This window comes from Streptomyces sp. NPDC088762 (assembly GCF_044750905.1).
Lineage (GTDB): Bacteria > Actinomycetota > Actinomycetes > Streptomycetales > Streptomycetaceae > Streptomyces.
In genome coordinates, this window is sequence record NZ_JBIVKT010000003.1 from 213720 (window position 1) to 270114 (window position 56395).

General features: G+C 70.4%; 50 protein-coding genes and 3 pseudogenes (1 of these 53 running past the window's edge). 23 read left to right on the plus strand and 30 right to left on the minus strand.

The annotated features are described in order from the left end of the window. Positions 1-1746 carry the 5' portion of a serine/threonine-protein kinase gene (locus ACIP5M_RS09345; RefSeq protein ID WP_401194038.1) on the minus strand. The gene continues 9 nt to the left of window position 1, outside the view, so only the first 1746 of its 1755 coding nucleotides appear in the window; its start codon is at positions 1744-1746; the stop codon falls past the left edge of the window. A 493-nt stretch (positions 1747-2239) separates the two neighbouring features. Between ACIP5M_RS09345 and ACIP5M_RS09350 the strand changes: the two genes are divergently transcribed. From ACIP5M_RS09350 to ACIP5M_RS09365, 4 genes are all read left to right on the plus strand, one after another. After that, complete coding sequence (locus ACIP5M_RS09350) at positions 2240-2686, plus strand: hypothetical protein (RefSeq protein ID WP_401194041.1); 447 nt, start codon at positions 2240-2242, stop codon at positions 2684-2686. A gap of 36 nt (positions 2687-2722) precedes the next feature. Next, positions 2723-3688, plus strand: coding sequence for a TolB family protein (locus ACIP5M_RS09355; protein ID WP_401194043.1), 966 nt, complete (start codon positions 2723-2725; stop codon positions 3686-3688). A 275-nt stretch (positions 3689-3963) separates the two neighbouring features. Beyond that, a complete protein-coding gene (locus ACIP5M_RS09360) occupies positions 3964-4722 on the plus strand; it encodes a hypothetical protein (RefSeq protein ID WP_401194045.1) in 759 nt (252 codons plus the stop codon). Positions 4723-4833: 111 nt separating this feature from the next. Continuing rightward, positions 4834-5256, plus strand: a complete 423-nt coding sequence (locus ACIP5M_RS09365) for a secondary thiamine-phosphate synthase enzyme YjbQ (RefSeq protein WP_401194047.1) — start codon at positions 4834-4836, stop codon at positions 5254-5256. 35 nt (positions 5257-5291) lie between these two features. Here the strand turns inward: ACIP5M_RS09365 and ACIP5M_RS09370 are convergent, their stop codons facing one another. The 4 genes from ACIP5M_RS09370 to ACIP5M_RS09385 all read right to left on the minus strand — a co-directional run bounded on the left by ACIP5M_RS09370 (position 5292) and on the right by ACIP5M_RS09385 (position 10517). After that, entirely contained in the window at positions 5292-7382 is a 2091-nt protein-coding gene (locus ACIP5M_RS09370; protein ID WP_401194049.1) for a SpoIIE family protein phosphatase, read from the minus strand. A 220-nt stretch (positions 7383-7602) separates the two neighbouring features. Then, positions 7603-8085 (minus strand): hypothetical protein, encoded by a 483-nt coding sequence (locus tag ACIP5M_RS09375; RefSeq protein ID WP_401194052.1) that lies wholly within the window; start codon positions 8083-8085, stop codon positions 7603-7605. Further along, positions 8082-9947: a glycoside hydrolase family 15 protein gene (locus ACIP5M_RS09380; protein WP_401194055.1), complete on the minus strand. Its 1866-nt coding sequence runs from the start codon at positions 9945-9947 to the stop codon at positions 8082-8084. Before ACIP5M_RS09380 ends, ACIP5M_RS09375 begins: the two co-directional genes overlap by 4 nt. A gap of 141 nt (positions 9948-10088) precedes the next feature. Next, on the minus strand, positions 10089-10517 hold the full coding sequence (locus ACIP5M_RS09385; RefSeq protein WP_401194058.1) for a hypothetical protein: 429 nt from the start codon (positions 10515-10517) through the stop codon (positions 10089-10091). 62 nt (positions 10518-10579) lie between these two features. Between ACIP5M_RS09385 and ACIP5M_RS09390 the strand changes: the two genes are divergently transcribed. Both ACIP5M_RS09390 and ACIP5M_RS09395 read left to right on the plus strand, forming a co-directional pair. After that, the gene (locus ACIP5M_RS09390; protein WP_401194060.1) at positions 10580-11302 is read left to right on the plus strand and encodes a helix-turn-helix transcriptional regulator; all 723 of its coding nucleotides are present in this window, start codon (positions 10580-10582) and stop codon (positions 11300-11302) included. Between the two features lie 137 nt (positions 11303-11439). Continuing rightward, positions 11440-12921: an MFS transporter gene (locus ACIP5M_RS09395; protein WP_401194062.1), complete on the plus strand. Its 1482-nt coding sequence runs from the start codon at positions 11440-11442 to the stop codon at positions 12919-12921. A gap of 74 nt (positions 12922-12995) precedes the next feature. Here the strand turns inward: ACIP5M_RS09395 and ACIP5M_RS09400 are convergent, their stop codons facing one another. Beyond that, positions 12996-13805: a class I SAM-dependent methyltransferase gene (locus ACIP5M_RS09400; RefSeq protein ID WP_401194065.1), complete on the minus strand. Its 810-nt coding sequence runs from the start codon at positions 13803-13805 to the stop codon at positions 12996-12998. Between the two features lie 455 nt (positions 13806-14260). On the opposite strand from ACIP5M_RS09400, the gene ACIP5M_RS09405 reads away from it, so the two are divergent. From ACIP5M_RS09405 to ACIP5M_RS09415, 3 genes and pseudogenes are all read left to right on the plus strand, one after another. After that, positions 14261-14902, plus strand: a complete 642-nt coding sequence (locus tag ACIP5M_RS09405) for a winged helix-turn-helix domain-containing protein (protein ID WP_401195063.1) — start codon at positions 14261-14263, stop codon at positions 14900-14902. 562 nt (positions 14903-15464) lie between these two features. Then, positions 15465-17840 (plus strand): glycosyl hydrolase family 28-related protein, encoded by a 2376-nt coding sequence (locus ACIP5M_RS09410; RefSeq protein WP_401194067.1) that lies wholly within the window; start codon positions 15465-15467, stop codon positions 17838-17840. 132 nt (positions 17841-17972) lie between these two features. After that, positions 17973-18324 (plus strand): annotated as a pseudogene (locus ACIP5M_RS09415) (hypothetical protein). A gap of 199 nt (positions 18325-18523) precedes the next feature. Here the strand turns inward: ACIP5M_RS09415 and ACIP5M_RS09420 are convergent. The 6 genes from ACIP5M_RS09420 to ACIP5M_RS09445 all read right to left on the minus strand — a co-directional run bounded on the left by ACIP5M_RS09420 (position 18524) and on the right by ACIP5M_RS09445 (position 22512). Then, the gene (locus ACIP5M_RS09420; protein WP_401194069.1) at positions 18524-19147 is read right to left on the minus strand and encodes a transposase; all 624 of its coding nucleotides are present in this window, start codon (positions 19145-19147) and stop codon (positions 18524-18526) included. Beyond that, a complete protein-coding gene (locus ACIP5M_RS09425) occupies positions 19057-19596 on the minus strand; it encodes a winged helix-turn-helix domain-containing protein (protein ID WP_401194071.1) in 540 nt (179 codons plus the stop codon). The genes ACIP5M_RS09420 and ACIP5M_RS09425 overlap by 91 nt, the downstream gene beginning before the upstream one ends. An 823-nt stretch (positions 19597-20419) precedes the next feature. After that, a complete protein-coding gene (locus ACIP5M_RS09430) occupies positions 20420-20641 on the minus strand; it encodes a helix-turn-helix domain-containing protein (protein ID WP_401194074.1) in 222 nt (73 codons plus the stop codon). Then, positions 20641-21126 (minus strand): DUF2975 domain-containing protein, encoded by a 486-nt coding sequence (locus ACIP5M_RS09435; protein WP_401195066.1) that lies wholly within the window; start codon positions 21124-21126, stop codon positions 20641-20643. Before ACIP5M_RS09435 ends, ACIP5M_RS09430 begins: the two co-directional genes overlap by 1 nt. A 135-nt stretch (positions 21127-21261) precedes the next feature. Further along, the gene (locus ACIP5M_RS09440; RefSeq protein ID WP_401194077.1) at positions 21262-21834 is read right to left on the minus strand and encodes a dihydrofolate reductase family protein; all 573 of its coding nucleotides are present in this window, start codon (positions 21832-21834) and stop codon (positions 21262-21264) included. Between the two features lie 117 nt (positions 21835-21951). After that, positions 21952-22512: a dihydrofolate reductase family protein gene (locus tag ACIP5M_RS09445; protein ID WP_401194080.1), complete on the minus strand. Its 561-nt coding sequence runs from the start codon at positions 22510-22512 to the stop codon at positions 21952-21954. Positions 22513-22655: 143 nt separating this feature from the next. On the opposite strand from ACIP5M_RS09445, the gene ACIP5M_RS09450 reads away from it, so the two are divergent. The 6 genes from ACIP5M_RS09450 to ACIP5M_RS09475 all read left to right on the plus strand — a co-directional run bounded on the left by ACIP5M_RS09450 (position 22656) and on the right by ACIP5M_RS09475 (position 29092). Then, positions 22656-23306, plus strand: coding sequence for a TetR/AcrR family transcriptional regulator (locus ACIP5M_RS09450; protein WP_401194082.1), 651 nt, complete (start codon positions 22656-22658; stop codon positions 23304-23306). Between the two features lie 170 nt (positions 23307-23476). Beyond that, a complete protein-coding gene (locus ACIP5M_RS09455; protein ID WP_401194085.1) occupies positions 23477-25852 on the plus strand; it encodes a macro domain-containing protein in 2376 nt (791 codons plus the stop codon). 136 nt (positions 25853-25988) lie between these two features. Continuing rightward, positions 25989-26750, plus strand: coding sequence for an alpha/beta fold hydrolase (locus ACIP5M_RS09460; protein ID WP_401194087.1), 762 nt, complete (start codon positions 25989-25991; stop codon positions 26748-26750). A 169-nt stretch (positions 26751-26919) separates the two neighbouring features. Continuing rightward, positions 26920-27393: a hypothetical protein gene (locus ACIP5M_RS09465; protein ID WP_401194089.1), complete on the plus strand. Its 474-nt coding sequence runs from the start codon at positions 26920-26922 to the stop codon at positions 27391-27393. A 308-nt stretch (positions 27394-27701) separates the two neighbouring features. Next, on the plus strand, positions 27702-28220 hold the full coding sequence (locus tag ACIP5M_RS09470; protein ID WP_401194092.1) for a hypothetical protein: 519 nt from the start codon (positions 27702-27704) through the stop codon (positions 28218-28220). A gap of 149 nt (positions 28221-28369) precedes the next feature. Further along, on the plus strand, positions 28370-29092 hold the full coding sequence (locus tag ACIP5M_RS09475; protein ID WP_401194094.1) for a VOC family protein: 723 nt from the start codon (positions 28370-28372) through the stop codon (positions 29090-29092). A gap of 94 nt (positions 29093-29186) precedes the next feature. On the opposite strand, the gene ACIP5M_RS09480 is transcribed toward ACIP5M_RS09475, so the two are convergent. Next, the gene (locus ACIP5M_RS09480; protein ID WP_401194096.1) at positions 29187-29831 is read right to left on the minus strand and encodes a dihydrofolate reductase family protein; all 645 of its coding nucleotides are present in this window, start codon (positions 29829-29831) and stop codon (positions 29187-29189) included. 82 nt (positions 29832-29913) lie between these two features. Between ACIP5M_RS09480 and ACIP5M_RS09485 the strand changes: the two are divergent. Further along, positions 29914-30012: pseudogene (locus ACIP5M_RS09485) on the plus strand (alpha/beta hydrolase); the annotation flags it as partial. A gap of 108 nt (positions 30013-30120) precedes the next feature. Here ACIP5M_RS09485 and ACIP5M_RS09490 read toward each other — a convergent pair. The 3 genes from ACIP5M_RS09490 to ACIP5M_RS09500 form a co-directional block, all read right to left on the minus strand. Continuing rightward, a complete protein-coding gene (locus ACIP5M_RS09490) occupies positions 30121-33435 on the minus strand; it encodes a S8 family serine peptidase (protein ID WP_401194099.1) in 3315 nt (1104 codons plus the stop codon). Between the two features lie 216 nt (positions 33436-33651). After that, positions 33652-34644 (minus strand): alpha/beta fold hydrolase, encoded by a 993-nt coding sequence (locus tag ACIP5M_RS09495; RefSeq protein WP_401194102.1) that lies wholly within the window; start codon positions 34642-34644, stop codon positions 33652-33654. Further along, positions 34641-34784, minus strand: a complete 144-nt coding sequence (locus ACIP5M_RS09500) for a hypothetical protein (RefSeq protein WP_401194104.1) — start codon at positions 34782-34784, stop codon at positions 34641-34643. The genes ACIP5M_RS09495 and ACIP5M_RS09500 overlap by 4 nt, the downstream gene beginning before the upstream one ends. Before the next feature lie 111 nt (positions 34785-34895). Between ACIP5M_RS09500 and ACIP5M_RS09505 the strand changes: the two genes are divergently transcribed. Next, positions 34896-35870: a LysR family transcriptional regulator gene (locus tag ACIP5M_RS09505; RefSeq protein ID WP_401194107.1), complete on the plus strand. Its 975-nt coding sequence runs from the start codon at positions 34896-34898 to the stop codon at positions 35868-35870. A 6-nt stretch (positions 35871-35876) separates the two neighbouring features. Here ACIP5M_RS09505 and ACIP5M_RS09510 read toward each other — a convergent pair whose 3' ends face one another. After that, positions 35877-36329 carry a hypothetical protein gene (locus ACIP5M_RS09510; RefSeq protein WP_401194109.1) on the minus strand — a complete coding sequence of 151 codons (453 nt, stop codon included), beginning with the start codon at positions 36327-36329 and terminating at the stop codon, positions 35877-35879. Between the two features lie 120 nt (positions 36330-36449). On the opposite strand from ACIP5M_RS09510, the gene ACIP5M_RS09515 reads away from it, so the two are divergent. Further along, positions 36450-38222, plus strand: coding sequence for an NlpC/P60 family protein (locus ACIP5M_RS09515; protein ID WP_401194112.1), 1773 nt, complete (start codon positions 36450-36452; stop codon positions 38220-38222). Between the two features lie 87 nt (positions 38223-38309). Here the strand turns inward: ACIP5M_RS09515 and ACIP5M_RS09520 are convergent, their stop codons facing one another. The 4 genes from ACIP5M_RS09520 to ACIP5M_RS09535 form a co-directional block, all read right to left on the minus strand. Continuing rightward, on the minus strand, positions 38310-38681 hold the full coding sequence (locus ACIP5M_RS09520; RefSeq protein WP_401194115.1) for a hypothetical protein: 372 nt from the start codon (positions 38679-38681) through the stop codon (positions 38310-38312). An 89-nt stretch (positions 38682-38770) separates the two neighbouring features. Continuing rightward, positions 38771-39451 (minus strand): DUF6585 family protein, encoded by a 681-nt coding sequence (locus ACIP5M_RS09525; RefSeq protein ID WP_401194117.1) that lies wholly within the window; start codon positions 39449-39451, stop codon positions 38771-38773. 43 nt (positions 39452-39494) lie between these two features. Further along, positions 39495-40607 (minus strand): alpha/beta hydrolase, encoded by a 1113-nt coding sequence (locus ACIP5M_RS09530; protein ID WP_401194120.1) that lies wholly within the window; start codon positions 40605-40607, stop codon positions 39495-39497. Between the two features lie 187 nt (positions 40608-40794). Continuing rightward, positions 40795-43326, minus strand: a complete 2532-nt coding sequence (locus ACIP5M_RS09535) for a helix-turn-helix domain-containing protein (protein WP_401194122.1) — start codon at positions 43324-43326, stop codon at positions 40795-40797. A gap of 153 nt (positions 43327-43479) precedes the next feature. On the opposite strand from ACIP5M_RS09535, the gene ACIP5M_RS09540 reads away from it, so the two are divergent. After that, a complete protein-coding gene (locus ACIP5M_RS09540) occupies positions 43480-43707 on the plus strand; it encodes a hypothetical protein (RefSeq protein WP_401194125.1) in 228 nt (75 codons plus the stop codon). 225 nt (positions 43708-43932) lie between these two features. On the opposite strand, the gene ACIP5M_RS09545 is transcribed toward ACIP5M_RS09540, so the two are convergent. After that, positions 43933-44706, minus strand: a complete 774-nt coding sequence (locus ACIP5M_RS09545) for an IclR family transcriptional regulator (protein ID WP_401194127.1) — start codon at positions 44704-44706, stop codon at positions 43933-43935. 75 nt (positions 44707-44781) lie between these two features. Between ACIP5M_RS09545 and ACIP5M_RS09550 the strand changes: the two genes are divergently transcribed. Next, positions 44782-45480, plus strand: a complete 699-nt coding sequence (locus ACIP5M_RS09550) for a substrate-binding domain-containing protein (RefSeq protein WP_401194129.1) — start codon at positions 44782-44784, stop codon at positions 45478-45480. Between the two features lie 43 nt (positions 45481-45523). Here ACIP5M_RS09550 and ACIP5M_RS09555 read toward each other — a convergent pair whose 3' ends face one another. Continuing rightward, positions 45524-46621, minus strand: a complete 1098-nt coding sequence (locus ACIP5M_RS09555; RefSeq protein WP_401194132.1) for a barstar family protein — start codon at positions 46619-46621, stop codon at positions 45524-45526. A 329-nt stretch (positions 46622-46950) separates the two neighbouring features. On the opposite strand from ACIP5M_RS09555, the gene ACIP5M_RS09560 reads away from it, so the two are divergent. Further along, complete coding sequence (locus tag ACIP5M_RS09560; protein WP_401194135.1) at positions 46951-47343, plus strand: hypothetical protein; 393 nt, start codon at positions 46951-46953, stop codon at positions 47341-47343. A gap of 48 nt (positions 47344-47391) precedes the next feature. On the opposite strand, the gene ACIP5M_RS09565 is transcribed toward ACIP5M_RS09560, so the two are convergent. From ACIP5M_RS09565 to ACIP5M_RS09585, 5 genes are all read right to left on the minus strand, one after another. Next, positions 47392-48312, minus strand: a complete 921-nt coding sequence (locus ACIP5M_RS09565; protein WP_401194137.1) for an STM4011 family radical SAM protein — start codon at positions 48310-48312, stop codon at positions 47392-47394. A gap of 6 nt (positions 48313-48318) precedes the next feature. Then, the gene (locus ACIP5M_RS09570; protein WP_401194140.1) at positions 48319-49683 is read right to left on the minus strand and encodes an STM4012 family radical SAM protein; all 1365 of its coding nucleotides are present in this window, start codon (positions 49681-49683) and stop codon (positions 48319-48321) included. Continuing rightward, the gene (locus tag ACIP5M_RS09575; RefSeq protein ID WP_401195068.1) at positions 49680-50486 is read right to left on the minus strand and encodes an STM4013/SEN3800 family hydrolase; all 807 of its coding nucleotides are present in this window, start codon (positions 50484-50486) and stop codon (positions 49680-49682) included. Before ACIP5M_RS09575 ends, ACIP5M_RS09570 begins: the two co-directional genes overlap by 4 nt. A gap of 121 nt (positions 50487-50607) precedes the next feature. Next, on the minus strand, positions 50608-51741 hold the full coding sequence (locus ACIP5M_RS09580) for an STM4014 family protein (protein WP_401194142.1): 1134 nt from the start codon (positions 51739-51741) through the stop codon (positions 50608-50610). 10 nt (positions 51742-51751) lie between these two features. Further along, positions 51752-52711, minus strand: coding sequence for an STM4015 family protein (locus ACIP5M_RS09585; RefSeq protein WP_401194144.1), 960 nt, complete (start codon positions 52709-52711; stop codon positions 51752-51754). Positions 52712-52880: 169 nt separating this feature from the next. On the opposite strand from ACIP5M_RS09585, the gene ACIP5M_RS09590 reads away from it, so the two are divergent. Beyond that, complete coding sequence (locus ACIP5M_RS09590) at positions 52881-53207, plus strand: hypothetical protein (protein WP_401194147.1); 327 nt, start codon at positions 52881-52883, stop codon at positions 53205-53207. A 46-nt stretch (positions 53208-53253) separates the two neighbouring features. Then, positions 53254-54285, plus strand: a complete 1032-nt coding sequence (locus ACIP5M_RS09595) for a DUF6745 domain-containing protein (RefSeq protein ID WP_401194149.1) — start codon at positions 53254-53256, stop codon at positions 54283-54285. Between the two features lie 146 nt (positions 54286-54431). On the opposite strand, the gene ACIP5M_RS09600 is transcribed toward ACIP5M_RS09595, so the two are convergent. Both ACIP5M_RS09600 and ACIP5M_RS09605 read right to left on the minus strand, forming a co-directional pair. Next, the gene (locus tag ACIP5M_RS09600; protein WP_401194152.1) at positions 54432-55061 is read right to left on the minus strand and encodes a S1 RNA-binding domain-containing protein; all 630 of its coding nucleotides are present in this window, start codon (positions 55059-55061) and stop codon (positions 54432-54434) included. A 339-nt stretch (positions 55062-55400) separates the two neighbouring features. Continuing rightward, a pseudogene (locus tag ACIP5M_RS09605) lies at positions 55401-56276 on the minus strand (glycosyltransferase family 2 protein). Positions 56277-56395 lie beyond the last annotated feature (119 nt).

The following is a 56395-nucleotide window of genomic DNA, read 5'->3' on the forward strand; positions in this document are numbered from 1 at the left end:
GGCGACCGTGCCGCTGTCCAGGCTGGATTTGTCACCGAACACCCAGCCTTCGGTATTCGTGCCTGCGATGCGGGCGTAGATCCACTTGTTGGCATGGGCATTGGTGACGTAGCAGTGGTAGTAGACCTTCGTGCCGGACTTGACCTCGGTCACGTAGGAGCACTCCGCGTACGGCCCGGTGTAGAGGTGGGTCTCCTGGGTGGCGTGGCCGGATCCGTCGCTGCGGTTCAAGTGCGCCCAGCCGGTGCACGCCGTCGACACCGGGGTGGGTTCCTTCACCGTGGAACCGGGCGTCGCCTTCGAAGACGCTGACGGGGCCCCGGTCGGCTTGCCACCTCCGCCGCTGGGCGTGGACGTGGGGTCTGTCTTCCGGTCCTCACCCTTCTTCGACGGGGTGTTGGACGCCCTCTGGCCCGGGCTGAGGGACTTCAGGTGCCCGGGGCCGCCGGTCGTGCTCGTCGCGGGAAGCGCCGCGTTCGACCCGCCGCCGCCCTCGACGCCTCGCGTATCCATCAGGGCGTAGGCGACTCCGCCGCCGGTGAGGACGGTCGCGGCCGCCACCGCGACGATCGTACGGGTGCGGCGGCGCCGCGTGCGGTCCGTCGTGGTACGGGTCTCGGAACGGCCGTCGTAGCCGGCGGGGATGCCAGGCAGCACGCCGGGCTGCGCGGCGGCCGCCGGCGGAGGGGCGGCGTACGCGCCGGCCGAGTAGGCAGCGACGGGCTGGGCTGCGGGCGGGGAGAGCGGCGTGCCGACGGCGGGACCGAAGCCCGGAGAAGCGGCCGGCTGGGGAGCGGGCGGGGAGAGCGGCGCGGCGAGCGCGGGACCGAAGCCGGGTTGGGTGACGGGCTGCGTGACGGGCTGGGGCGCCGGCGGCGCCGTGAGGTCCGCCGTCCCGCCTCCGGCCACCGCCTCCAGCATCCGGCGCGCCTGCCCGGCATCGGGCCGCTGCATCGGGTCCTTGGCCATCAGCGCCTGCAGCACCGGGGTGAGCGGTCCGGCGCGCCGCGGCGCCGGCAGCGGTTCGCCGACGATCGCCGCCAGCGTGGACCACACCGACGTACGGCGGAAGGGCGCGGCGCCCTCCACGGCCGCGTACAGCGTCATGCCGAGCGCCCAGATGTCCGACGCGGCACCCGGTACCTGGCCTTGTGCGCGCTCCGGTGGCAGATAGTCCAGTGAGCCGACGATCTGACCGCTCTGGGTCAGCTTGGCGAGGGCATCGTCGCCCGACGTCTCCATGCTGGCGATGCCGAAGTCGGTGAGCACGACCCGACCGCTGCGCTCGAGCAGTACGTTGCCCGGCTTGACGTCCCGGTGGAGGACTCCGGCCCGGTGTGCCGCGTCGAGCGCGTCCATCAGCTTGGCGCCGATCGCGGCCGCTTCGCGCGGATCCAGGGCGCCGCGCTCCGCCAGTACGGCGTCGAGGGAGGGCCCGTCGACCAACTCCATGACGATGACCGGCAGCCCCTTTTCCTCGACCACGTCGTGCACCGTGACCACGCCGCTGTGCCGGATGCGGGCGGCGGCCTGCGCCTCCCTCTGCATCCGGACGCGCAGATCGGCCAGTTCGGCCGGGGAGGCGTCGGTGTAGGCCCGCAGGACCTTGACGGCGACCTCGCGGTTCAGCAGCTGGTCCACCGCCCGGGCGACCACACCCATGCCACCGCGGCCGATCGTGGCGGTCACGCGGTATCGCCCGCCCAGAACCTCGCCGACCAGATCCGCGCCGTTCGCCCCCGTCACCTGTCACATCCCGTTCGTCGCACTGTTCGAAATCCGCCACTGGCGGTCCAGGGTAGGCGTTCGCGTATGTGCGCATGCGCACGGCCCGGCCCTCGGCGCGGGGGTTGCTCCTGCCAACAGCCGTGATCACCAAGACATCTCACCTGAGATCAGGAGGGATCGAGCACGTGGAGCGCCCTCACGCCGCGATGCGGCCCGCTTCACGGCACTCGCTCGGCGCGGCCGGCACCGATATTCGCATGCGTACGACCGACCGGAGTCGGCTGCTTCTGAACGAGCCGGGCTCGGCCCGGCGCCAACTGCGGCACCAGCAAGAGGTGCCCTTGGCCCCGACGTCCCCGACGCCCGCCAGTGCAATGACCCCGCCACCGCCATCGCCCGGGCCGGCGGAGACCGTACGCGAGCGTCCTGAGCTACGTCCTGCACCAGCAACTGGCCCTGCCGCGCGGCGACGCCGCAGAACTGTGCGAGGAAATGTGGCGCGACCTCGACCGTGCGCCGGACAATCCGCTGCTGCTGTCGCTGCGCGCGGGCGCTGCTCCTCGCCGGGCGGCCGGACGAGGCGCGGGACGTCTACTCCCGGCTCCGCCCGCTGCTGCCGATTCCCACGTCGAACCCGCCGTGGCCCGCGGTGCTGCTGAATCTGGTCGACCTGATCGAGCTGACCGGTGACGCTGAGGCTGCTCGGCTGGTGTACGACCAACTCGCGCCCTTTCGCCAGTATCCGGGAGCGCTCGGCACGTCCACCGCGTACTTCTGCGGCACCGTCAGTCGCGACCTCGGCCGTCTCGCCCGGACCGCCGGCCGGCCGGCAAGAGCCGCTGAACTGCTCCTCAAGGCGCCGGCCCGGGACCGGGCCTTGGATCGAACTTGCCGCACGGTGGGAGCACCACTGAGTCGGGCCGCAGCCGAGGGGGCGCGGCCGAGACGGCGGGGGTAGCCTCGAAAGGGGCAGGTGGCGCGGGAGATGGTGTCCATGAGGCTGCGAGCACGGTATCTGATGGTCGGCGCCCTGGCGATGATCATGCTCGCCCCGTGGGCACCGAATTCATATGCGGCACCCGACGCCTTTCCAGGCCGGAACGGAAAGATCGTCTTTGTGAGCAACCGCGACGGTAACGACGAAATCTACACCGTTAACGCGGGCAGAACGCGTGAAGATGTCGCCTCGCTGAGGAGACTGACCAACAACTCAGTACCCGATCGGGATCCCGTCTTCTCGTCCGACGGCAGCAAGATCGCTTTCGCCAGCCTCCGCGATGACAACTGGGACATCTTCACCATGAACGCCGACGGCACCGACGAGATGAGGATCACGGAAGAAGCGTCGGGTGAATTCCAGCCTTCCTTCGCTCCAGGGTTTTCCCGGCCGCGGCAGACCATCGCCTTCACCAGCACCCGAGACGTATCCGCGGGGCAGCCCTTCAACCACGAGATCTACCGGCTCGACCCCGAGAGCGCCCGGCTCGCCATGCAGCTCACCTTCGATCCCGAACTGGACACGGAGCCTGCCTGGTCTCCGATCGACTGCAAGATCGCCTTCTCCAGCAAACGTGCCGGCGGAAACCGCGACATCTACATCATGGGATGCAGTGGTCTGGATCTGCGGCGGCTCACCACGGACCCGGCAGGCGACTCCTGGCCCGCTTTCTCTCCCGACGGAAAGAAGATCGCCTTTCAGAGCAATCGGAGCGGAAACGCCGATATTTACCTGATGAACATCGACGGAACCGGGCAGCAACAAATCACAACCGACGTGTCGGACGATTGGCAGCCGGCCTTCTCACCGGACGGCACATCGATCGTCTACACCTCGTGGAACAGACTGGGGAACGCCGACATCTACACCAAGAAGCTGGACGGAACGGCAGAAGAGAGGATCACCAGCGGGCCCGCCGACGGAGTGCGCAACACCCAGCCCGACTGGCAGCCGGCCCCTTGATCCAAGTTCTGCGATCTCCTCTCAGGATGCGCAAGAAGGCACGCGTCGCCTCTGACTCGCGCGTGTACGACTGGCGGCTGCCGTCCGCCCGGTGGGAGTCAGCACCAGGCCCCACGATGGGCTGCCCACGACGGCCGGGCCCGAGTGAGGCGGATCCTTTCCCCAGTACGACTGATCCCTCCGTGCGGGTGGTACCACCGTGCTGACCCAGCTCGCTGCTGCGGCGCACCCCTATAACGAGACCCATCACGTTGATCGACTGATGGGTCCTCACCATGCCGCTCAAGTCCGCCGTGCGGATGCTGGCCACGCTCGGCCTGCTCTCCGCCGCCGCCATCGCCCCCGCCGCGGCCGCCGCCCCTGCCGGCCACCCTCCCCTCACCGTCCACACCTCCGAGCGCGCCGGGGCGCCGGCGGTCCGGGCCGCCGAGGACGATCTCACCACCCCCTGCGGACCGACCGTCGAATACCGGGCCTGGGACTGGTGGCGCACCACCACCAACCCGGCCATCGCCCGCCCCGTCGCCGCCGCGGCCGCGGACGAGCGCTGGCAATGGCGCACCGATGTGAACACCTTGTGGCGCGGCGACACCCGGGAGACCGTCGAGGACATCTTCCAGACCGGCTTCACCCCCCGGGGTGAGCGGGTGACGCCGCTGGCCGAGTACATCGTCAAGGGCGGCGGCCAGGACAGCGCACACCTCAGCACCAGTTGCGAGCAGTGGGTCGCCCAGAAGTTCGCCACCTACGGCAGCGCGAAGACCGGCTGGGTGTACGAGATCCACGCGCCAGGCGGCATCGACGTGAACGCCACGGCCCACCTGAACGACTACAGCTCGCCCTACCTGTGGAACAAGGAGATCGACTTCCCGGGCGGGGTCCAGGGCCGCTACATCAAGGGCGCCTGCAAGTACCGCCTCGTGCGCACCGACCCGCAGACCAAGGTCAACACGTACGACGGGCTCGGCTGCAAGACCAACGCCGACTTCGCCCCGTACGCCACCGACGCGGCCGCCCTCGCCGCGACCCGCTGAACCCTCCAGTCCCACCACTGCCGGAGCAACGGGCCCGGGGCGCGTACAACGGCCCCGGTTCGCGCCGCCGCGCCTGACGGCCGGTCGCGGGCGCCGCGCGAGGATGGAGGGATGAACGACACCTTCACCACGCGGACCATCGACGTCACCACCGGCTCCGACGAGACCGTCCACGACCTGACGGCCGCCTGCGCCGGCTTCCTGCGCGACGTCGCGCGGGGGCGCGACGGGCTCCTCAACGTGTTCACCCCGCACGCCACGGCCGGTCTCGCCGTCATCGAGACGGGAGCCGGCAGCGACGACGACCTGCTGGACGCCCTGCGCACGCTGCTGCCCGCCGACGACCGCTGGCGCCACCGGCACGGCTCCCCCGGCCACGGACGCGACCACGTACTCCCGGCGCTCGTGCCACCGCACGCCACCCTGCCCGTCATCGACGGCGAACTCGCCCTGGGCACCTGGCAGTCGATCGTCCTGGTGGACACCAACACGGACAACCCCCGGCGCACCGTACGTCTGTCCTTCCTCGGCTGAGACAGGGGCAGGTGGAACAGGCCGTCGGCGCGGTCTCACCGGTCGGGGGAAGTCCGGATCAGGAGGAGGGCGATGTCGTCGTGGCGGGGCGCGGAGGCCGTGGCGTACGCGATGAGATCGTCCGCGACATCGTCCATGGTCCGGGTTTCGGCCCGGGCGAGCCGACGGGCGAGGTCTGCTGTGGTGCTGTCGATGTCGAGGCCGGGGATTTCGACGAGTCCATCGGTGTACAGGGCGAGGACCGTGCCGGGAAGCAGGGGGATCTCGGTGGTCGGGTAGCCGGCGTCGGCCTCGATGCCCAGCAGCAGGCCAGGGGGCACGTGCAGGACGTCGGTGCGTCCGTCGGGGTGGCGCAGGATCGGTGGTGGGTGTCCGGCGGTGGCGAGGTGCGCCCGGTGCTGCGCGAGGTCGATGTGGGCTATCAGGCAACTGGTGAACAGGCCCGGGTCCAGGTCGATCAGGAGGCGGTTGGTGCGGGCGAGGGCCTCTCCGGGGGGCGTGCCGGCGGTGGCGTGGGCGTGGACGGCGGTACGGACCTGTCCCATGAGGGCGGCCGCGGTGATGCTGTGGCCCTGGACGTCGCCGATGGCAACGGTGACGGTGGTGGCGTCGTGGCGGATGAGGTCGTAGAAGTCTCCGCCGATGTCCATGCCGCGGCCCGCGGGGAGGTAGCGCGCGGCCACGTCCAGGCCCGGGACGCGGGGAAGGGTGTGCGGGAGCAGGACCGATTGCAGGGTGTGGGCCAGTTCGTGCTTGGTGTCGTAGAGGCGCGCGCGGTCCAGTGCCTGGGCGATGAGGCCCGCCAGCGAGGTCAGCACGGCGCGTTCGGCCGAGGTGAAGGGGTGGGGCTGGTCGTAGGCGAGGACGAGGGAGCCGACGATGCGGTCGGAGGCGATCAGAGGCAGAAACGCCCATGAGGCCATGCCGTCCAGATGGACGGCTGAGGGGTACTCCTGCTTCAAGTCAGCGAAGCCGGCGAAGAAGCGGGGCACACCGGTGATCAGGACCTGTGCCGTCGGCGTGTCGGAGGTGAGCGGCATGGCATCGAAGCGGTCCATGAGCTCGGCGGTGTATCCGCGGTAGCCGATGATGTGCAGTCGGCCCTCGTGTGCCGTCATCACGGCCAGGGCCTGCGGGCCGAAGGCGGGCACGATCTGGTCCGCGACGAGATCGACGACCTCGTTCACCCCGACGGCTTCCGTCAGAGCGGCGGCCAGGTGCATCAGATGGTAGAGGGACGCGACGCCGGCCAGCTCAGTGGAAGGTGGTGGAGACCGGCGGGCCCCCGACGCCTCAGGGGCGGTCCCAGAGGTGATGTGGACGCTGATGCCGGAGGCGTCGGGGTAGAGCCGGAACGACAGCCACTGGTCGGGTGGACGCAGGGCGGTGAAGGACGTGGGCTGGCGGCTGACCACCGCGGCACGGTAGTGCTCTTCGAAGACGGGCTCGCGCATCCATGGCAGCACTTCCCAAGGCCGTGCACCCCGGAGGACCGCGGCGCCGGCCCCGACGAGGTCGGTCACGGCGGAGTTGAGGTACGTGATGCGGCCGTCCAGGTCCATGGCGCAGCACCCCACGGGCAGGCGCTCGGCGAAGTCGACCACCGCCTGTGCCTCGTCGCGCTCGGGGGTGGCGGAACCGGGCGGAGGAAGCACCCGGGGCTCGTCCGCCGCCCGCGCCGGATCCCCGCTGACGTCGGCCTGCTGCAGGAGTGCTCCCGCCGTGCGGCAGAAGACACCCATCGCCTCGCGCTCGGCCGGGCTCAGCTCCGGCGGGCGAAAGACGGGCCAGAGCAGCACGAGGCCGCCCGTCGGAGTGGTCGCGTCCGTGATCGCGGCGGCGGCGAGCATGAAGTCGTAGGGCAATACGAGTCCGAGCCTCGGGTAGCGTCGCGCGACCTCCTCGCGGCCGCCCAGCCACACCAGGCGCTGCTCCCGTATGGCGTCCGCGACCGGGATCCGTGCGCCCAGGTCGATCCGCGCCCACGGAGCAGTGATCTGCCCGGGGGCTCCCGACACCACCGCCAGGTGCAGAACCCTTTCACCTGCAGGAAGCCGGTAGACAAGGGCCACGGAAGCCCCGGTGGCCCGGACCAGCTCTGCCACGGCGGCATCGAGCCTCTCCACGGGTGACCCTCCGGCGGAGGCGGTCGGCGGCCGCACGCCCTCTCAGCGCCCTTCGTCATCGGTCGGCGAGGGCCGGGCGCGACCGAGTGGTGCCCGGCGGTACCGCCGGCGGCGGGCAGATCCGGGATGCTCCGGCAGCCGGGCTCCGCGCCCGTCACACCGGCCGTCACCCATAGGGCGACCATATGCCCGCCGTGCGGTGACGGCACCCCGGATCGAGTCAGGGGCCGAGCGTGGTGAAGCCTCCGACGATGGTGCCGTAGCCGATGTGGGCGAGGACGGTGACGACGGGAGTGCTCGGTCCGTAGTTGAGCATCAGGAAGCCGGGGGGTTCCAGAAGGGCCACCTCGGGGGCGCTGGTGAGCGGGCTTCCCATCCGGGGGTGGACGAGCGGCAGGAGAACGCTGACCAGTGCGGTGCCGGCGAACAGGCCGTGAAGGAGGCCGAACAGGGCGCCGAGCCACCATCCGGCCGTGCCGATCGCGAGGAAGACGGCGTAGTACGCGAAGGCGAAGATCTCGCCGTTGAGGAAGTGCATGAGGTAGCCGACGGCCTTGGCGCGCGTGCGGTCGACGGTCACCGCCGTGCCGAGCAGGAAGGGCAGGTCCATGCGCGTCAGGCGCATCTCTCCGGCGGCGCGTAATGCGGTGGTCAGCACCAGTGTGCCGACGAACGCCCCGGCGGCCGTGCCCCACGCGTTCACCCGCTCGCCTCCTCGGAAGCGGCGTCGATGGCGTGGGCGGCACTGATCAGCGCCAGGTGACTGAGCCCCTGGGGCAGGTTGCCGAGGAAGTCTCCGGTGGCCGCGTCGATCTCCTCGCTGTAGAGACCGACGTCGTTGGCCAGTCGAACCAGGTCGTCCATCAGTTCGGTGGCCTGGGCGAGACGTCCGGTGCCGGCGAGGGCCTCGGCGAGCCAGAAGGAGCAGGCGAGGAAGGCGCCCTCTGATCCGCTCAGACCGTCTTCGCCCGAGTAGCGGTCGACGTACGGCCCGTGCCGCAGCTCTTGCCCGACGGCCGTGATCGTGGCCCGCATCCGCTGGAGGTCGCCGTCGTAGCCGTAGAGGTGGCCGAGGAGGACGGCGGCGTCCAGGTCCTCGGTGCCGGCGGAGCGCACGTAGCAGTTGCGGCGCGGGGAGACGCAGCGCGTCTCGATGAACGCGGTGATCTCCTGGCGGGCGGACTGCCAGCGGGCGAGGTGGCCGTCGGGAATCGAACGGTGCGCGGCGAGGCGGGCCGCGCGGTCGAGCGCCACCCAGCACATCATCTTCGACTGGGTGAAGTGGCGCGGTGCGCTGCGTACTTCCCAGATGCCGGAGTCGGGTTCCCGCCACGTGGCGCAGACGAGGTCGGCGAGTTCGGCGAGGCGCCGGGCGATGTCCGCGTCCAGCCTTCCTGCGGCCCGGGCGTACAGCCAGGCGGTCTGCATCAGCTCGCCGTAGGTGTCGAGCTGGACCTGATCGGCGGCCGCGTTGCCGATGCGGACCGGCGCCGAGCCGCGGTAGCCCTGCCAGGGGAGCACCTCCTCCGTGGTGTGGGCCCCGCCGTCCAGCCGGTAGAGGACCTGCAGGCGGGGGTGGGTGAGGTGGGAGGCGTGCATCAGCCACCAGAAGTACGCGTGCGCTTCCGCGGGGCAGCCGAGCTGGAGGAAGGCGGCCACGGTGAAGGCGGAGTCGCGGACCCACGAGAAGCGGTAGTCCCAGTTGCGGGCGCCTCCGACGTGTTCCGGCAGCGAGGTCGTCACCGCTGCCGCGACCGCGCCCGACGGGGCGAAGACCAGCAGTTTCAACGTGAGCAGGCTGCGCATCACCGCCGCGTGCCACCTGCCGGTGTAGATCCGGTCGTCGGCCCAGCGCCGCCAGGCCGCGCAGGTGCGCTGCAGGCGGGCCTCGCACTCGACGCGAGCCGGCAGGACCAGCGGCTCCTGACGGGCGAAGGGCACGGCGATCAGTGCGCTCCCGCCCGGGGAGGTGAAGAAGCCGCCCGTGATGGCCTCCCCCTCGCACCTGGGCTCGCCGGCCTCCCAGGCGCAGACGGCGAGCGCGTCGGCACCGGCTGTCGCCACCGGCACTCCTGCGCGCCGGACGAACCGCGTGGTGCGGGTGCCGTAGCCGAATCGGGGCTCCACGCTCCACCGCATCGGCACGGCCCCGGATACGCCGTCGATGCGCCGCAGCAGCTCGCGCATCGGGGCGAGCGCGGCCTCGTCGTGGAGGGTCAGAGCGTCGGTCGTCCGTACAGTGCCCCGTGGGGTGACGAACGTCGTCTCCAGCACGTTCGTGCCGGGCAGATAGCGGCGCTCGCTGCGGTACGGAACCGTTGGTTCCAGGAGGAACCGGCCGCCGCGGTCGACGTCGAGGACAGCGCCGAACACGGCGGGCGAGTCCAGATCCGGCAGCCCCAGCCAGTCCACCGACCCGTCGCGGGCGACCAGGGCGGCTGACCGGCCATCGCCGATCACGGCGTAGTCGCGCAGGGGAACGTAGCCGCCGGTCCGCGAGACCGTGCTCGGCCGCCGGCGATCGGTTCCGGCAGAACCAGGGACGGCTCCATGGATGCCTCCCATGCCTTCACCATCCCATCGGCTCCGTCCCACCGCTCGCGCGTGGCGCTGATGACGGTTCCCGGACGACCCGGGGAGCAGGGCGGTGGTGGGTGGTGCCGCGGGGCACCACCCACCGGAGGGGCTCGGCGGACTCGGGGCTGTTCACCGCTTGACGTGGTAACGCCGGGCGAGCCGGGCGAGCGCCACGGCACCGAGGAGCAGACCGAAGTCACGCAGCGCGATGTCGTAGTAGCCGGGGATGGTCAGCAGGTTGACGATGATCCCCGCCAGCCACCCGGCCACCAGCCAGCCCCCGAAGCGCGGAGCCAGCGCCACGGCGATGCCGGCCACGATCTCGACCACACCGACCGCGTACATGGCCGCCTGGGCGCTGCCGGGAACGAGGTCGTCGATCCACGGCGCGAGGTAGGTGGGCCAGTCCACGAGCAGGTTGGCGAACTTGTCCAGACCGAACAGGATCGGCGCCACCGTGAATCCGGTACGGAGAATCACGAACGCCTGGTACCCGGGGTCGGCGAGCGCCGCCCGCCGCCAGGCCGCGAAAGTGGTGCTTGTGGTTACGGACGACATGACCCTCTCCTTCTAACGGCAAGGTTCATTTCCTATAGAAGCTCCCTTCTGCTCTTTAGTCAATGGCTGTGGGTTTTACACTGGGGGGCGTGGACACCCCGAAGGAAGTACGTGACCCAGACGTCTCCGCTGTTGCCGCTCTCGATGAGCCGACCCGCAGGAGGCTGTACGACCACGTGGTGCGCCAGCCGAGCGCCGTCAGCCGTGACGAGGCGGCCGCGGCCCTCGGGCTCGCCCGGAAGACGGCTGCGTTCCACCTGGACCGCCTGGCTGACGAATCGCTGCTCGACGTCGTCTACGAGCGCCGCAGCGGACGCTCCGGACCGGGCGCGGGCAGGCCGGCGAAGCTCTACCGCCGGTCGGCGAGGGAGGTCGTCGTCCACTTGCCGGACCGCCGCTACGAGCTGGCCGGACGACTGCTCGCCCAAGCGGTGGAGGAATCCGACGCGACCGGTGAGCCGGTGCGCCAGGTGTTGCACCGGAAGGCCGAAGAACTCGGCACTCAGCTGGGCGAGCAGAACGGGACGAACGTCTGCGAACTGCTGGAACGGTACGGCTTCGAGCCACGCCGCGATGACGATGCCGGTGTCGGTGCCGGTGCCGGTGCCATCGTCCTGGCCAACTGCCCCTTCCACGCGCTGGCGCAGGCACACACCCAGACGGTGTGCGGCATGAACCTCCACCTGCTTCGCGGCATCCTCCGCGGCCTGGGCACGTCCGGGCTCGAGGCGTCCCTGGCGCCGAGCCCCGACCGCTGCTGCGTACGCCTGCAGCCGACCGCCTGAGGGACCTGCGGCCGTCGGGCCTGCCGAACTCCCCCACGCCGTCAGCCTCCTCGGCCAACCGGGAGACCGACAAGGCACCGTACGGCGTACGGCTGCCTTGTGGTTTGGGGTGTCCGGCGGCGGGCAACAGCGCGTGCATGGCTGAGCTTGGGTACCGCTCCGGGAGCAGGGATACGGGGACCGTCACCACGCAGGTGCCTGCGCGGCTGGACCGGCTGCCGTGGTCCCGGTGGCACTGGATGATCGTGGTCGGCCTCGGGACCGTGTGGATCCTCGACGGCCTCGAAGTCACCATCGTCGGCAACATCGCCGGACGCCTCTCGGAGGACGGCAGCGGCCTGTCGATCACCGACGCGCAGGTCACCGGCGTCGCCGCCGCCCTCTATGTGGCGGGGGCGTGCTCGGGGGCGTTGTTCTTCGGCCGGTTGACCGATCTCTACGGCCGCAAGAAGCTATTCCTCGTCACCCTCGGGCTCTACCTCGCCGCGACCGCCCTGACCGCCGTCTCCTTCTCGCCCTGGTGGTTCTTCCTCTTCCGCTTCTTCACCGGTTTCGGGATCGGCGGCGAGTACGCGGCCATCAACTCCGCCATCGACGAGCTGATCCCCGGCAAGTACCGGGGCCGGGTCGACCTGATCATCAACGGCAGTTTCTGGCTCGGGGCCGTCGCCGGCGCCCTGCTGTCCGTGGTCGCATTGGACACCGACGTGTTCCCGGCCTGGCTCGGCTGGCGGCTGACCTTCGCCCTCGGTGTCGTCCTGGGCCTGGTGATCCTTCTCGTCCGTCGCCACGTGCCCGAAAGTCCCCGCTGGATGTTCATCCACGGCAAGGCCCACGACGCCGAGGAGTTGGTCACCGAAGTCGAACGGCAGGTGGAGGCGGAGAAGGGTGTCCGGCTGCCCGAACCGGACGAGGCCATCACCGTCACCCAGCACCACAGCATCGGCTTCGGCGCGATCGCCCGGACCGTCTTTCGCTCCTACCCGCGACGCGCCGTCCTCGGCCTGTCCCTCTTCATCGGACAGGCGTTCCTCTACAACGCCATCACGTTCGGTTTCGGGACCATCCTGATCCGGTTCTTCGACGTCTCCAGCGGCGTCACCGGCTACTACTTCGCCGTCATCGCCTTCGGCAACTTCCTCGGACCGCTCCTGCTCGGCCGGTACTTCGACACCCTCGGCCGCCGCCCGATGATCGCCGGTACGTACGTGCTCTCGGGGCTGCTGCTGTTCGGCACGGCCTGGCTCTTCGGCGCGGGCGAACTCACCGCGCTCACCATGACCGCCTGCTGGTGCGCGGTGCTCTTCTTCGCGTCGGCCGGGGCGAGTTCGGCGTACCTGACGGTGAGCGAGATCTTCCCCATGGAGACCCGGGCCATGGCCATCGCGTTCTTCTACGCGATCGGCACCGCCGCCGGCGGCATCTCCGGTCCGATGGTCTTCGCCGACCTCACCTCCAGCGGCGTCCGGGCCGACACCGTCCTCGCCTTCTGCATCGGGGCCGGGCTGATGGTCTGCGCGGGCGTGGTCGCCGTCTTCTACGCGGTGGCGGCCGAGGGACGCTCACTCGAGCAGATCGCCACCCCTCTTTCTGCACGCTCCCCCTCCGACACCGATTGAGAACGCCGGTCAGGGATCCGCCCGTACGGCCCTCCCTGCAGCGGTCTGGGGATCCGCGCTGACCGACCCGAAGGTCACCGGGATCCGGACCGGGCCCGGCCGCTCACGGCCCAAGCCCGGGCGGTGAGCGCAATGGAACCGTCCGGTCTCCTGGGCACGGCCGAACCGAGCGCGTCACGGACCCGGTCCCGGTCGGGCGGGGCAAGTGAGGCCACGTAGCCGGGTGCGGGGCCCTGCCCCGCCAGGAAGGGCTCCCACAGATCGGCGATATCGGCGAATACGGTGGGCACCTCGATCGGGGTGGTGGACACGTCGACGAGCCCCGCGTCGGCCCACACCTCGCGCAACCGCTCCGGGCGGCACGCGCGGAACCGACGGCCCTCGTCCAGTGCAGTTGCGGAGGGGTCCACCTCGACCGCCGCGTCCCAGAACCGGCACAGGAAACCCATGCCGTCGGCGTAGTCCCACACGTACGCGGCAACCAGGCCGCCCGGCCGGACCACCCGGGCCATCCCGGCCACTGCCGTGGTGGGCTCGGGCAGGAAGTTCAGCGTGAGACCGCTGACGGCGACGTCCATCGTTGCCTCACGCACCGGAAGCGCCATCGCATCCGCCACGACGAAGTGCGACGAGGCCGCGGCGGCGGCCCGGGCCGAGCCCACGAACCCCTCCGACCGGTCGATTCCCACCACCCCCCGAGGCCGGCACCGGGCGGCCACCACCGCCGACAGCACGCCAGGACCACACCCCACGTCCAGCCACCGCAGACCGTCGGCACAGTCGAGCCACGCCACGAACTCCTTCGCCACGAGACGACTCCACCGCCCCATGTACCGCTCGTAGGCGACCCCGGCCGCCCACACGTCGAACCGCTGCTCTCTCATGCCATCACGATCACCATGAGCAGCCCTTCGAGACCCGCCGCCACACCGCCCCCACACCTCGATGGATCTCAGGCGGATACGGAGGGCAGCCCGTTCGTCCGCGAACTCGGGGCTGGGCGTTATCGGGTGGATTCAGCAAGTGTGGAACCCGAGGACCTCACCTCCTTTCGCGTCCACCGATCCGTGGAGCTGGCCTGATCCGGCGTTGGCACAGGTTCTGGGGAGCCGTTGCTGAGGGAATTCCGTCCCGAGGTAAGGCCGGCTGTCACGGCGTCGTGGTCCCGGAAAGGGGTGGAGTGCAAAGCCGGTGCGACCGGTTACTGAGGTTTTCGGGTCGTTGTCGGGCGGTGACGGTTCATGATCCCTGCGGTATGCCGGTGGGGTGAGGTATCCGGAGGGTGGGGGCCTGACTGCTGAGCGTCGGGCGTTTCGTGAGGGGATTCGGCTTCAGACCGGTGAGAGGGTTCGCAGCGGGTGAGAAGACCGTGGTGATCGCGAAAGATCTGCGGGTGAGTGTGCGGTCGGTGGAAAGCTGGCGTCGTGCCTGGCGCGAGGGTGGCATGGAGGCCTTGCGTTCCGCGGGTCCGGCGAACTCCCCCACCGTCACCGATGCCCAGTTCGCCGTGCTGGAGGAGGAACTAGGCAAGGGGCCTGCAGCTCATGGCTTCGACGACGAACGCTGGACCCTGGTCCGGGTCCAGGCCGTGATCAGCCGGCGTCTGAGGCTGAGCCTGTCGGTGGCGACGGTGTCGCGGCTGCTGAAACGGCACGGCTGGTCCTGGCCACGTGGGACGTACCTGCCACCTCGCCCACACACACCGCACCCCCGCGACACAGACCAGCCGACGTCCCGGTGCCTGTCACGTACGTCCTCGTCCCACCAGGCACGGCCGCCAAGACGCTGGCGGCGCAATTCGCCCGCTACCTCGGCAACCGGCACCCCTTCAGCGACACCGTCACCGAACTCGAAAACGCCCTCGACCTCCACCACCACCAGCCCGGCACCCTCCCCCAGCACGCCACTTACCTCCACCAACGCCCGCCGGCCGCATCAGCAGCCACACCCAGGAACAGGAAATGGTGCCTCAGTCCTTTAAGACCCGGGCACCATCTGCAACACCAGCAAGGTTCTCAACCAACCTGGAAGAACCTGAGGTCAATCCGTTCCCACCTGGTACACACCCCTTCTCAACCCAACCTGCAACACCCCACCTCACCGCCCCCAACACCCCAACTGCCCTCCCCTCAACGACACGAGGTAAGCGGCTGGTGGCGCCGTGGCCCCACCAGGTCTCAGAGGTGAATGGGCACCGTCGGGGCCCAGCGCTGTGCGTAGGCGTAATCGCCGTTGCTGCCGTGGTGGAGGATGTGGTACGCGGCGGTGCGATGGTCCGCGTCGGCCACCTAAGCTCCGGATCGCCAAGGTCGCGTCGATGCACCTACGCTGTTAGGGGGAGACGGCGAACTGACGAACACTTCGTGGATGAGCTGAAGCTGACGACGACAGCACCGCTCCGCCTCGTTTTTCCTTGGCCCGACCGCGACTCTGCCGTCCCAGTACCAAACCTCTGCGGTCTCGGGCCACGAATGCGTACTTCGATGAGGAGACCTCAGAGGTTGAGTTGATTCGCAAGCGCCCATCACGCAGGAGGTGTTCTGATGGATATCGTCACTCTGCGCGCCGCGAAACCCATCAACGCCCGCCAGGCAGTCCGGACCACAGGATCCCCTACTACCGTCACTCCAGCAGTAGAGCCAGAACGCTGGCATACTAGCCCGTTTTTCGGTGTCGCGCTCGAGTCGGCAAATATCGGGCAAAACGTTAAGGTGCAAATTGGAGGAATTTTTGGCGGTCTAGGTAATGGCCTCGCTACTGCAGTTGGTATCAACGATTCGGGACAACTCGTCCGCGCCTCGGATCCGCAGTGCACCAGCGCGCCAAACTGGATAGGCGATTGCGACGATTCAGGTACGGTGACAATCAGACCGCACCTCAATACCCGCTTGAGCGTGCTGGACTTCGGTGCTGTCGGAGACGGCAAGGCCAACGACACGGGAGCGATCCAGCAAGCCTTGGATTGCGCAGCGCGAACTGGACAAGGCGAGCCGCAATCCTTCGGAAGAATCGTCTACCTGCCTCCCGGCGACTACCGCATCAAAAAGCCTCTCATCGTCTCAAACGGCAGCATTCTGGAAGGTGCGGGCGCTGGACTTACCGCGCTTAATTTCGGCGGCACCACCCGCATACTGGCAGATGTTAAAGGTGGGGATTTCAGCCTTTCCAACGCTACCGGAATCGGGCAGGTTGGAGGGGAATTGGTCTATTGCGCTATAGCCATGACGGGTTACTGGACGGGCGCCGAGATGACGCCCGCTCGCGGCCGAGCGGACTGGGGCATACTCCGCCAATTCGGCCTACAATCGGTCCCCGCGCAAGGAATGTTGGCAGCCGAGCATTACCAGACTCCCAACATGGACGGCGTGCGCGTCATGGCACATGGCCCTTTGATTGAAAATGTGGCCGTTCGCGGCTTCAGGCGCAATGGGATTACAATCTACGCGAGCGACGCACCCTATTTCAACCCTCAAGTAAATGCGAACAACACACAAATATACGGCTGCCACCTGTATGAGAACGGGCAGCATGGCCTGGATATCGGCAGCAATGGGAACATGGAAACAAATGCGATGCTCATCATGGGTGTCGACGCCTCGAGCAATGGCCGCGATGGAATTCATGACCATTCATTCTTGGGTTGCACCTTTGTCGCCTGCCACACCCAGGCAAACAACCGGCGAAATTTCAGCTGCGATCTTTCGGGCAGCCCTGCATGCGCCACGTACATCGGGTGCTACGGAGAAGCAGACGCACCTTCACTCTTCAGGGGATTGCATGTAGCCGTAGTGGGGGGCGACATAGCAATTTCCCGGAACTCGTGGTACTGGGGATACGGGCCGATGGGTCAAGGCCCCCCTACTATGGGTGTCACAAATGGATTCTCTACCGTACCTCCCTACCCTGGTGAAGGCGCAGGCCTCGGGATCCACATTGAACTAGATGAACTATGTGAGCCCGGAAATGGCTACCAGTATCGGGCAATTAGCGCAGGGCGCACCTATGGAAGTCATCGTATACCCGCGGAAACCTCTCCCGCCTGGCCGACCTCAACCGGGGAAACCGTTGCAGAATTCGAAGGCTTGGCCTGGAGATGCGAAGGCCCCTACATCAAGCGACCCTCGACATTCAACTGGCTCGGAGGCAGGGGAGACCCGCCAGGACCGGCCATTATTCAGGATTTCGGCTACAAGAAGCCGGATAGTACATCAATCCCCTTCTTCCGTACTGAAATTTCACCCCATACGCTCGCCGAGGGACGACTGCAAACGGGACTCACGAGTGGGGCATCACTCCTGCCCGCATATTGGCATACCATGTACGAGAATGGCCCCGCCCCAGGCGCTCTGATGTTTCCAGATATCTGGATAGGATCCATCTACTACGGCGAACGACGCATCGGTGTCTCCCATACGGGGAGTCCCCTCATCGCCAATATCGGTAGATGCAACTTCTATACCCCGGGCGACTTGATCCTTAACGGCACCGGTAGCTCGACGCGCCAGGGAGGTATCGGGTGGGCAGTGAAGGCAGCATGCGGGAGAAGGTCAGCTGCTAGCCCATGGACGAATGGAAAGCACTACGCCATCGGGCACACAGTCAAGCCAACGCATGCTAATGATCGTGTCTACCGGCTGGTCTCATACAAAACAGGCCCGCCATCGTATCCCCTGGTCAAGGTGTCCGGCCAGACAGAGCCGTCTTGGAATCCAAGTATCGGCGGCATCACCATGGATAACCATCTGAAATGGCAAACACTCTACGACCTGGATGTCCCTAATAACTCCTGGGCTATAGAGCCATTGCCGCAACGCGCGAAAGGACAAGCTGATTCTACAGCGACGAACATCGACGGTTTGAAGGCGGACTTCAACGCACTTCTCGCAAGCATGAGAGCAGCGAACCTGTTGGAGCCCTAAGGGCTGCCCGTAACTGTTGGCCGCAGACTTGGTCCGAGTGTGCAAACTGCGTAACTGCTGAGTCTGCGGCGACAGTCTCGTCCAGTCTCCCGAGCCGCCGTACCGGCGGTCTGCGTTCGGAGAGCGATGCAGATGACCAGCCAGCAAGCAACGACAACTTGGCGCCCCACCGGCCCCAAGGAGCTTGATCTGCTTCGGGAGCTGAACTGCCGTGCCTGGCCGCCCCCGGCTGCCCGAGCAGCTGATCTTCCACTCGGTCCTCAGCGAGGGCTAGGCGGTCAGGATCACGCCAGACTGGAACGTGAAGCACGAATGGCGCCGGTTTCGTCACTCGTTTTGAGGTTGAGTCGGAGCTTTTGAGCCGGTATCCCATCCAGCAGGCTGGCGGGCAGACGACCTCGAGCTCTGGGTTACGGCCGAGGAGCTGGACGAGTTCAACGCCCACGTGGTCGGTGAGCTCCAGGTGGTACACGAGTTCCGCTGAGGCGAGGGAGCTAGCTGACGGGGCGGGCTGGCCCGGTGCGATGATCTTGGTGCGGCTGGTGTGATCACGGCGTCGGAGCCGTCTGGATAGCCCCGTTCACTGTGTTGAGCCCACGGCAGTTCGCCGGCCCTGGAGCCTGCCGTTGGAGGATCGGGCCTTGCTGGTCGCGGCCTACTGGCGCACGAACCTACTGAGGTTTTCAGGGCGGAGGCGGAGGGTTGATAGCCAGGTTTGTGGCGGTGAGGCAGCCGTCGATCAGGTGGGGCCGGAGCTGGGTCCTGCGTAGCTCGTGGCGGAGCTTGCGGTCGCGGTCGTCGGGGGTGGCGAAGGCGGTGTTGGCCATCGCTCTGCGCACGAGTGACCAGATGGCCTCGACGGGATTCAAGTCGGGCGCGTACGGCGGAAGCCTGACGGTGGTGAGCCAGTCATGCTCGGCCTCGTACCGCTTCAGTCCGGCGGCCAGATGGGTGTTGAGGTTGTCCCAGACCACCACAATCGGGCCGTCGAGCTGGATGTGTGCCCGCACCAGGAGGTCGCGGTGGTCCTTCCAAGAGAAGCTCTTGCGTGCGCCCTGGAGCTGTAAATGGGTGCGGGGGCGGTGGATGAGACGGCTCTTCTCGCCGGATTTGTAGCAGCACAGCGCGGCGACTGAGGTCCGGCGGCGGCACCTGCCACGCACGCGAATGAGGGGTATCTGCTCGCGTCGGCCCCAAGTGCGGGCGCGAGGCAGCGTCATGGAGAATCCGGCCTCGTGCTCGAAGACGATCCAGGCCCCGCATGCCGCCGCGAGGCTGTTACCCGGGGCCACACCTCCTTCTTCCATAGCTCCACCGCGTGCTCGTCACGCTCCAGCGCTCTGCGGGCGGGTACCTGCCAGGACCAGCCGTGCCGTTTCAGCAGCCGCGACACCGTCGCCACCGACAGGCTCAGCCTCAGACGCCGGCTGATCACGGCCTGGACCCGGACCAGGGTCCAGCGTTCGTCGTCGAAGCCATGAGCTGCAGGCCCCTTGCCGAGTTCCTCCTCCAGCACGGCGAACTGGGCATCGGTGACGGTTGGGGAGTTCGCCGGACCCGCGGAACGCAACGCCTCCATGCCACCCTCGCGCCAGGCACGACGCCAGCGTTCCACCGACCGCACACTCACCCGCAGATCTTTCGCGATCACCACGGTCTTCTCACCCGCTGCGAACCTCTCACCGGTCTGAAGCCGAATCCCCTCACGAAACGCCCGACGCTCAGCAGTCAGGCCCCCACCCTCCGGATACCTCACCCCACGGGCATACCGCAGGGATCATGAACCGTCACCGCCCGCCGACGACCCGAAAACCTCAGTAGTTGGCTGGCGTCGACTGCGTCGATCCACGCAGGGAGCGTCGTGCTGAGGCGGCTGGTGAGTACCTCGCCGAAGTCGCGGACATGCCTGGTGGTCCTCGCCCAGCGCGGTGGGTGTCGCGTAAGCCAGCCGGTCACTTGCCGCACCATCGGAGGCCGAGGCGGGGTGTCGGCCGGAGTCCCGTGGAAGGTGGCGATGTGGGCGCGGACCATATGGTGACCGCTCCCCAAGGTCTCTCCCAGAACCGAGACTTACTGTCACACGCCTGTGCCGCCAGGCCCTGGTCCGCCGACCGACGGGCTGGTCAGATCGGACTGGGACCGGTCGGGCCCGGGGCGGCCGTATTCGAGTACCTGCGGCAGGGTCACGGAACGTCGCAAGTCGTGATCCCGGTGAGTCGGACGGAGTCTTTCGGGCGGACGGCCTCGCCGGCGTTGTCGTACTCCGCGATCTACTCGCACCTCGTGCAAAGAGCGGCCGGTCGCCGGCGGGGTGTCGGGCGGCCGAGTCTGTTCAGCCGGGCCCATCGCGCACCGCGCACCGTGCAGAACCGGGAGACGGGCCTTGCTGCTGGCTCCGCACGTCCTCGTACTCCGCTTCAAGCGGCGGGGGCGGTGGCCTCGGCGGTGGTTCGCCGGAACAGGGGGGTGGGCGGCTTGTAGTCCGGCGGTGCTCGCAGGGGCACACCAACGCGCCTGGAGCAGATCGGCCTGTCCGGGCGGTCGCAGCAAGGAACATGCCACGCCCGCCCTGGGGCAGGTCATCCCTCCGCGGCGTCCTCGGACTCCCAGCGCAGCAGGTCGCCCGGCTGGCACTCGAGTGCCTCGCAGAGCGCGGCGAGCGTCGCGAAGCGGACCGCCTTGGCGCGGCCGTTCTTGAGTACCGCCAGGTTGGCGGGCGTGATCCCCACGCGATCCGCGAGCTCGCCCACGGACATCTTCCGCCTGGCCAGCATCACGTCGATGTCCACGGCGATCGGCATCAGATCACCTCGTCCAACTCGGCCTGCATCTGCGCCGCTTCGACGTCGCGCGCGACCGCCTGGGCGAGCAGCATCCGCAGCACGAGCACGATGAGTGCGACCCCGAGGATGGCCACGCCGATCCCGCCCATGATGAGGGTGACGCCCGGGTCCTCCCGCTGGCCCGGCGCATTGATGGCCGTGACCGCGAACCACACGAGGGCAGCCGCCACGATCGCGCCGATCACGCCGTCCACGTAGCGGAAGGCGGCATGGGAGAAGACGGTTCCGCGTCGCACCATCGTCACCAGCCGCCACACGCAGACCAGCGCGACCTGGGCCGACACCATGCCCAGGATCGTGATCAGGCGCAGCGGAGTCAGAGGGAGCGACCCGTCCTCCGGGTCGGTGGCCAATGCCCACACCATCATCACCTGTACGAACACGGTGCCCGCGAGCACCACCACGAGCACGGCGCGCAGCGCACCGACTGTCAGCTTCCCCATGACCCAGCCTTCCATCGAGCTACGATGGGAATCTATCGAGTTTCGATAGGTGAGGCAAGGGGGAGGGAGGCACGCGTAGGCCTGGCCCGGCGGGCAGGAGCCGGCTGCGCAGCCCGTGGACCAGGAGTGGCCCGGTCAGCGCACGACGTCAAAGACCTGCTTCTGCAGGCCGTTGGCGTAGGCCTCGTGCTCGACGAGCTTCAGGTGCTGGGTGTCCTTGTCCGTGCTGCTGAACAGGCGCTTGCCCGCACCGAGCAGGAGGGGGAAGACGAGGAGGTGGTAGCGGTCGATCAGCCCGGCGTCCGACAGGGCCTGGTTCAGGGCGGCACTGCCGTGGACGATGATCGGGCCGCCCTCGGTCTCCTTCAGTGCGGCGACCTCGTCGAGCGTGCGCAGGATCGTGGTCTCGCCCCAGTTCGACACCAGGCCGTCCTCGGTGAGCGTGGTGGAGACGACGTACTTCGGCATCACCTTGTAGTCGGCGAAGTCCGCCATGTCCGGCCACACCGAGCTGAACGCCTCGTAGCTGGTCCGGCCCAGCAGCATCGCGGTGGCCTCCTGCTGCTCCCGGCCCTTGATCTCGAAGGCCTCGGGGAGGAACTCGATGTCCTTGAAGGTCCAACCGGCGTTGCGGTAGCCGGGTTCACCGCCGGGGCCCTCCACGACGCCGTCGAGCGAGATGAAGGCAGTGCTGATGAGCGTGCGCATGAAGGGCTCCTTGGATGTGCCGCGTGGGTGTGCGAAACGCGGGTGGATGGGGTTCGCGTGCATGCCGTGACTCGCCCGCGCTCCCGGAGGGGCGGGGGCTGAGGCCGCTCGGGCCGGTCAGCTGGTGCGTTCGTGGCGCAGCAGGACGACCTGGGAGTCGAAGGTCCTGGTCTCGGTGAGGGTCAGGTCGAAGCGCTGCTGCGGGGTGGCGAAGACGGGCTTGCCCGCGCCGAGGACGACGGGGTGGACGAAGATCTGGTACTCGTCGATCAGCCGGTGCTCGGTGAGGAAGCCCGCCAGCGTGGAGCCCCCGAAGAGCAGCAGGTGGGCGCCGCCGTCCTTCAGGGCGGTGAGCTGCTCGACGACGTCGGTGTTGATGACGCGGGTGTTCCAGCCGGCCTCGGTCAGGGTGGAGGAGACGACGACCTTCGAGGCCTTGCGCCACACGGGCGCGAACGCGAGGTCGTGTTCGTGGGTGGAGAGCTCCTCGGCGCGCGGCCAGAAGCCGGACATCATGTCCCACACCACGCGGCCGTACAGGAAGATGTCAGCGCCGCCGGCGAGGGCCTGCGAGTAGGCGGACAGTTCGGCGCCCATGCGGGGCCAGTCGAACTCGCCGTTCGGGCCCTCGATGAAGCCGTCCAGCGACTGGTGGACGAAGTGCGTGATCTTGCCCATGAGCATCTCCCGGTGACCGGCCGGGCCGACACGATCGACCCTTGTGTACGATGTCCACATGTGGAGGGCGTGGGATCCGCACCCCCGTGATCACTGACTCTAGACGAGCTAAGTGGATGCTGTCCACATTGGAGGCGGAACTCATGTCCTCACCCCAGGACGCCACCCCGAAGCGGAAGCGGGACACCTACCGCCATGGCGACCTGCGCAACGCACTGATCCGGGCCGGCCTCGAACTCGCCCGCAGGGGCGGCCCCGAAGCAGTCGTCCTGCGAGCCGTCACCCGGGAGGCCGGTGTCGCCCCCAATGCCGCCTACCGGCACTTCGCCGACCGTGGAGCCCTTCTGCACGCCGTCTCGCAGAAGGCGATGGCCGAAGTCGCCCGGACCATGGAGTCGGAGCAGGCCGCCCTGCCGCCGGCCTCGGACGAGGCGGGCGCCGCGCGTGGCCGCTTCCGTGCCGTGGGCACCGGATACCTGCGCTTCGCACAGGAAGAACCCGGCCTCTTCCGCACGGCCTTCCACGTCCCCGGCGACATGACACACGCCAACGACGAAGACGCCGCAGGATCCGGCGGCAGATCACCCTTCGAGCTCCTCGGTACCGCACTCGACGACCTCGTCGACACCGGCCTCCTGCCCGAAGACCGGCGCCCCGGAGCGGAGTTCCTCGCCTGGTCCGCCGTCCACGGCCTCGCCATGCTCGTCATCGACGGCCCCCTGCGGGGCTTGCACCCCACCCAGGTCCACGACGCCGGCCAGCTCCTCATCGACATGATCGAACGCGGCCTCTGAACTCCCTCCCCACCCGGCGCCCGCCTCCGGGTGAGACCGCCGCAGGCTGGTCGGTGGATCGTTCGCGGAGGCATGACGGCAGGTCATCGTCCCCTTCTGTGAGCGGCGTTGTCAGTGGTGGCGGTTACGTTCGGGGTGTTGCCAGGGCCGATTCCCGACAGGAGTGGACGATGACCGAGAGCAGTGTGCAGCCCGCGCTCAGGGTGGTGCTGGCAGACGTGAACGAGCGCGTGGTGGAGGCGTGGCGGGCGGCGTTCGCGGACACCTCGGGCATCGAGATCCGCAGGGGCTCGATCCTCGACGAAGACGTCGACGCCTGGGTCACTCCGACGAACTCCCGGGGCCGGATGGACGGCGGGGTCGACGCCGTGATCAAGCGGCACCTCGGATCGGGCATCCAGCTGCGTGTGCAGCGGGCGATCCGCGACCGGTTCTCCGGAACCCTCCCGGTGGGCAGCGCGGTGTGCGTCCCGTCCGGGGCGACCGTCCCGCGGTACCTGATATCGACGCCGACCATGGTGCAGTCCTCGCAGAACGTGAGTGCCACGCTGAACGTGGCCCTGGCGTGCGCCGCCGCGTTCCAGGCCGTCCACCGGCAGAACCGGAAGGCGCCGGGCAGCATCCGCTCCGTGGCGCTCGTCGGGATGGGCGCCCAGACCGGTCGGGTCCCGGCCAGGGTGTGCGCCAACCTGATGTGGACCGGCTACACGCTCTTCCACGACCACTGGTTCGAGGACGACGACGAGCTGCGCGCCACGATCGTCACGCAGCTCAACGGCATCGAGAACGCCCCCCTCGAGGAGCGGGTACGCATCGTGCCGCCGAAGGGCGCTGCCTCTGCCCCTTCCTCTGCCTCTGCCTCCGCCCCGACGCCTGCCTTTGGTGGCCAGATCGATCCCTCGACCACGACGAACGAGAGCTCCTCCCCCATGGCTGATGCGACCAACGACCCTGCGCCGGCCCAGCCCGACGTGAGCGACCCCCTGGCTCTCACCGAACTCTTCAACGGCGGCGGTGAGCCCTGGCTCCCGCTCCTCAAGCCCGTCATCGAGGCGCAGCCGGACGCCGCCCGGTTCATCGGCAAGGGCCGCAGCCCCGAGGTCGTCCCGGTCCGTGAGCTGACCTTCCAGGCTCTCAAGCCCCACCCTCCGCACAAGTGGAAGGTCGTCGCCTTCGGCCAGAATCCGTATCCGCGGCCGGAGAGCGCGACCGGCATAGCCATGTTCGACAACACCTTCAACGACTGGAAGGACAGCCAGTTCGGCAGGGTCGTCAGCAGCCGCTGCATCATCAAGGCGGCGGCGATGTGGAAGTACGGCATCGCCAAGAAGACGCCCATCGCCGACGTTCGCGCGCTGTTGAAGGAGCGGGACGCGGTCCAGCCGCCGGAGTGGTTCCAGGCGATGCTCACGCAGGGCGTGTTGTTGCTGAACGCCTCGCTCACCGCGAGCGGCGACGGGGCGATGGGGGCCGACCAGCACACGGCCTTCTGGCGGCCCGTCGCCGAACGGATCGTCGAGGAGATCCTCAAGGCGAAGCAGGACGCCGACGAGGAGGACCGCGGGGTCGTGTTCGCCTGGTGGGGCGCGCACGCCCGGAACCTGAAGAGGGTCGTCCTGCGGCTCCAGGAGAAGTACCCGGACGTCGAGGTCCGGCACATCGACCACGCGAACCCGGCGGCGCAGGGCGACATCTTCTGCGAGGGCGACCACTTCTCCATGGTGAACGAGGCCCTGGCATCGCTGGGTGCCGACGGGATCGACTGGCTGCCGAGCAGGGGCTGGGACAAGGGAGCGGGCGGTGCGGACGGGGGTGTCGCGGCACGCATGGGCGCCTTCATCGAGTCGACCATGAACCTGCACCAGCTCTACCTGGAGCGGCTCACCAGCGTCAAGGACGAGGGGCTGGTCCTGCCGGCGATCACCGGCGTGTTCGACACCCCGCTGATGGACTTCCAGGACGCCGTCGCACCGGTCGCCGAGTCGCTGTCCGGGCTCGCCGGACACATCGAGCGGTCGCGTGACTTCGGCAAGCGGCGCGCGGACGAGATGTCCGGCAGCCTGTCCGCCGACGCGGTCGCCGCGCTCTACCTCTACACCTGCGAGTCCGCCTTCTACCGCGAGATCAACGCCGTCCTCCGCTCCCCGGACCGCACCAGGCTCAAGCCTTACCTGGCGTACCTGCGGCTGCTGTTCTCGGCGGTCTCGGGGCTGCCGGCCCACACCCAGCCCCTGTGGCGCGGTGTGGCGCTGGACCTGCGGGCGCAGTACCCGGTGGGTCGGACGGTGACCTGGTGGGGCGTCTCCTCGTGCACCTCCGAGCTGAACGTGGCCCGGTCCTTCCTCGGCAGCCGCGGCAAGCGGACGCTCTTCGAGGTGACGCCCGCCCAGGCGGTCGGGATCAGGAGCTTCTCCGCCTTCACCGGGGAGGAGGAGTACATCCTCACGCCGGGCACGCAGCTCAAGGTGACGGACGTGAAGAGCGAGCGGGGCGGACTGTGCACGGTCAGGCTGACCGAGGTGGAGGGCTCTGCCATGGTGTCCTGAGGGGGCCGGCCCGCCGTCCACTCGTCGTATCACGTGCCGCTGTCAGCCCGCTCCCCCGCGTCTTGGCCGGAGTTCGTCCGACGCGAGCCGTGAAATACCTGTCCATGACCCGTGTGACTGTCCTAGGATCCGGCCGATGATGATCACTTATGAAGAGGCCGGCAGTGGCCCGGCCGTGGTGTTGCTGCACTCCTCGGTCTGCGACCGCCGTATGTGGGACGGGCAGTGGAAGGCCCTGCAGGAGTCCGGATACCGCGTGGTGCGATGCGACTTCCGCGGCTTCGGTCAGACGGCGGCTCCAGACGGGCCGTACTCGCCCTGGGCCGACGTCCAAGAGCTCCTCGACGCCCTCGGGATCGAACGGGCGGCCCTGGTCGGATCGTCCTTCGGCGGCCGCGTGGCCCTGCAGTTGGCGGCACTTCGGCCGGACCGGGTCGGGGCGATGGTGCTGCTCTGTCCGGCTCGACCGGGTCATGAGCCGAGCGCGGAGCTCGAGGCGCTCGACGAGCAGGAGATCGGGCTGATCGAGTCGGGCGATCTGGACGGCGCGGTGGAGCTGAACGTCCGAACCTGGCTGGGCCCGGAGGCGGACGCCCAGGCTCGGGCGAAGGTGCGGCAGATGCAGCGTCACGCCTTCGACGTGCAGTTGGCGGCCGAGGAGGAGTTCGGTTCGATCCCCGTCGAGGTGGACCTGCGGGACGCCGTCGCGCCGACGCTGGTCTTCTCCGGCGGCCACGACCTGCAGGACTTCCGCCACATCGCGGCCGGGCTGCCCGAGGTCCTGCCGAATGCGGAGCATCGTGAGGTGCCGTGGGCGGGCCATCTGCCCTCTGTGGAGCGTCCTGAGGAGACTGCGGAACTGCTGGTCGCCGCCCTGAATGAGGTGTGGAAGCCCTGACACCCTCCGGGTCGCCGCCCGGAGTTCGCGCCACCGGTGGCGGGTCTCGTTCGTACGGGCGGAGCGGCGTCCTGGTTCGATCCGGCTTTCGCGCGCCGGCACCGTCGCGTGCCTCGCCGTCCGCCCCAGTCACCGCCGAAACCGACTACCCGAGAGGAACCAGCACCTGATGTCCCTATGGCCTTCGGTCGTCGCCGTACTCGGGACCCTCGCCGGCGCCCTGACCGCCGGACTCCTCCAGCACCGTTCGGCACGCACCGCACGTGCCGAGGAGCGGGCGGACAGCCACCGCCAGGATCAGCTCGGAGCCGTCACCGACTTCGCGGCCGCCCTGGACGCCCACCGCTCGGCGATGTTCCACCGGGAGCGCCTGGCCCTGACCGAGGCGGGCACCGAGCACCAGCTGGAGGCCCAGACGAGATCCCACGACACGCGGGCGGCCATCACCGCACCCCACATCCGCCTTCAGGTCCTGGTTCCGGAGCTGGCCGGCCCCGCCCAGCAGGCCGCAGATGCCACCTTCGCGCTGCGCAAGGCCCTCGACCGGGCCGAGCTGGACGCCCGGCGGCATGCGGCCAAGGAAGCATCCGCCGCCTTCATCGCCGCGGCCGCCGCGCTGCTGGCCCCCACGACCGCTGACTGAGGGCAACCACTGCCGCCACTGGCCGTCCGGTCTCGCATGCCCCGTACGCTTCCCCCACTCGTGGGGCCGCCGGGCAGCCACTCATCGCTAATCCTTTGATTACTCTCAGTAGTAATGCCAGCCGGTCCGGGCCGCTGCCCCCCCCTCCGGCCCCGCCCTGGCGCGCCGCTGTCAAGTCCCGAATGTCCGGGCGATGACCCCGGCCCCGCCCCGGGGGCGTAATGGAGACACGGACTACGGCAGGACGCGGACCCACCGCCTGCCTCATCCGAACCCTCGTCCTCGGACCCCCAAAGGAACCCCTTCCCATGACCATCACCCGGACCCGACGCCTCGTCCCCCTCCTGATCGCGACGACCTTCGCAGTCGGAGGCATCTCGCTCACCACCACCTCCGCCTTCGCCGCCCCGGCCGCCACCGCCGGCGTCACGACCGACGACGACCACCCCGGCAGCAGCCTCATCACGGCCTACAGCAAGAGCGGAAACCTCAGCAAGATCAACTCGAACGCCGGCACCGGCAGCTACAACAACCCGCTCCTCGACAAGTTCAGCAGGGTCAACTTCAATAACTGGGATTACCCGGGGAGAGACGACGGCAGCGGCGGCGGCGTCGTGTGGAGGACCGACGATCCCAACACCGCCCCCGTGGGCTTCCCTCCCTACGCCGTCGACGAGAGTCGAACCGACGACGCGCGCCCGGGCCCCATCTTCACCGACGAGGACAACAGCAGTGGCAAGGGCAGCCCCGGCGATGCCGCCGGCGGTGATACCGAGCCGCCGTCCGGCAGCACCGGTGCCATCGACGCCGGCCCCGTCGTCAACTGAACCCCCACCACCGCCGCAATCAGTCGGCGGGGGTGGGAACCCGCCGGAAAACTCGGATGCGGGTACCGGACGGCCACCCTAGGCTGCGCTGACGGGACGGGCGAGACGCCGTATGGCCCCTCCCGTCAGCGATCGGAGAATCCACGGGTATGACCAGTCAACTGTTCGCAATCTGCTTCAACGCGACCCGGCCCGCAGACCTGGCGAGCTTCTGGTCCGGCCTCCTGGGTTGGGAGTTGACCGACGGTCCGGACGACGATGTCGCGATCCTGCCTCCTGATGCCGCCGGATTCCGCATCCGGTTCCTGCCGAGCCAGGAACCGAAGATCGGTCAGAACCGCGCGCACTTCGATCTGACGAGCACCTCGCCGGAGGGCCAGCGGCAGACCGTGGCCCGGGCGCTGGAACTCGGCGGGAACCACGTCGACGTGGGCCAACTCCCGGAAGAGGGGCACGTGGTGCTCGCCGATCCGGACGGCAACGAGTTCTGCGTCATCGAGGCGGGCAACAAGTTCCTCGCCGACACCGGTTTCATCGGAGCGCTGGCCTGTGACGGTACGCAGGAGGTCGGCTACTTCTGGAGCGAGGCTCTGCGGTGGCCGCTGGTCTGGGACCAGGACCAGGAGACCGCGATCCAATCACCGGACGGCGGTACGAAGATCACCTGGGGTGGCCCTCCGGTGGCACCGAAGACGGGCACGAACAGGCTGTACTTCGAGCTGGCGCTGCCCGACGACGCCGACTGGAGGGCGGAGGTCGACCGCCTGGTCTCGCTCGGCGCGACCCGCACCGACTCCGGCGCGGGGGACGAGGGCCGGGTGTTGCTGCTCGACCCCGACGGCAATGAGTTCTCCGTACAGAGGCCCCGGTAGCGGCCCCTGTTGTCGGACGGTATGTAGCGATCGGACGGGATCCCGAAGACCTCATGGGCCGCCGCGGTGCTCGCCCGGGGGCCGGCTCGTCACTTCAGACGTCGCTTCCGACCCCGCGACCGGGTGCGCTCATGTCCCCGGTGGCGGGCGTGCCGTCGGCGAGCCCGTAACGCAGGTACACGGTGCCCTTCGGCCCGGCTGCCGGGGGTTCGAGGAGCGTGACGTTGGTGGGCACCGCGCCGTCCTCGAACACCTTCTTCCCGACCCCGAGCACGATCGGGTGCAGCCAGAGGTCGAGACGGTCGAAGAGCTTTTCGCGCAGCAGGGTCTGCACGAGGTTCAGGCTCCCGACGACCTTCACGTTCTCGTGGCGGTCGCGGATCTCACGCACCGCCTCGGGCAGGTTCGGGCCGAGCTGCGTGGAACCGGCCCACGAGAGGTCGGGCCGGCCGCGGGAGGCCACGTACTTCGGGACGCTGTTGAAGAGCGTGGCGATCTCGTTGTCCTCGCCGCCCTCGTGGTGCGGCCAGTAGGCGGCGAAGATGTCGTACGTCCGCCGGCCGAGCAGGAGGGCGTCCGTGCCCTCGTACGCGGCACCGACCTGCGCCCCGGCGACCTCGTCCAGCAGGGGCGCCTGCCAGCCGCCGAACGGGAAGCCCACCGGGTCCTCGTCCGGGCCGCCGGGCGCCTGCCCGACGAGGTCGAGGGTCGCGAACAGTTCGATGTGGATGAGTCCCATGGCCTTCTCCCGATGAGTCGGTTGTCTCGTCAAGAGATAGACCTGCGGCGGCCCGCGAACTCATCGCCGCGCCGAAAATTGGCGGAACCACACGCTGCACGCCAATCCGGGCGGACACCTCGGCACCCCGTGGTTCAAGGTGGAGGACGGCAACCGGTTCTTCGGCCGTCACCTGAGGTGAGGCCGGGCCGGCAGCAGACGGTAGGTGGGAGCCCTGCCGGGCGGGTGGGGCCGGCCGCGGTCCGGTGCGGCAGTGGGCCCCGCCCCTTCGGCGGGGCCCACTGGCCGGTCACGGCGTGAGTCGGTAGGCGTCAGTGATCGTCTCGCGGACCGTGTTGCCGTCCCTGTCCCTCAGGTCGACCTGGAAGGACGCGGTGCGGGCCGTCGCCGGGTGCCTGACGGTCACCGAGCGGCCTCCCTTGGCGTCGGTGGTGACCGTGAGCGGCTTCCAGGTGCTGCCGCCGTCGTAGGAGACCTTCACGGTCAGCGAGGCGACGTGCCCGGTCGCGGCGGCCGTGCCGCCCACGTGGAGAGGCACCTTGAGGTCGCTGCCCCGGGGTGCCGTCCCGTCCAGGTTGAGCTTCGGGGAGAGCCGTACCGTCGACAGCGGAAGCCGGACCGGCTCGTCCGTGGTGGTCCGGGCCGAGGTGAACGTCCAGACCGCGGCGACCTTCGTACTGGTGGACGTGTCCTCGGGTGCCCGGGTCGCCTCCGTGCTGAGCCGGTACTTGGCGGAACCGGCCGGGACCTCCGCGTGGATCCAGCCGCCGGACGACTCTTCGGCGATGACCTGGCCGCCGGACTCCAGCCGGGTGTATCCGCCGCTGAGGAAGGTGGAGCCGAAGTGGCCGCTGCCGTCGTCGAAGAGCGGGAGGTTGGCGTCGATGGTGTCCCCGGAACGGGTGGCGCCCCTCTCCTCGGACGATTCCAGATCGGGGCCGACCACTCCCGTGTTGAAGTTCAGGACGTGGCGGCGGCCCGCCGTGTAGGCGATCTCGCCGGTCGTGTAGCCGATGCGCGCCTCGCCTTCGGCATTGAGCTGGTACGCGTCCCAGGTCCACCGGAATCCGTTGGCGCTCAGGTACTGCGTGCCGGACAGCGGCGCGCTCTGCTCGATCGGGTCGCGGGTGCCGATGGCGTAGCCGCTCTCCGCGTCGTACGGCACCGGCCAGAGCTGGGCCCTCGCCCCGGTGACGGATGCGCCGAAGCCGAGCTTGATCTCGGCGACGTCGGACCGGCGCACGGTGCGGTTGAGCCCGGTGAACCAGCTGTCGTTGCGCTGGAAGGCGAGCCGGTACTCGGTGTTCTCCCCCGCGGCGCCCGGAGTCTTCCACACGCCGTTGTACTGGGCGCGCAGTCCCGGGGCCTTGGCTCCGAGCGCGGCGGTGCGGACCTGGGTCTGCCCGTCGAAGGCCCAGGAGCTCGACACCCTGGCGTTCGGGTCCGTGTATCCGACGTTGGCACCGACGAGCCGTGCGGCCGGATCCGGTGCGGTGACCGCGAACGGCCTGGCCTTGCGGGAGTCGAGCGCGATCGTCGTCTCCGCGGTTGCCTTCACGACCGGCTGGACGAAGACGGCCGTTGTCCCGTCCGGACTGGTGACGAGGGATTCCAGGTGGTACTCGCCCTTGCGCAGCCGCTGGACCACCGTGCCGTTGGCGCTGCGCGGGACGTCGATGCGCCCGGGATCGTCGCCCATCCTGAAGAGGACGGTCGTGTGGTCCGAGGTGCCCGCGCCGGCCGTGTCCGTGTGCTTCAGGGTGACGTCGTACGACTCCACCTCGCGGACGACGAGGAGGGCGGTGCGCACCGACTGGCCGTCCCCGGCGGCCAGTACGCTGCCGCCGTACGTGCCGTCGGCCGCGCCCTGGCGGGTGTCGGCGGTGACGGTGGTCGTCGCGCTCCCGCCGGCGGGGACGGTGAGGACGGGGTCCTTGACGGTGAAGGTCCCGGCCGGGGCCGGGCCCCCGTCCGGGCCGGTCCCGGAGGTGCTCAGCCGGAGGGTGACGGGTGCGGTGCCGTGGTTGCGGTAGGTGAGGGTTTTGCCGACGGGCTCGTCGTCGGTGTGCGGCCAGAGCTGGGTGCCGAAGTCGACCGGCCCGGACTCGCAGACGACGACGGCCGTCGCGGCCCGCGCCAGGTCGATGCGGCCGGCGCCCTGCTGGTGGGGGTTGAGGGCCGGGTCGGGGGTGGCGGATCCGGTCAGCAGTGCCTTGAGCTGGGCGCCGGTGCGGTCGGGGTGCTGCTGGAGCAGCAGGGCGGCGGCGCCGGCGACGTGCGGGGTGGCCATCGACGTACCCGACTTGCCGACGTAGGGCTCCGGCGAGGGCTCCCAAGCCTGCGTGCTCCGTGCGGCGGTGATGTCGACGCCCGGGGCGGTGACGTCCGGTTTGGACGCTCCGTCGGCCGTCGGGCCGCGGCTGGAGAAGTCCGCGAGGCGGTCCTGCTTGTCGACGGCGCCGACGGTGAGCGCGGCCGCGGCGGCCCCGGGTGAGGCGATGGTCCCGGGCCGGTCGCCGTCGTTGCCCGCGGCGACCACGAACAGGGCCCGGTCGGAGAGGCGGGCGACCGCCTCCTCCTTGGGGTCGAGGCCGGGTTCGTCGCGGCCTCCCAGGCTCATGCTGACGATCTTCGCGCCTTCGTCGACGGCCCACTGCATCCCGCTGACGATTTCCGAGTCGGTCCCCCAGCCATCGTCGCTGAGTACCTTGCCGTCCAGGAGCTCCACGTCCGGCGCCACGCCCTTGTACCGGCCGCCCGACTGGGCTCCGGTGCCGGCGAGGATGGAGGCGACGTGCGTGCCGTGACCGTGGCGGTCCGCCGAGTCCGGGGATTCGCTGAAGTTCCGCTCCGCGACCTCGACGTCCTTCAGGTCGGGGTGGTTCTGGTCGACGCCCGTGTCCAGGACCGCCACCTTGACGCCCTTGCCCGTGTAGCCCGCCTGCCACATCGCGGGGGCGCCGATCTGTGGAACGCTCGTGTCGAGGGCGGCACGGACCTTGCCGTCCAGCCACACCCGGGCGATGGACGTCTTCGGGGTGGGTCCCGCCCTTCGCGTGTCGGCCCTGCCGGTGATCGCCGACCACAGGGCCGCCGTGGCGGCCTTGGGCGCGGTGAACGCCTCGCCGCCGACGGCGGGGAGCGGGCGGCGCTCGCGCGCGACGCCGCCGAGCGCATCGGGGGCGGTGGCGAAGGCGCCCGGGGCGGCCGCTTCCGTGCCGTAGCCGACGATCAGGGGCAGCGTGCTGCGGTGTGCGTCGTCATAGCCGTCCTCGACGAGCCGGGCGACGTCGAACAGCCGCCGGTCCAGGACCCCGTCGGCGACGAGGCGCTGAGCGTCCTGCGGGATGACGTAGGTGTGACCCGGCTCGCGCCGTACGGAGAAGGCGGTCTTCTCCCGGCCGTCACCGTGCCGGAGCCGGACGACGCCACCGTCCCTGCCGACGACGACGCGGTCTCCCGTGATCAGCGTGACGGTCGCCTCCGCCCCGGGTTTCGCCCCGGCCGCCGCAGCAGTCTTCGTCGTGTCCTGGGCGGCGGGGTTCGCGGCCCGTGCCGGCTGGACACCGGCTGCAGTGCCCCCTGCCCCTACGGTGGCGGCCACCGCGGCAGCGAGTACCGCCCTTCTCACCCTTGCTGTCGATGTCACTCGATTCCCCCAACCTGACGTGCGCGCCAGCGCGTTCCCAGGGAGTACGCGTGGCGGGCACCTCCGGTTCTCGACGGACGCAAGAGAGAGGGCGTCTTCCGCAGAAATACACCCCTGGGGGTAGGCGGGCACCACCCCTGGTGGGAGGACGGACGGCTTCCGCCGGGCTGGCTACGCCCGCGGTCCGGTCAGAGCCCGCGTGATGTGGTCGGCGAGGTGGGGCAGCCAGTCGGTTCGTGCATTGCCCAGGAGGTGGTCGCCGTGCGGGACGGACAGGTAGGACCCGTGGGGTGCCAGACGGGCCAGGGGCTCGCCGTTCGTGACGCCGGGGATGACGTCCTCCTCTCCGTCCACGACCAGCAGCGGGGCCGTGATCCGGGGTGCGAGAGCGGCAAGGTCCACGTGTCGTACGAAATCGCGGGCGGCTTCCGCGCTTCCGGTGCGCCGGGCCATCATGTCCCGCACCGGTGCGGGCAGTTCCTCCCAGTCGAGGCGGAAAGGGCCGCTGACGGTGGCGACTGCGCTCACCCGTGGTTCCAGTGCCGCGGTGCGGGCGGCGAAGTAGCCGCCCAGGCTGAGGCCGACGAGGCCGATGCATGCGACGCCGAGGGCGTCGATGACCCGGCCCACGACCTGCTCGTAGTCCGGCTGGAGGGTCGTCGTGCCCGCGAGGACGCCCTGTCCCGGGCCGTCCATCGCGAACACGGCCAGGCCCCTGGCCAGCAGCGCGGCCGCCAGGTCGAGGAACTCCTCCTTGGCCGAGTCCAGGCCGGGGACGAGGACCACGGTGGCGGGTGCGTCACTCGGGCCGCGCAGCCAGCCGGTGAAGCCGTCGCCGCTGACGCGTCGCGCCCCGGGCTCCAGTACGGTCAGGGCCCGGCTCAGGGCGTGGTCCGCACCGGCGGCGGCACGGGGGTCCTGGGCACGGGGCGCGAGCGTGGCCAGGTGGAACCACCGGGCGGCCATCAGCAGGTGTTCACCCGCCGACAGGGACGATCCGGCCTGGTCGGCGCGCGTGAGGTAGGCGTGTGCGGTGCGGACGAAGGACGGGCCCCAGTCGTCGACGGACGTGAGGCCGGCGGTGACCCGCCGGTACTCGTGGGGATCGACTCCCGCGCCGGTGGCGCGTGTCCACTGCGCGGCTGCCAGGTCGTGGGCCTTCATGGCGTGGTTCCTCCGGTGAGCAGGACGGCCTTGCCACGGATGCGGCGCTCTCGCGGGTCGACCAGGGTGTCGGCGGTCTGCGTCCCGTCCGCGATGCGGCCGGTCTCCGGGTGCAGCCGGTCCTGTTGCAGCAGGCGCACCAGTGCCGCGAGGTGCGGGCCGTAGGGGGATGCAACACCAATGGCCGGCCGTTGATCCAACAACCGGCACACGAGGTCGACAACCGATGGTTGTCGCCTATGGTGAGAGGCGTGGATCTCGATGTGGCGCAGGTACGTGCCTTCGTGTGCGCCGCAGAGCAACTGCACTTCGGGCGGGCCGCCCGGACGCTCGCCATCTCCCAGCAGGCACTGTCCAAACGGATCGCGCGACTGGAATCCCTGCTCGGCATCCGGCTGTTCCACCGCGACGGCACCGGTGTCCGGCTCACCGAGGCCGGACAGCGCTTCCTCCCACCGGCCCGCCACACCGTGGCCGCCTCCGACGCCGCCGTCGCGGCGGCAGCGGGGACCGACCGGCCCCTGCGCGTGGACGTCTGGGGGCACCTGTACGCCCCGCTGCGGACGCTGGCGCAGGTGGCAGCGCAGGCCGGGGAACTGGTGCTGGGGCACGGCCGCGATCTGCCCTCGGTCGCGGCGGCTCTGCTGCACGGGGATATCGACGCGGCCTTCGGCCGGGTTCACCCTCCGCTGGACACCGGACTGTCCCACCGACTCATCCGCCTCGAACCGGTGGACGCCGTCCTGAGCACCGGCCATCCGCTCGCATCCGAACGCGAACTGCGACCCGACCAGCTGCGCGGCAGCGTGCTGTGGGCGCCCGGCGCGCTGGACCGCCTCGACTTCCTCCACCACTTCGCCGACCGGTTCGGCATCCGAAGCACGGCCGGCAGCCTCAATCTCGGACTCCCCCACTTCCTCACGGAGATAGCCGAAGACCCGCAACGCTTCTCCCTCCTGCCCGCCGATGTCCCCCTCCCGGACGTTCCCGGACTGTGCTCGGTCCCGCTGGCCAACCCCACGCCGCTGTACGCCTGGTCGCTGCTGTGGCGCACCGGCAGTGAGCACCCGGGGCTCAGCCGCCTCACCGCGGCCTGCGCCGCGCAAGCAGGGCGAAGCCGTTGGCTGGAGTACGACCCGGCGCGCGACTGGATGCCGGAACCGCCGGCACCGACTTCCGCGTGGGCGCCCACCACGCTCCTCCCCAGCCACCTTCCGATGAGCTGACGTGACTCAAGCCGATGAGGAACGGCTGACCAGGCGTCCGTTGAGGACGACCTCCAGCCAGGTGTAGCAGTCCCCGATCCACACCCCGACCTCCGCCCCACACGCCGCGCAGGCCAGATTCGGCCCCTCGTTCCCGGCCGGCCCACAGCAGCCGCCCCAGCGGCCCAGGATCTTGGTGGTACCGACCAGGTCGCCCGGGCTCAACAGCAGGTCCACCCCCGGCGCGTGCCCCGCCCGGGACATCCCGAAGCCTTTGGGCGACGAGCCCCAGGTGATGCGTCCCGGCTCCGGGTCCCGCGCATAGGTGCCTGCCGCCATCCTGGGCGGGCAGGGCTCCACAGGAGAGTCGAGCGGCGTCCAGACCTCGCCCTCCGCCGGCGGGCACACCTCGCGCACCGGCACGGACAGCCGGGCACCGCATACGGCGCAAGAGAAGACCTCGGCACCATCCATCTGCATATCGTCTTGCTCCTCCTCCGGCGCTGACGACGCTACCCCACGGGGGCCGCGCGGCCAGGACCTGGATCACGCGCAGAGCCCGGCGGGGATGCCCCCGCAGCTCCCGTGGATCATTGGCGCATGTCAAACGCTTCTCGACGCAATGTCCTCGCCGTCTTCGCCACCGCGGCCGCCTCCATACCATTCGGCACCGCCAGTGCCACGGCCTCGCCCAGAACCTCCGCCCCGGCCGCTCCCGCACGCGTGGCCTCCCTCTCGGCCGTGGCCGCGGCTCCCGGGTCGCTGACCTCTCCCCGGTCTTCCGTCACCATCGGCTCGCTGGATCCCGCCTACTTCACCCAGGTCTCCCTCGGCTCCTTCGCCACGAGTGTGCTGCCCGGCACGCCCGAGCGCCTGGAGGTCTCCTGCGGCGGCAAGCGCGTGGCGGTCCTGACCAAGGGGGCCCGCACGGTCGTCCTGACGGGCCCCGAGCGCACCTTCACCGAGAACAAGAAGCCCTTCACGGACGACTTCCAGCGCACCCTCCCGGACCTGACGCTGCCGGTCGCGGACCGCAAGTACTGGGGGACCTCGCCCGCCGGTGGCAGCTGGTCCACGGTGGGGCCCGTCGACACCGACTACTCGGTGGTTCCGGGCAGCGCCACCCTTGCGCTCAGCACCGACTACGCGAGCCGCCACGCCACTCTTCGGGACGACGACATCACCGACGTCGACGTACGGTCGGTCGCGAAGTTCGACAAGGTCCCCACCGGCCAGGCCTGCTCGTACGCGCTGTCCTTCGGCTACCAGGACACCCACAACAACTACCGGGCCAGGCTCTCCTTCCTGACCTCCGGCGCGGTCGAGCTGCGCGTCGAAAAGGAGGTCGCCGACACGGTCACCCAGTTGACCCCGGCCACCACCCTCGCCACCGCCGTGCCCGCGGGCACGAACTGGACGATCCGCGTCCGCCGGGAGGGCGCCCGCATCCAGGTCAAGGCGTGGCGCACCGATTCCGCCGAGCCGACGGCCTGGGCCGCGGACCTCACCGACTCCACCTTCACCAAGGGACGCGTGGGTCTGCGCGCACTGGCCAATCAGGGCTGCACGAACCTGCCGGTCAAGCTGGTGGTGAGCCGCTTCCAGGTGGACGCCGCGACCTGGCAGCAGCCGCCGACCGTCACGCACAACGCCTGGGTACGTGTCCTGCCCGAGCCGTTCGACGGAAACTGGGACTCGGCGCTGGAACAGACCATCCGCGCCTGGGCCGGATCCCCCAGCCCCGACGTCCTGGCCCACGCGGCGATGTACCTGGCCGGGGCACCCGCCGTCACGACCGCCGCGGCCCCGGCGGCAGGCAAGCAGGTCATGGGCGCTGCCGGTTACGGCTTCCTGGACCAGCAGGGATACCGCTACGAGGGCGCCGACTTCCACGAGTACATGAACCTCGGCTGGACCTTCCCCGACGGCACCTACACCGGACCGTCGAGCAAGCAGGTCGGCAACCTCGACTGCTCGGGCTACACGCGCATGGTCTACGGCTACCACATGGGCGTCCCCCTCGCCGCCGGCGAGGACACCTCCAAGACCCGGATCCCTCGCAAGTCCCGCCACATGGTGGACTACGCCCCCGGTACCCGGATCGACCAGACCGACGGCACGAACCCGCCCGCCGCACAGCAGCTCCAGCCCGGCGACCTGCTCCTGTTCAACGCCGACTCCGGCGACGACACCGTGACGGTGACCGTCGACCACGTCGGCATCTACCTGGGCTTGGACACCGAGGGCAAGCGCCGCTTCCTCTCCAGCCGCAAGACCGGCAACGGTCCGACCATGTCGGATCTGGGCGGTGCCTCGCTCCTCGACGGAGCCGGTACGTACGCCGAGAAGCTCCACACGGTCCACCGCATCTGACGTGCCGCGGGTCCACCGGCGCCCGCCAGGCCGGCGCCGGTGGACCGTCTGACCACGTGCCGCAGGGCCCCGGGGCCGGGGCCGGTGTCAGAGGCCGGGACCGTAGCCCGGGTCCGGGTCCTGGCGGGGGGTCCACCATTCGGTGAGTCCCCATACTCCGAGAGCGAGGGCGAGCAGGGCCGCGAGCAGCGCCACCCAGGGGCGGGGCACCCGTTTCGCGGTCAGCGTCCACGCGAAGAGCGGGAGCAGGGCGCCACCGAGAAGGATGAGCGGCAGGTCCACGAAGACCACGCTCAGGTCGCGGGCATGGCCCTCGAACCCGCCGTCGATGCTGAACGCGGCTCGCGGTGCCCAGATGAGCACCCCGATCGTCGCACCGAGGGCAGCGAGGCACCGTCCGGTGGTGACCCTGGCCCTCGGACTCCCAGCCGTGGCCGGTCTCGCAGTTCTCTCGTTCATGATGCGACGGACGCTGTCGCTCGGCACGTGGTTCCCGGGATCCCGTACGGCTGCGGGATGGCGCCGGGCGGTGACCTCGCCGTGTTCCGTCAGCCCTTGAAGCGCCGGCACAGCTGAAGGAACAGATCCAGGTTGGCGATGTTCTCCATGGGAGCGCTGTCCACGGTCGTGCGCTTCTGGGATCCGTTGAAGATCAGCGTGCCGCTGAAGGAGGAGATCTCGGTGATGGCCGACCAGGGGGCGGAGTGCTTGCGGCCCGCCAGGACGTGCCGGTCGACCTTGTACGCTCCAAAGTTCACCGTCTCGCCGCGTTCGATGGCTCCGAGGACCTTGGGCAGTTGCGTCCGCGTGACGGCTTGCATCATGTGCTCTCCCCACACGTTCGGCCACAGGAAGAGGGCACCCTGGACCACCGATGTGATGCCCAGGGACTGCTTCTCCTCCTTGAGGAACACCCGGGTGCCCGGGCCGATGTTCACCGCGGCGCCGTGCGGGTCCAGCAGGGTGTACCGGGCGTCCCACGGCACGCCGTTGCGCGTGCTGAGGTACCGCAGGATCCGCACGGTCTCCCAGTCGTACGCGGCCCGGAATCCCTCGGGGCCCGTCACCACCGCGCCGTTGGCGTGGATGTAGAGCCGCGACGCGTTGTGCTTGCCGAACAGGCGGCTCTGCTTCATCCGGAAGGTGCGCGACCACGGACCGAGGCCGCGTTCGGCCGCGAGCGCGGCGGCCTCGCCGGTCGGCTGCTCGTAGGTGTCCTTCTCTTCCATCTGTTCCTCTTCTCCTCACAGGGCCGAGCGGCGAAGGGGCCGGTCAGCCCGCCGCGGCGAAGGCGGCTTCGAGGCGCGGGACGTAGTCGGCGAAAGCGGGGGCCCAGCAGCCGTAGTTGTGGCCGCCGTCGCAGCTCGGGGCCAGCGACGCACCGTTGCCGTAGTTGACGAGGCGGCTGGGGATGCCCAGCTGGTCCAGGCGGGCCTTGACGGTGTTCGAGGCCGCTTCGGTGTGGACGTCGATGAGGTCGTTGTTGCCGGTGTAGAGCGTGACGCCGGTGCCGGACAGTTTGGCGAGGTTGGCCGGCGCGGCCGGGTCGACGGCCTTCCACACGCGGTCGGCGTCGAAGAACGGGTACGGGGAGCCGAAGATCGCGTCGCTGTCGACGACGGGGCCGAAGCCGGTGCACTGGCCGGAGCCGGGCGAACCGGAGGTGCTGCTCGCGCACCAGGCACCCGTGACGTTGAGTTCGGTCCCCAGGACGGCCGCGCGGACCTGCCACATGCCGAAGTCGATGCCTCCCGACAGGGCGGCCACGTGTCCGAACAGATCGGGGCGGGCCTGGGCGTAGTGCAGGGAGCCGAAGCCGCCCATGGACAGTCCGACGACCGCTCGGTGGGCCCGGTCGTTGCGGGTACGGAGGTTGGCGTCGATGAACGGGACGACCTGGGTGAGGTGGAAGGTCTCCCAGCTCGCAGCTCCTTCGGCGGTGTTCTGCATCACCCAGTCGGCGTACCAGCCCTTCAGCCCGCCGTCCGGTACCACGGTGATCATCGAGTCCGAATGGAGTGCCGGCGCGGCCGCGACGTCGTTCACGTTGCCGCTGCCGCCGTGCAGGAAATAGGTGACCGGCCAGCGCCGGCCGGGGTCGGTGTCGTACGCGGTGGGGAGGAGGATGCGGATCCTGTGCTTCCCCGAGAGCTGCTTGGTGGTGACGGTGATGGTGAAGTCGGTGGGGCTGTGCACCTGCGTGTCTTCGCGGACCAGGGTCAGACCGTAGCCGTCGTTGAAGGCGGGCACTGCGGCGGAAGCCGAGGGGGCGGCGGCGGTGACCGCCTGCGTGCTGGTCGGTACTGCGGCCTGCGCGGCGCCGGTGCCCATCAGGGCGGTGAGCGTGAGAGCCGCGCCGAGTGCGGTGATGCGACGGGACGTCATCGGGAACCTTCCCTCGAGGGGGCTCGCGGCGTGGTGGGCTGCCGCGAGCCGGACGTCCCCGATGCTGGTGCCCCGTACCGTCGGGCGGACAGGCCAAACGACCGGCCATTGGTGACCGGCCGCCCACGAGGCCGCGAGGCCTGCGGCCCGTGCCGGCGGCGGAGCACTCGGCGTGATGCTCGCGCCGTTACGGGCCGCCGGTCGAAGGGGGCGTGAACGTGGCCGGTGCGAAGTCCCGGTGGCGGCCGCGGTAGGTGCGTCCGAGGTGGTGCTGCAGCCGGACGTGGCGGAACTGGTACACCGCTCCGGTCTGGCGCAGTACCCCTCGGTGGTAGGCGTCGTCCAGGAACGCGGCGGGGTTCCAGGGAAGCCGTCCGGTCAAGGGCAGCCAGACGCGTGCGAGCACGATCCACTGGCCCCAGGCGGTGAAGGTGAGCACGTAGGAGGCCGCGCCGCCCAGGCCGCCGACCGCGCCGATGAACAGGCTGTCCAAGACTTCCCAGTTGAGCGGTCCCATCACGCCCCGGAGCAGGTGGACGATGAGGTACCCGCCGAACGCGATGGCCAGGGTGAGCGCCGGAGCGAGGATGAGGAACTGCCGGGCGGCCGTCGTACGGTTCGAAGTCAGCAGACTGACCGGGGTGGCCGCCGCGGTGACGTCCACGGGTGCTTCGAGCACGGTCATGAGCCCGAAGACGAGACCGGCGGCCGAGCCGAAGATCAGCCCGAGGACCAGCATGTTGATCAGGGTGCCGGCCACGACGTGTGGGTCGGTGAGCCGGATCCCGAAGACCAGCGCGCGTTGCAGGGTGAGGGCGCAGGCGCATCCGATGCCCATGACGGTTCCGCCGATCAGACCCTGCCCGATCCGGGAGGTGAAGGTGCGCAGGGGTCGGCGGCCGAGCGTGTCGTGCGCGGCGCGCAGGGTCAGCCGGACACGGGCCGGTTCGAAGGCCGCTCCGCCGCCGGACCGGTCCGCCATCGCGTAGACGGCTCCGAAGCCGAGCCCCACGGCGGGTCCCATGAAGCTGCCCTGCAGGAGGAGTTCGGCGAGGGAGAGCGGGGTGAGCAGCAGGCCCACCAGCCAGTCGGCCAGGGTGATGCTCACGGCGGTGGCCAGGACGAAGGCCAGGGTCCGCGCCGGACGTGACAGTGAATCGCCGAGCTGCCACCACGCGATGTCCTGGCGCTCCCGGTCGAGGCGGACCAGGTGGTGGGCGAGGTGGCCGAGCCGGCGTTCGGCCCGGACGGGGTCCGCGTACGGTGCCCTGGGCTGCCGGCCGACCGCGTCACGCTCCGGGGCGCGGCGCCGGTAGACCGCGGGCACGAAGCCCGCCAGGAGGTGTTCGTCCAGGCTCTTCACCGAGGGGAACCGGGTGGCGTCGAGGAGCTCGGCGGGGTCCCGGCCGGGCGTCTCGCTGTACAGGGTGCGGGCGAGGATGACCATGAGCGGGGTGGACAGCACGGTGGCGAGGTTCGTGTGCACCGGGTCCTGGCGCGTACGCAGTTGGGTGAGGACCGCGTCCCATGCCGAGCCGGTGCCGTGGGCGGCGCTCGCGCCGGACGGGACGGTGCGGGTGGTGCGGGGCAGGTAGTCGGCGAGGTCGTCGAGGGTGAGGTCGGTGAGTTCGATGCCGTGCGCCCAGACGAGCGGCGTGTGCGCGGCCCGGACCGCTTCGGCGTACTCGTCGCGCCGACTGGTGAGGACGAGCGGTGAGGAGGTCGCGTTGAGTGCGTCCAGGGCGTCGCGCCGCAGTCCTTCGGCGATCTCGTCGAACCCGTCCAGGACCGGCAGGACGAGGTCGCTGTCGACCAGCACGGCGGCCAGGGTCGCCCCGCCGGAGCTGCGGCGGGCCAGATGGGGGTGGTCGCGCAGCAGCCGGCCGATCAGCCAGTCCCGCAGTGCGGTGGTCGACGGGTCCCAGGAGCCGATGCTGAAGAGGACCGGCACACGGTGGTGCGGGGCCCGCGCTTCCCGGTGGTCCAGAAGGTCCAGGAGGTCCAGGACGAGCCGGATCGTGAGGATGGATTTGCCCGAGCCGGCCCGGCCGAGGATCACCAGTCGTCCGGAGGGGATCCGGAGGTAGACCTCGGCCATGCTCCGCAGGTCGCCGTCGAGATCCACCTCACGCGGCGTCTCACCCGGCCCGAGGCGCTGGATGTTCTCCGCCCGGTCGGTCAGGACGGCGGGCGCCGGCTTCCACCGTACGGGCAGGGGGAACGGGTCGTGGACGCGGCGTTGCGCCTCCTCGCGGCGCCATCGGCGCCGGACTTCCGTCGCCAGCTCTCGCGCGGCGTCGGCGAGCGCCTCGTGGACGGGCGACCGGGCGGGCGGGGCGGGTGCCGGTGCGGGTGCCGGCAGTCCGTGGCCGGGGCGGACGGCACCGGCGTCGTGGCCTGCCGACGCGGGTTCCCGGCTTGGCGGGGGGAAGCCCTCGGGTGGGGGTTCGGGCGGCGATCCCGGATCGGTTCCCGCCGGGGCGGCAGCGGGGCGGGACGAGCCGGCGAGGGCGGCCGCCAGGCGCAGCCGGTCGTGTTCTTCCAGGCCGAGCGCGTCCGCGAGCAGATTCACCGTGCCCATCCGGTGGTTGGTGGAGCTGCCGCTCTCCAGTCGGCGAATGGTGCGCACGCTGACCCCGGAGCGTTCGGCCACCTGCTCCTGCGTCAGGTCGGCTCCGTCGCGCAGCTTGCGTAACAACGTGCCGAGGTCCTCTGTCATCCGGCATCCCCCCTGACCCGCCAGTACGGACGGCGGTGAGCCTACCCGTGGCCGCCGGTCACGAATGGCCGGGCCCCTGACCTGGGCAGCAAACATGACCAAGGTCACCGTCGGGGTCGGTGCCCCTACCCCGACGGAAGGCAAGGAGCCGACGTGGCCAACCGCTACTGGTGCGGAGAGTGCAGCTTCAAGACGCCCTGGCTGGATACCTCCGAGGGGCTGCGCCGGCAGATCGAGCACTACGCCCGCAAACACCCCGGCATTGCCCCGGGCGGCCAGATCGAGACCCGAAGGCGCGGCCCGGGCGCGCGCAGTGCATGCCTCCTGCTCGCGGCCGCCGCGCTCGTCCTGCTCACCGTCGTGGCCACCTGGCGCCGTTGAACACCGGCGGGCCCCGAGCGAACAGTCAATGCCCGCGTGGCCCGTGCGTTTCCGCCAGGTCCTTCACCGCGTCGGCCTCGATGATGCCGGGGCGACGGTGTCGACGGCGGCTTCGGCCATGGCATCTCCTGAGCGGCTGCGAGCGTTCCGGACACCCCGAACGTTGGCACCCGGGAACCTGACCCGGCGCCGCCGTTTCCGTCCGGCGGAAGCCCGCTCGCCGCGTCAGGCCGTCGTGCGCGTACGGCGGCCGAGCTCGTCGGAGATCCCGTACACGGCCCTCAGGAGCGGCTCGCGCAGCCCGCGGGCACGGCTCGCGTCGCCGCGTGCGGCGACCACGATCCCCAAGGCGGCGCTGACGGCCCCGGTCCGGCCGATCCGCACGGGGGCGGCCACCGCGACCGTGTTCTCCGAGAGCTGCCGGTCGCTGACGAAGACCTGTTCGCGGCGGATGCGGTCCAACTGCATGCGCAGCGTCCTCGGGTCGGTCACGGTGTGCGCCGTCCAGGACCGCAGCGGCGCGTGGAGGACCTCCTCCTGGAGGTCCCGCGGTGCGTGGGCCAGCAGCACCCGGCCCATCCCGGTGGCGCCGATGGGGAAACGGGTCCCGACCATCGTCAGCAGCTCCACCGACCGGTGGCCGGCGATCCGTTCGACGAAGACGAGTTCCGTGCCCTCGCGGACCGCGAGCTGGATGTTCTCGTGGGTCGCCTCGTAGAGGTCCTGCATGAACGGCAGAGCCACGTCACGCAGGATCCGGGTGCGGGGACATCCCGAGGTGATCTCCCAGAGCCTCAGCCCCACGTGCCACGACCCGTCTTCGTCGCGTTCCAGCGCTCCCCATCCGGCCAGTTCCGCGACGACCCTGTGCGTGGTGCTCAGGGCCAGGCCCGTACGCTGAGCGATCTCCGACAGCGTCTGCGAGGGGTGTTCACGGTCAAAGGCCGAGAGGACCTGGAGGACCTTTCCTGCCGCCGTGCTCCGGGGGGGTGTGCTCACGCGGCCAGTCTGGCAGACGGGCATTGAGCCGCCCGGCCGGGCACCGTACGATCTGCCGGACACCAAGGAGGCGACGTGGACCAGGAGATTTCCGGGCTGTCCTCGATGGCCACGCGGCCGGTGCTCGCCGAGCTCTCCGATCTCCTCCGGCGCGCTCACGGGATCCCGGTGCGGTTCGAATCGGCCGGCGGGGTCGCGATCGCACGGCGGGTGCGCGAGGGCGCTGAGGCCGACCTGCTCGTGCTCGCCGACGGCGCCCTGGCCGAGCTGGAGAACGCGGGCCACCTCGTACCGGGTACGGCGCGCCCGCTGTGGGTCTCACAGGTCGTCGCCGCCGTCCCGCTGGGAACGCCCGCTCCCGTACTCGACTCGGAGTCCGACCTGCGCGTGGCCCTTCTGTCCGCACGGAGGATCGCCTACTCCACGGGCCCCAGCGGAACGGCACTCGTCGGCCTGATCAACCGGCTGGGACTTGCCGCCGCCCTCACGGACCGGCTCGTCCAGGCACCGCCGGGTGTACCTGCCGGCAGCCTGCTTTCGTCCGGAGGGGCCGACCTCGCCTTCCAGCAGCACAGCGAGCTGATGGACCTGCCGGGCGTCGTCGTGGTCGGCCCGCTCCCGGGCGGGACCGCGATCAGCTCCACCTTCAGCGGCGGCGTACTGACCGCCTCCACCCAGCCGGACCGGGCCGCCGAGGTCCTCGACTTCCTGGGCACCGATGCGGCGGCGGGGGCCGCCCTGGCCAGGGGGATGCGGATGCCCGGGGCACGGTGACCGGCGCATCGAGCACCGTCGCGACGCCGGGGCGAAAGCCCGCTCATCGGAAGGTGACGCGCATCCCGCCCTCGCCCAGGATGTCGAGCGCCGTGGCGACCAGGTCGTACGACTCGCCGTCCGGCGTCAGAACGTGGGACAGGTGCTCGTGCGCGGTTGCGGGGTCCCGCCAGAGCAGGGTTGAGGGGGCGGTGTAGCCGAAGTCGCCGCGCAGGCAGTCCACCAGGGCGTCCAGACAGCCCCCGAAATAGCCGCCCGGCCCGTTGACCGCCTCGCCGAGTGCGAGGTAGAGACCCGGGACGTCCGTCATGTGTCGGCCGTCGAGCTCGTACGCGTGGCCCGAGGGGCGGTCGTGGAGCGTGCGCAGGCAGGCCCGTTCCCGGACGTGGTCCAGCCAGGCCCAGCGCTGCCGGGTGTCGAGGTCGACCCAGCCGCCTGGCGTCCGCGGCGGTCCGGTGAGCCATCGCTCCCACACCGGCTGGGCGTGCGCCGGAGCGGGTGAGGAAAGCTTTCCTTCCAGTTCCAAGTCGATCAGACCAGCGCCGCGGGGGGACGGGTGCCAGGCGGTGATGGTGACCCACAGCGGCAGTTCGGCGAACGGCTCGCCCTTGTCGTCCCGTATGTTCAAGGAGGCTTCCCCCAGGTCCAGCGGCCGCCGGGTGGCCGTCATCAGCGCCCGTCGCAGCTCATCGGCTGGGGCGAGCCCTCGCAGGACGAGCGGGGGATCCACTCGCGCGGGCGGCAGGATGCGGGCGAATTCGCGGCAGGAGCCCAGCCATCGCCGGCCGTCGTGCAACCGGACGGGGCCCCGGTAACCCTCGGGTGGACCCTCGTAGTCGTCGAGACCGGTGAGGACCAGGCTGTCGGTTCCGGGGTGCGGACCGAGGCTCTCGGCATCTTCGAGAAGCCAGGCGTCGAGCATCCCGTTCTCCGGGACCAAACACACCCTGCGGCCGACCCAGCCGCGCACTTCGGTGCCTTCCGGAACCCAGCCGAAGAGTTCGTACGTTTCACGCCAGGGTTCCCCGAACAGCCCCTCGACTTCGGCACAGGAGCCCCAATCGTGGCCGTGCTCCGTATTGGTCAGCGTGTACCGCGTTCGCTCTCGACGGTCCTCGTTTTGCTGCACGGTGGGAATCATGCCCGGGCCGGATGAGGCCGGCGAAGCCGATTTTTCGCGGCCCGGCGGAGAGAGGTCGTGTACGAGGCGTCATGTGAACCCGCAGCCGGGGAACCCTCTCGAAGGACTGGTTTCGTCCCCTGACCTCCGCGGGCACTGCCAAGATGGGACAGAGCTACGCGCATCTGCGCTGTCGGGAGGACGAGTTGACCGCTCCAGAGGCCAAGGGGCCCAAGGTTCCGCCGTCATATCCGCCGAAGTCGCCGCCCCCGCAGAAGAAGCCGGTGGAAGCTCCCAGGCCGCAGCCGGCCACGAAGCCTGCGACGCAGCTGAGCCTGCCCCGGCCGCGGATGCAGATCCGGAACCGGCAGACCGCGGCCCTGACCTATCGGGCGGATCAGTGGGCCGCGAAGAAGGCTGCCGACCAGGCCCTGACAGCGGTGCGCGGTTGGGGATACCCGGGACTGGACGAGCCCGATCTGCGGGCCGCCGTGCGGCTGCTGGTCGACGCGGCCGTGCGGGACGGCGGACGCCGCGTGAGCGTGCACCTCGGGGACCAGGCGGACAAGATCCTCGTGGTCGCGCTCAGCCACCAGGCCGGGTCCCTCCCGGAGGGCAACGTCTTCGCCGAGCTCCAGGCCCTGGCCACCGTGGAGAGCTGCGGCGACGACCTCGCCGACGACGGCCGCCGCGTCTGGGCCCTCCTCGACGCCGCGCCCCGCCGCCGGAACCCGGCGGCGTAGCAACACCACGGCGTAGCAACACCCGCGCGCGTGGGCCCGGCGCCGCCGTCAGCGGACGACGGGAAGGAGCGCGCCGGCCGGACCGGCGGCCGGGACGCGTTCCAGGACGCCGCCCGCGAACACGTCGTACAGCGGCAGCGTTTCCAGGTGGACGTACCCGATGTGGCAGTCGCAGACGGCCAGCGGGCAGGGGCGCGGCGCGAGGGCCGCCCGGTAGGAGCCGTCGTAGAGGTTGCCCAGCTCCGTACGGACGAAGTGACAGCGGCGGACCGTGCCCCCGCCGTCCACCGAGATGACCGACTCGCCCGTCCGGCACGGCAGGCCGGCCGAGCGGTGCGGGTGGCGGCTGTACGGGAAGAGCGGGTCCAGGGCGGTCCAGGCCGCGGCTTCCTCGTCGGTGTAGGCATGCCCCTCGGCCGCGTTGGCCCAGAGGTAGACGTGGCCGGGCAGGGCGGCGCGCAGCCGGCGGGCGTGCTCCAGGTTCCCGGGCAGACCGACGATGCCGACGCTGTGCCGGATGCCACGGTCGGCGAGGTCGCGCACCTTCCCCAGGAAGCGTTCGTACGGTGTCTCGCCGGGGTGGTAGGTACACCACAGGGCCACGGTGGCGGGATCCGCGTCCGCGAGCCAGTCGGTGCGGCAACTGAGGTTGGTCTGGATGGCGACGCGTTCGACGTGCGGCCGGTGCGAGAGGTCGACCAGGGCCCGCCGGTACCAGGAGCGGACCAGTCCCTCGCCCCAGGGGGTGAAGAGGACGGAGAGCCGGCCTTCGGTGTGGGCGGCCGCCCAGCCCGTGAAGCGTTCGAGGGCCGCCCGGTCCGCCCGCAGCTGCTCCGGGGTGTCGCGCCGCTTGGCGAACGGGCAGTACGGGCACGCGTAATCGCAGGAGGCGAGCGGGCCGCGGTAGAGGACGGTCAGGTGCCCGCTGGGGTTCCGGAGGGGGCCCGGGGGCGGCTGGTGGTGGTCCACGGGCGCCTACTTGGGTTCGTAGGCGGTCATGGCCGCTCGTACGGCGGGTGAGAACAGCTCGGGACCGAGGGCGTCGGAGTGGGCGAGCCCTTCGGGGGTGAGGCGCAGCAACGTTTCTGCGTTGTCGTCCTCGAGCCAGCCGCGGGCGGCGAAGGAGTTGAGCTCGGCGGGGAAGTCCTCGAACGGGTCGGTGCCGAACCGGGCGCGGTAGTCGGCGACCGGCATGCCCTGGGCCTGGAGCAGGGACTGCAGGAGGTGGCGACGGCGCGCCTCACCACCGTCGACGTACCGACCGTGCACGGCGCGGCCGAAATCCTCGGTGGCCGTGTAGTCGTCGATGATCGCGCGGATCTCGCCCATGTCGACCGCGTAGTCGAAGGAGTAGTGGAGGGAGGAGGTGTACGAGCGTGCGCCGCAGCCGAGGCCGATCATGCCGTCGGTCTGGCAGGCGTGGTCGTCAGGTCCCTGTGCAGCGGCGCCCGCGCGACGGAACATCCGCATCGACACCTGCTCGTAGCCCTGTGCGAGGAGGTGGTCGCGGCCCTGCCGGTAGAGGTTCAGGCGCTGTTCGTCCCACTCGTGGTCGGTGTGCGCGGTGCGTCGGGCGAGGCCGGTGAGCGGGCGGACGTAGAGGGGGTAGAGGTACAACTCTTCGGGCTGCCATGCGAGGGCGGCGTCCAGGGAGGCGCGCCAGGTGGCGGCGGTCTGGCCGTCTATGCCGTAGATGAGGTCGATGTTGAGGACGGGGATGCCGGCGTCCCGGATCCGGCCGAGCGCGGCGTCCACGTCGGCGCGGCGCTGGGGGCGGACCGCGGCGCGTGCCTCCTCGTCCACGAAGCTCTGCACGCCGAGGCTGAGGCGGGTGGCGCCGCGCTCGGCGAGGACGGCGAGGCGGTCGGCGGTCGCGGTGGCGGGCGAGGCCTCGACGGAGAGGGGGACCGCCCGGAGGTCTGCGCCCATGCGCCGTTCGGCGATGTCGCAGAGCCGGTCCAGCTCGTCCGCCGTCAGGAAGGTCGGGGTGCCACCCCCGAAGGCGGCGTTCGCGAAGCGCACCGGCCCGTCGTCACCGAGGGCCTCGCGGACGGCCGCGGCCTGGCGGTCGAGGGCGTCGAGGTAGCGGCCGGTCAGGTCCTCGGGGGCGCCGATCCGGGTGAAGAGGTTGCAGAACCCGCAGCGGACCTCGCAGAACGGTATGTGGAGGTAGAGCGAGAGGGCGTCCTTGCGTTCGCCGCGCCACAGGTCGCCCAGCGCCGGGCGGCCGGGCAGCGGGCGGTACGCCGTCTTGTGCGGGTAGGCGTACACGTAGCTCTGGTACGGCCGCACCCGGGTGAGGGCGGCGGGTGCGGGGAGAGTGGTCGCGGGGGCGGTCATGCGGACGGCTCCAGGAAGAAGTGGGCGTACGGCACGGTCCACACGGCCTCGTGGGCGAGGCGGTGGCCGGTGTAGCCGTCGTCGCCGTAGGTGGTGCCGTGATCGGAGCACACGATGGCGAAGCAGCGGCGGCGGGAGCTCATCGCGCGGAAGAGGCGCCCGATGTGCCGGTCGATGTACTCCAGGGCGGCGGCGTGGGTGGCGCGGGTGTCCCCGGCCTCGCGGGTGGCCCCGGGCGCATGGAACCAGTTGGGCTGGTGGAGGGCGGAGGCATTGAGGAAGAGGAACAGCCGCCGGTCCGCCGGCAGGTCGGCGAGGATCTGCTCGGCCCGCTCGACCTGCGCCTCGAAGGAGGTGGGGGACGCCACGCCGAATTCCGGTTCCCAGTGGCTGTCCTGGAACATGCCCGGGAGCACGTCCCCCAGTGCCCCCTGTTTGTTGAAGAAGCCGACACCGCCGATGCACACGGTCCGGTACCCGGCCGCGGCCAGGCCGGACACCAGGTCCGGGGTGTCGAAGACGAAGGTCCGGCCGGCGGTGGACTCGCTGCCCGCGAAGCGCGCGGCGAACAGCCGCGGGTGCGGGCCGGGCGCGGCCGGCGTGGGCAGGAACCCGGCGAACATCGCCTGGTGGGAGGCGTAGGTGAAGCTGCCGGGGGCGTGCCGCCGCTCCCAGACACCGCCCGGGAGGTGACGGGCCAGGTTCGGGATGCGGCCGGCGGCGGCCAGCTCGACGGCGACGTCGTACCGGAGGGTGTCCAGGGTGAGGAGGAGCAGGTCGTCGCGACCGACGACCTCGTTCATGTCCGGGAGCGGCGCACGTTCGGGTGCGGGCGGCGTCGTGCCGTCCCGGCGCGTCGCCTCGGGCCGGCGCGTTGCCTCGTCCCGGGGCGTCGTGTCGTGCTCGGGCAGCGGCCGGTCGGTCTCAGGCGGGTGCACAGTGGTTCCTCGTGTGGTGGTGCTGGACGTACGCGGGGGCGGCGGCCACCTGGGCGGCATAGGTGTCGAGGCCCTCGGCGCCGCTGCCGGGCAGGCCGGTGAGGCCGGGCAGCAGATCCCCGAAGGCGTTGACCTCGGCGACGGCGAACCGCCGCCAGCCGACGGCGGGGAGCAGGTCCACACCGACGCACAGGGTGCCGGGGAAGCAGGCCGCGGCGCGTTCGCAGATCCGCAGGGCCTCGGCCCAGTGCGGGCCCGCGGCCAGGGTGGCGGCCGTCAGGTCGCCGCGCCGTCCGCCGAGGTGCAGGTTGGTCATGGGCGAGCGGCTGGTGCGGACCACCGCGTGGGTGGCCCGGCCGGCCACCACGACCACGCGCAGGTCGGCCGTCCTGCCGTCGAGCGAGGCCTTGGGCCACCAGCGCTCCAGGTGCAGTCCGTCCGGGGCCAGGGCGTCGACCAGGGCGGCCACCTCCCGCTCGCTCGTCAGGCGGCGCAGCCGCAGGGAGTTGTGCAGGTGTCCGTCGTCGGCCGTCTCCACGGACGTGGTGGCCCGGATCCGGCCCCGCCCGGCGGCCTCGACGGCGACCACGCCGGACGCGGAGGACCCGTGGGCCGGCTTCACGAACGCGCGCGGCATGCCGTGCGCGTCCATGAGGGCCCGTACGTCGTCCCAGCCGCGCACCGGGGTGCCGCCGCCGGAGGTGGGCGAGTGCGGGACGGGCACGCCGGCGAGCTGGAGGGCGCGGTGGCACAGCCGTTTGTCGAAGAGGACAGCCAGCTCGTCGGGGTCGTCCACGCGAATGCCGCCGGTGAGGGTGCGGACGGCCCCGGTGAACCGCGCGTACCAACGGGCGCCGCCTTCGACCCGGGTGGGGTCGTCCAGACCGCGCAGGACCCGGTCGGCCTCGGCGTTCTCCCCCGGCGAATCCAGCCGTACGAACTCGTCGGCGGCGAACTCGGCGCCTCCCGCGTGCAGCACGTCCGTCCAGGGCACGACGCGCGGTTCGGGCAGCCCGGCTTCGCGGACGGCCTGGGTGAACAGGCCGACGCGGCGGTTCTCCGGGTTGCCGACGACCGCCCATCGCGCCGGGCCCCGCTGCGGCGGTGGGTTGTCCGTCATGGCCGCCGCGCTACTCGCCGACCGCGACGAAGCGCCAGGTGCGGCCGTCCCAGTCGTCCTCCTCGGCGTGCCCGCGGTGCAGGTCGAGGGCGACCCCGGCCGGCTCGAGGACGTCCCGGAAGCGCTGCTTCAGCGGCTCGGTCAGGTAGTTGTGGTGGAGGTCGAGCTTCTTGAGGTGGGTGAGCGGCTGGCCGCCGAGCAGTGCGGTGCCGCCCTGGTCCGTGAGGACGCCCATGGACAGGTCGAGGGTCTTCAGGCGGGCCACAACGGGCGCTGCGGCCGCCGCGGCGGCGATCTCGTCCTGTATGTCGGAGTTCCGCAGGGCCAGGTGACGCAGGTTGGGCAGTCGGTCCCCGCCGAGGATGGGCTCCACGTCGGTGAGCTCGCAGTCCCCGCCGTACTCGGCCGTGCCAAGCCAGAGGTCGAGGTGTTCCAGCGCGGGCAGCGCGCTGGCGGCCACGTTCCGGACGGCCGCGGCGGGCATGCCGCCCGTCTCCACGGTGAGGGACCTCAGCCGCTGGTGGGTGAAGGGCGGGATGACGAGGTCGGTGCCGCCGCGGACGCCGAACTCCTCCAGCTCCGGGAAGCCCTCGAGGAGGGGGCCGACATCCCCCTGGTTGATCCAGGAGATCTCGCACTCCTCGGACTCCATGTCGCCGAGGAACAGGGCGCGCAGGGCCGGTAGCCGAGTGCGCGTGGCCAGGAGCGCCTCGATGATCTCCTGGGGGCCGCTGTCGTAGGCGTCCTCCCAGGGCCCGACCACGATCGCGCGGACCCGGGTGGTGTCCACGGCGGCGGCGAACCGCTGGAAGGCCGCGGTCCAGGTCTCGTCCGCGTCGTAGGTGTCGGAGGAAACCCGCCACGCGACGGCGTCCGGCTCGGGCAGGGAGGTCTTCGCCTGCTCCTCCGGGCCGGGGAAGTTGAAGACGGGCAGCCCGTACGACTCCTTCAGGTGGCTCGCATAGCTCATGGGTCCCCGCCGTTCCTCGCCTGTCACGTCCGTGTCGATGTGCTGCAAGTTGTAGCAAGCGCCACTGACAACGCCCGAGGCAGGGCGGTCGAACGGCCGTTGTCAGACCCCCTCCCTATCGTCGGTGGAGACGTGGCGCACCGGGCGGCGCGTCGGGAGGGGGACACAGGTGTACCGGCAAGGGGATGTGCTCATCGCGCCGATCGACGAATCGGAGCTGCCGCCGCGGGTGGAGGACGCGCCGGGGGAACCGCGCGACGGGCGGGGCCGGATGGTGCTGGCGCTGGGCGAGGTGACCGGGCACGCGCACGCCGTCCTCGGGCCGGGCCGGCTGCTGCGGGAGCCGGGCACGTTCGGTCCGTTGCTGCTGCACCTTCCGGACGGGGGGCGCGTGGTGCACGAGGAACACGCCGCGATACCGCTGCCCAAAGGCTGGTACCGGGTGGTGCGCCAGCGGGAGTACGTGCCGGGATCGGTACGGCTCGTGGCGGACTGAGGGCAACGAAGAACGAGCCGTCGCCGGATCGAGGGGGAGAACAGGAATGAACGAGAACGAGAACAGCATCGACGTGTGGCGGGCGGCCGCGGCGGCCACCGCGCCGGCGAACCGCCCCGAGGCGGAGGCGGGCGTACGCCTGGCCTACCGCACGGCGGGGCTGCCGGAACCGGAACTGATCGTCTGGGCGGATTCGCCCCGGGCGGCGCTGCGACTGCTCGTCGACGCCGAAGGCCCCTGGGGCGTGCAGGCGCGCGGCCGCAGCGTACGGGAGGCTGTGCGCACCGCCCCCTGGGCGGCCGAGCGGGACCGGCTGCAAGGCCGGCTCGGCCCGCAGGGCTGGGGGCGGAGATGGAACGCCACGGGCGGCCGCCTGTGGACGAACACGGAGCGGCTGACGGACCGCATCCGAGCCGGGTTGGTGGACTTGGCGGAGGACCGCGCCGAGGAGGCGGAGGTACGGCTGTTGCTCCTCGACGCGGTGCTCGGCCAGCACGACGCGGCCTGGCTGAGCGCGTTCGACACCGAGGCGGGGTCACCGCTGCACGGACTCGCCGAGGTAGCCCGTTCGGCGGGGTGGTGGTGGCCGTACGAGCGGCTGGCCGTGGTGTGCGAGCGGCCGGTGGAGCTGCACCGGGACGAGGCGGGCCGACTGGACCGCGGCGACGGTCCGGCCCTCGCCTTCCGGGACGGCTTCGCACTGCACGCGTGGCGCGGCATGCCCGTACCGGCCGAGTTCCTCAACGGGTTGTCCACGCTGACGCCGGAACGGATCCGGGACGAGGAGAACGCCGAGCTGCGGCGGGTGATGCTGGAGCACTACGGCTACGACCGCTACCTGAGCGAGTCTGCGGCCGAGCCGGTGCACCGGGACGAGACGGGTGTGCTGTGGCGCATACCCCTGCCCGACGACGAGGACGTGGTCATGGTGGAGGTCGTCAACTCCACCCCGGAACCGGACGGCACCAGTCGCACGTACTGGCTCCGCGTCCCGCCGGAAACCCGCACCGCCAAGCAGGGCGTGGCCTGGACCTTCGGCCTCGCCGCGGAGGCGTACGCACCCCTGCGCCAGACATGAAGCACCCACCGTTGTCTGGCAGTCCACGTCTCGACGTCTTCCGCGTTACCCGTGACTCCGATCCGGCCGAGCCTCCAGACTCCCCTCCCGAGCGTGGTGCCTGCGCTGGTTCGCCCTCCAAGACCACCGGACGCACAGGGACCGGGTCACGGCAGGTCAGCCGTGGTCACCCGCCGCGAGAGCGTCAGCCGGCGCCCTGCCTGGTCGATTCCGCTGACGACGACCGTGACCTCATCCCCGACCTGCACGACGTCCTCCGGGGTCTCGTCGGGTGTCCGGGCGAGGTCCCGAAGGTGAACCAGCCCCTCGACGCCGTCTGCGACCCGGACGAAGGCGCCGAACGGCACCAGTTTGGTCACCTGGCCCCTCAAGCTCCGGCCCACCGCAGTACGTTCGGCGAACGTCACGAACGGGTCCGGCTGCAGCGCTCTCAGGGAGAGCCGGGCCTCGACATTCCAGTCGTCGAAGTGCAGGAACTCGCACGAGACGCGTTGACCGACGTGGACGACGTCCGAGGCCGCATCCACGCGGCGCCACGTCAGTTCGGGAATGGAGATGAATCCGACGCCGGGGAAGACCGGGTGATCGGGGCCGTCATCCAGTGAAACGAACACCCCGAACCGCTCGATCGCCGCGACGGTGCCGGAAAGGATCTCGCCGCGGTGACGTGACTGCAGGAACGCCCAGAGCTCCGGGTTCTCGGTGGCGGTCGTCGCCAGCCCACGGATCCCTGCCAGAGCCTCCCGGGCACTTTTCTCGTCAGATGCCGTCCCCATGCCTACAGACTCCCACCGGCCGCCGCGTACGGCAGTCGTCGCGGTCGTCCCACGGTAGCTCCGGGTCACCGGTGGCGGGACTGAGCACATGGTGGCGGGCGAGCACGCGTCGCTTGGCCTCGACCTCCGGAGAACCCGAGCCGGGTCGTGCAGCGCCAGGTGCAGGGCGATGGCGGGATGGAAGCCGGCGAGCTTTCCGGAGCCGGGGGCGCGTCGGACCGGCGCTGTCGTGTGTGCCCTCGTCGTGCCCGTGGGCACGCCGGGGTTGCGACCTGGTTCCGCGGCGTGGCCGACCTGGTTGGCTGGCCGGCGCAGACCGAGACGCAGGGTGAGACGGGCCTAGATGACCGGCGGCCGGCCCAGCCATGCCATCCGTACGACGGTGCGCCACCGCATGGGCTTGCGCGGTCCGCCGCTGGTCCGCACCCCTTCGGCGAACCCGCCGAACCAGGCCCGCAGTCCGGCCGTCGACCGTGTCCGGGCCGTGGTGAGCACTATCCACACGCCGAGGTAGCGGGGACGAGGGGGGCAGGAAGGTGACGCGAGCCAGACGCGATTGCGGGCGGTCATCCGGTAGTAGCCGGCGTGCCGCGCGGGAGAGGTCCGGGGGTGCTGGAGCACGAGTTGAGGCTCGTAGAGGACGTCCCAGCCGACGTCGGTCGCCCGCCAGGCGAGGTCGGTCTCCTCGTGAGTGAAGAAGAACGCGTCCGGCCAGCCGCCCGTCTCCTCCAGCATCGGCATCGACAGGGCGTGACCGCCGCCGAGGAACGTCGTGACGAGCCCGCGCCGCATCGGGTCCTTGGCCCGCAGGCGCGGAATGTGGCGGCGCTGGGTCTCCCCCGTCTCGTCGGCGATCCGGAAGCTGACGATTCCGAGCCGCGCTTGAGCCTTGTAAAGGTCGGCGATACGTCGCACGACATCGGCATCGACGAGCAGCCCGTCGTCATCCAGGTCCACCAGAACGTCGACGTCCCCGAACTCCCGCAGCCGCCGCCAGGCAACATTGCGTCCGCCGGACACACCCAGATTCGCCTCCAGCTCCACTCTGGTCACGCCCTCCGGCAGACCGGGCAGCACGCAACCATTGCCGACGACGACGACCCGGGCGGCGGGCTCGTCCTGCTAGGCGACCGAGGCCAGCAGGGCCCTCAGCTCGGGCATCCGGTCGCCCATCGTCAGCACGGCCACGCCCACCTGCGGTCGGGTCACACCCATCACGTCCTTCTTCCCGGCACCAGGCGAACGGCGAGCGTACCGCTCACCCGAGCCGTGCCCAGGCCACACGAAAGGCGCCACCGCTCGTACTCGGCGACTACCTCTCGGCCCAAGCCTGC

Coding starts and splice junctions, on each gene's coding strand:
- ACIP5M_RS09355 (WP_401194043.1), top strand. CDS start 2,723: ATGAGGCTGCGAGCACGGTATCTGATGGTCGGCGCCCTGGCGATGATC.
- ACIP5M_RS09360 (WP_401194045.1), top strand. CDS start 3,964: ATGCCGCTCAAGTCCGCCGTGCGGATGCTGGCCACGCTCGGCCTGCTC.
- ACIP5M_RS09365 (WP_401194047.1), top strand. CDS start 4,834: ATGAACGACACCTTCACCACGCGGACCATCGACGTCACCACCGGCTCC.
- ACIP5M_RS09380 (WP_401194055.1), bottom strand. CDS start 9,947: ATGGGAGGCATCCATGGAGCCGTCCCTGGTTCTGCCGGAACCGATCGC.
- ACIP5M_RS09385 (WP_401194058.1), bottom strand. CDS start 10,517: ATGTCGTCCGTAACCACAAGCACCACTTTCGCGGCCTGGCGGCGGGCG.
- ACIP5M_RS09390 (WP_401194060.1), top strand. CDS start 10,580: ATGGCTGTGGGTTTTACACTGGGGGGCGTGGACACCCCGAAGGAAGTA.
- ACIP5M_RS09395 (WP_401194062.1), top strand. CDS start 11,440: ATGGCTGAGCTTGGGTACCGCTCCGGGAGCAGGGATACGGGGACCGTC.
- ACIP5M_RS09400 (WP_401194065.1), bottom strand. CDS start 13,805: ATGAGAGAGCAGCGGTTCGACGTGTGGGCGGCCGGGGTCGCCTACGAG.
- ACIP5M_RS09410 (WP_401194067.1), top strand. CDS start 15,465: ATGGATATCGTCACTCTGCGCGCCGCGAAACCCATCAACGCCCGCCAG.
- ACIP5M_RS09420 (WP_401194069.1), bottom strand. CDS start 19,147: ATGGAAGAAGGAGGTGTGGCCCCGGGTAACAGCCTCGCGGCGGCATGC.
- ACIP5M_RS09430 (WP_401194074.1), bottom strand. CDS start 20,641: ATGCCGATCGCCGTGGACATCGACGTGATGCTGGCCAGGCGGAAGATG.
- ACIP5M_RS09435 (WP_401195066.1), bottom strand. CDS start 21,126: ATGGGGAAGCTGACAGTCGGTGCGCTGCGCGCCGTGCTCGTGGTGGTG.
- ACIP5M_RS09440 (WP_401194077.1), bottom strand. CDS start 21,834: ATGCGCACGCTCATCAGCACTGCCTTCATCTCGCTCGACGGCGTCGTG.
- ACIP5M_RS09445 (WP_401194080.1), bottom strand. CDS start 22,512: ATGGGCAAGATCACGCACTTCGTCCACCAGTCGCTGGACGGCTTCATC.
- ACIP5M_RS09450 (WP_401194082.1), top strand. CDS start 22,656: ATGTCCTCACCCCAGGACGCCACCCCGAAGCGGAAGCGGGACACCTAC.
- ACIP5M_RS09455 (WP_401194085.1), top strand. CDS start 23,477: ATGACCGAGAGCAGTGTGCAGCCCGCGCTCAGGGTGGTGCTGGCAGAC.
- ACIP5M_RS09460 (WP_401194087.1), top strand. CDS start 25,989: ATGATGATCACTTATGAAGAGGCCGGCAGTGGCCCGGCCGTGGTGTTG.
- ACIP5M_RS09465 (WP_401194089.1), top strand. CDS start 26,920: ATGTCCCTATGGCCTTCGGTCGTCGCCGTACTCGGGACCCTCGCCGGC.
- ACIP5M_RS09470 (WP_401194092.1), top strand. CDS start 27,702: ATGACCATCACCCGGACCCGACGCCTCGTCCCCCTCCTGATCGCGACG.
- ACIP5M_RS09475 (WP_401194094.1), top strand. CDS start 28,370: ATGACCAGTCAACTGTTCGCAATCTGCTTCAACGCGACCCGGCCCGCA.
- ACIP5M_RS09480 (WP_401194096.1), bottom strand. CDS start 29,831: ATGGGACTCATCCACATCGAACTGTTCGCGACCCTCGACCTCGTCGGG.
- ACIP5M_RS09495 (WP_401194102.1), bottom strand. CDS start 34,644: ATGAAGGCCCACGACCTGGCAGCCGCGCAGTGGACACGCGCCACCGGC.
- ACIP5M_RS09510 (WP_401194109.1), bottom strand. CDS start 36,329: ATGCAGATGGATGGTGCCGAGGTCTTCTCTTGCGCCGTATGCGGTGCC.
- ACIP5M_RS09515 (WP_401194112.1), top strand. CDS start 36,450: ATGTCAAACGCTTCTCGACGCAATGTCCTCGCCGTCTTCGCCACCGCG.
- ACIP5M_RS09520 (WP_401194115.1), bottom strand. CDS start 38,681: ATGAACGAGAGAACTGCGAGACCGGCCACGGCTGGGAGTCCGAGGGCC.
- ACIP5M_RS09525 (WP_401194117.1), bottom strand. CDS start 39,451: ATGGAAGAGAAGGACACCTACGAGCAGCCGACCGGCGAGGCCGCCGCG.
- ACIP5M_RS09530 (WP_401194120.1), bottom strand. CDS start 40,607: ATGACGTCCCGTCGCATCACCGCACTCGGCGCGGCTCTCACGCTCACC.
- ACIP5M_RS09535 (WP_401194122.1), bottom strand. CDS start 43,326: ATGACAGAGGACCTCGGCACGTTGTTACGCAAGCTGCGCGACGGAGCC.
- ACIP5M_RS09555 (WP_401194132.1), bottom strand. CDS start 46,621: ATGATTCCCACCGTGCAGCAAAACGAGGACCGTCGAGAGCGAACGCGG.
- ACIP5M_RS09560 (WP_401194135.1), top strand. CDS start 46,951: ATGCAGATCCGGAACCGGCAGACCGCGGCCCTGACCTATCGGGCGGAT.
- ACIP5M_RS09570 (WP_401194140.1), bottom strand. CDS start 49,683: ATGACCGCCCCCGCGACCACTCTCCCCGCACCCGCCGCCCTCACCCGG.
- ACIP5M_RS09575 (WP_401195068.1), bottom strand. CDS start 50,486: ATGAACGAGGTCGTCGGTCGCGACGACCTGCTCCTCCTCACCCTGGAC.
- ACIP5M_RS09580 (WP_401194142.1), bottom strand. CDS start 51,741: ATGACGGACAACCCACCGCCGCAGCGGGGCCCGGCGCGATGGGCGGTC.
- ACIP5M_RS09585 (WP_401194144.1), bottom strand. CDS start 52,711: ATGAGCTATGCGAGCCACCTGAAGGAGTCGTACGGGCTGCCCGTCTTC.
- ACIP5M_RS09595 (WP_401194149.1), top strand. CDS start 53,254: ATGAACGAGAACGAGAACAGCATCGACGTGTGGCGGGCGGCCGCGGCG.
- ACIP5M_RS09600 (WP_401194152.1), bottom strand. CDS start 55,061: ATGGGGACGGCATCTGACGAGAAAAGTGCCCGGGAGGCTCTGGCAGGG.